22 protein-coding genes and 2 pseudogenes (1 of these 24 running past the window's edge) are annotated in these 57,671 nt (G+C 50.3%); 16 read left to right on the top strand and 8 right to left on the bottom strand.

Features of this window, described 5'->3' with window-relative positions; all coding sequences use genetic code 11:
* From F1593_RS09685 to F1593_RS09660, 6 genes are all read right to left on the bottom strand, one after another.
* Positions 1-72, bottom strand: partial view of a condensation domain-containing protein gene (locus F1593_RS09685; protein WP_149401354.1) — the start only. It extends 6,729 nt beyond the left edge of the window; 72 of the gene's 6,801 nt are visible here — the first part of the coding sequence; its start codon is at positions 70-72; its stop codon lies beyond the left edge, outside the window.
* Positions 62-13,471, bottom strand: a complete 13,410-nt coding sequence (locus F1593_RS09680; protein ID WP_149401353.1) for a non-ribosomal peptide synthetase — start codon at positions 13,469-13,471, stop codon at positions 62-64. The genes F1593_RS09685 and F1593_RS09680 overlap by 11 nt, the downstream gene beginning before the upstream one ends.
* 67 nt (positions 13,472-13,538) lie before the next feature.
* Positions 13,539-21,323: a non-ribosomal peptide synthetase gene (locus F1593_RS09675; RefSeq protein ID WP_149401352.1), complete on the bottom strand. Its 7,785-nt coding sequence runs from the start codon at positions 21,321-21,323 to the stop codon at positions 13,539-13,541.
* Positions 21,324-21,479: 156 nt separating this feature from the next.
* A complete protein-coding gene (locus F1593_RS09670) occupies positions 21,480-22,532 on the bottom strand; it encodes a TauD/TfdA family dioxygenase (protein WP_149401351.1) in 1,053 nt (350 codons plus the stop codon).
* Positions 22,533-22,616: 84 nt separating this feature from the next.
* Positions 22,617-27,248, bottom strand: coding sequence for a non-ribosomal peptide synthetase (locus F1593_RS09665; protein WP_172632001.1), 4,632 nt, complete (start codon positions 27,246-27,248; stop codon positions 22,617-22,619).
* Positions 27,249-27,284: 36 nt separating this feature from the next.
* Complete coding sequence (locus tag F1593_RS09660) at positions 27,285-39,329, bottom strand: non-ribosomal peptide synthetase (protein WP_149401349.1); 12,045 nt, start codon at positions 39,327-39,329, stop codon at positions 27,285-27,287.
* A gap of 494 nt (positions 39,330-39,823) precedes the next feature.
* Here F1593_RS09660 and F1593_RS09655 point away from each other — a divergent pair, with 494 nt between their 5' ends.
* The 8 genes from F1593_RS09655 (at position 39,824) to F1593_RS09620 (ending at position 47,065) form a co-directional block, all read left to right on the top strand.
* Positions 39,824-40,879, top strand: coding sequence for a TauD/TfdA family dioxygenase (locus F1593_RS09655; RefSeq protein WP_172632000.1), 1,056 nt, complete (start codon positions 39,824-39,826; stop codon positions 40,877-40,879).
* Positions 40,880-41,178: 299 nt separating this feature from the next.
* Positions 41,179-42,300 carry a pyridoxal-phosphate dependent enzyme gene (locus F1593_RS09650; protein ID WP_149401347.1) on the top strand — a complete coding sequence of 374 codons (1,122 nt, stop codon included), beginning with the start codon at positions 41,179-41,181 and terminating at the stop codon, positions 42,298-42,300.
* Positions 42,301-42,378: 78 nt separating this feature from the next.
* Complete coding sequence (locus F1593_RS09645; RefSeq protein WP_172631998.1) at positions 42,379-43,425, top strand: ornithine cyclodeaminase family protein; 1,047 nt, start codon at positions 42,379-42,381, stop codon at positions 43,423-43,425.
* A 170-nt stretch (positions 43,426-43,595) separates the two neighbouring features.
* A complete protein-coding gene (locus F1593_RS09640; RefSeq protein ID WP_149401345.1) occupies positions 43,596-43,838 on the top strand; it encodes an MbtH family protein in 243 nt (80 codons plus the stop codon).
* Between the two features lie 48 nt (positions 43,839-43,886).
* Entirely contained in the window at positions 43,887-44,231 is a 345-nt protein-coding gene (locus F1593_RS09635; RefSeq protein WP_149401344.1) for a hypothetical protein, read from the top strand.
* A gap of 57 nt (positions 44,232-44,288) precedes the next feature.
* On the top strand, positions 44,289-44,591 hold the full coding sequence (locus tag F1593_RS09630) for a hypothetical protein (protein ID WP_216368832.1): 303 nt from the start codon (positions 44,289-44,291) through the stop codon (positions 44,589-44,591).
* Positions 44,592-44,666: 75 nt separating this feature from the next.
* Complete coding sequence (locus F1593_RS09625) at positions 44,667-45,002, top strand: MbtH domain protein (RefSeq protein WP_149401343.1); 336 nt, start codon at positions 44,667-44,669, stop codon at positions 45,000-45,002.
* A gap of 191 nt (positions 45,003-45,193) precedes the next feature.
* Positions 45,194-47,065, top strand: a complete 1,872-nt coding sequence (locus F1593_RS09620; RefSeq protein WP_235932533.1) for an ABC transporter ATP-binding protein — start codon at positions 45,194-45,196, stop codon at positions 47,063-47,065.
* A gap of 119 nt (positions 47,066-47,184) precedes the next feature.
* Here the strand turns inward: F1593_RS09620 and F1593_RS09615 are convergent, their stop codons facing one another.
* A complete protein-coding gene (locus F1593_RS09615) occupies positions 47,185-47,658 on the bottom strand; it encodes a hypothetical protein (RefSeq protein ID WP_149401341.1) in 474 nt (157 codons plus the stop codon).
* A gap of 292 nt (positions 47,659-47,950) precedes the next feature.
* Between F1593_RS09615 and F1593_RS29810 the strand changes: the two are divergent.
* Positions 47,951-48,049: pseudogene (locus tag F1593_RS29810) on the top strand (TetR family transcriptional regulator); the annotation flags it as partial.
* 115 nt (positions 48,050-48,164) lie between these two features.
* On the opposite strand, the gene F1593_RS09605 reads toward F1593_RS29810, so the two are convergent.
* Complete coding sequence (locus tag F1593_RS09605; RefSeq protein ID WP_172631996.1) at positions 48,165-49,364, bottom strand: MFS transporter; 1,200 nt, start codon at positions 49,362-49,364, stop codon at positions 48,165-48,167.
* A 203-nt stretch (positions 49,365-49,567) separates the two neighbouring features.
* On the opposite strand from F1593_RS09605, the gene F1593_RS09600 reads away from it, so the two are divergent.
* The 7 genes and pseudogenes from F1593_RS09600 to F1593_RS09580 all read left to right on the top strand — a co-directional run.
* Positions 49,568-49,963: an ArsR/SmtB family transcription factor gene (locus F1593_RS09600; protein WP_149401339.1), complete on the top strand. Its 396-nt coding sequence runs from the start codon at positions 49,568-49,570 to the stop codon at positions 49,961-49,963.
* The gene (locus F1593_RS28255) at positions 49,941-50,111 is read left to right on the top strand and encodes a hypothetical protein (RefSeq protein WP_172631995.1); all 171 of its coding nucleotides are present in this window, start codon (positions 49,941-49,943) and stop codon (positions 50,109-50,111) included. Before F1593_RS09600 ends, F1593_RS28255 begins: the two co-directional genes overlap by 23 nt.
* 237 nt (positions 50,112-50,348) lie before the next feature.
* Positions 50,349-53,507, top strand: a complete 3,159-nt coding sequence (locus F1593_RS09595) for an alpha-mannosidase (RefSeq protein ID WP_149401338.1) — start codon at positions 50,349-50,351, stop codon at positions 53,505-53,507.
* Between the two features lie 407 nt (positions 53,508-53,914).
* Positions 53,915-54,046: a hypothetical protein gene (locus F1593_RS29590; protein ID WP_268907028.1), complete on the top strand. Its 132-nt coding sequence runs from the start codon at positions 53,915-53,917 to the stop codon at positions 54,044-54,046.
* A 174-nt stretch (positions 54,047-54,220) separates the two neighbouring features.
* Positions 54,221-55,783 carry a serine/threonine protein kinase gene (locus F1593_RS09590; RefSeq protein ID WP_149401337.1) on the top strand — a complete coding sequence of 521 codons (1,563 nt, stop codon included), beginning with the start codon at positions 54,221-54,223 and terminating at the stop codon, positions 55,781-55,783.
* 141 nt (positions 55,784-55,924) lie between these two features.
* Positions 55,925-56,905, top strand: a complete 981-nt coding sequence (locus F1593_RS09585) for an MBL fold metallo-hydrolase (protein WP_172631994.1) — start codon at positions 55,925-55,927, stop codon at positions 56,903-56,905.
* A 218-nt stretch (positions 56,906-57,123) separates the two neighbouring features.
* Positions 57,124-57,671: pseudogene (locus tag F1593_RS09580) on the top strand (integrase core domain-containing protein); the annotation flags it as partial.

Genomic DNA, 57,671 nt, shown 5'->3' with positions numbered 1-57,671 from the left:
TGCGATGGCCTCTGGCGTGCGCTCTACCTGCGCTTCAAACAGATGATGGATATGCTTTTGTTTATTCGTCATCGTCGTCCGTCCCTTTCCATGGACTCAGGAACTGTTCTAATTCATCTTTCGTCACGAGGGGGAAGTCCCCAATGTGTTGATCAGGATTTAAGACCATATTTTCCAGAATCACCTGCCAGTGTGAGAGGAGACGTTGAATCGTTTCCGGCTCGAAGAGGTCCCGGTTATAGGTTAAGCGTCCCTGTAGTGCCTGTTCATCGTTTATCACACTGCAAACCAGATCAAACTTTGAGGTATCGGTATTTTTCCCTTCGTTATCTATCGTCAAGCCTGAAAATTCATACTGTGTAGATTCAGTGAGTGGTAGGGTAAACACTGCCTGGATCAAGGGCGTATGGTTTGTATTCCGTTCTGGTCGGAGTACCTCAACTAATTTCTCAAATGGCACATCCTGGTGGCTATAGGCTCCTAGTGTGACTTCTCGGACCCTGGCCAGCAATGTGCGGAATGTAGGATCGCCAGCAAGGCTGGTGCGCAGAATGAGCGTATTGGCGAAGAAGCCGATGAGTCCTTCTAGTTCCACCCGGTTTCGATTGGCAATCGGGGTGCCCACTACGATATCTTCCTGACTACTATAGCGCCACAACAGGACCAGAAAGGCAGTCAGGGATGCCATGAATAAGGTGACCCCCGCTTGCTGGCTCAGTTCTCTAATACTCTTCGTGAGTTCAGCAGAGAAGGATATTGATTGTTGAGCGCCCTGATAGCTTTGGATGGCCGGACGATCATGATCTAAAGGCAGTTCTATTAACTCTGGTATCTCTGCTAACTGTTGTTTCCAGTAGGCCAGTTCCTTGTCTAGCGTTTCCCCCTGGAGCCAGTGACGTTGCCAGTAGGCAAAGTCGGCATACTGGAGCGTAAGAGGAGTCAGGGGAGAGGGCTTATCCTGGACAAACGCGTTATAGAGTGTGGTTAGCTCTCTCTGGAAAATGTTCATGGACCAGGCATCAGAAATGATATGATGCATCATCGCGAGCACTATGTGGCTCTCTGGTCCCAGTTTGAGGACACGAACACGCACCAATGGACCTTCCGTGAGATCGAATACGTGTTGTGCCTCGCGCTTGATCCATCGTTGCACCTCTTTTTCCTGCTCTGGTGCAGACTGCTGGCTCAGATCTATCAGCGAGAATATTTCTTCTCGCGGCCAATTTGGTATAATTCGCTGCACCACCTCATTCTCGGTCTCAGAAATGCCAATTGTAGTGCGTAATACCTCGTGACGTAGGAGTATTTCTTGCCAGCTGCGCCAGAGTGCATCCACTGAAAGTGGTCCTTGTAGACGAAAGGCTCCCGGCATGTTATAGGAAGTGCTGTCAGGCTCTAATTGATTGAGGAACCACAGGCGTTGTTGCGCGAAGGAGAGTGGCAATGGCTGCTTGCGCGAGACCGGAAGTATTGGCGGGGCTGAGACCTCCTGTTTCTGATTCAATGCCTGCTGCATCTGTGCAGCTAATTGTGCAACGGTAGGGGCCTCAAAGATTGCACGCACTGGTAGCTCTATCCTCACTAACTGTCGCAGGCGCGAGACGACCTGAGTTGCGAGCAGCGAATGCCCACCGATCTCAAAGAAGTTATCCTGTACCCCCAGGTGTTCTGCTTGCAGAACTTGTTTCCAGGTCTGCAAGACCAGTTCTTCTAACTCATTGCGCGGCTCTTGTCCTTCCGCCTGGTTTCTCTCGGCCTCTCCTACCTTCAGTGCAGGCAATTGCCTCCGATTCACTTTGCCGGAAGGACTCAAGGGAATCTGCTCCAGTTCAACCAGATCCGTGGGTAACATATACTGAGGCAGTTGTTCCCCGACAAAGTTACGCAGATCTTTTAAGGTGAGGGCTTGCTCTGGCCTGCGTACCACATAGGCCACCAGATGCTTGTCGGCTATGTTTCCTGCCGCCATCTCCTGCACTCCTACCACAACTGCACTGACGGCAGGATGTGCGCTGATGACCGCTTCAATCTCACCCAGTTCGATACGGAAACCACGTAGTTTGATCTGATCGTCAAGACGACCGAGATATTCAATCGCGCCATCTGGTAGATAGCATACCAGATCACCTGTGCGATAGAGGCGTGCATCCGGTTGATCTCCAAAAGGATCTGGGATAAAGCGTTCAGCTGTCAACTCTGGCTGGTTGAGATAGCCACGTGCTACACCAACTCCGCCGATATGGAGCTCACCTGGAACGCCGATTGGCGCTGGCTGTCCATACTGGTTGAGAATATAGAGTTGTATATTCGCAATTGGGTGGCCGATCGGAACGATGTGCCGTTGACTATGGGGCTGGCAGTTCCAATAGGCAACCTCAATTGCAGCCTCAGTTGGACCATAGAGATTATGTAGCGTTGCTGTCAGACGAGAAAAGAAGCGTTCTTGTAGATCAAAGGATAGTGCTTCACCGCTACAGAAGACTTGCCTCACGCTGGCACAGTGGATCAGTTCTGGTTCCTCTAGGAACACCTGCAGCATCGAAGGCACAAAGTGGAGTGTCGTGATTTTCTGTTCTTGTATAAGGGAGACCAGATAAGCACTATCCTTATGGCCTTCGGGACGAGCGACAATGAGCCGTGCTCCTGTGATGAGCGGCCAGAAGAACTCCCAGATCGAGACATCAAAACTGAAAGGAGTTTTTTGCAAAACACGATCTTGCTCTGTCAGTTGATAGGTTTCTCGCATCCACAGCAGACGATTGCAGATGCTTCGGTGTGTGTTGATAACTCCTTTCGGTTTACCAGTTGAACCAGAGGTGTAGATAATATATGCCGCGTTATTGGGACCTACTGTATGTTCTGGATTGATGGTCTCTTCTCCGGCGATCGTTTGCCAGTCTGTATCCAGACAAATGATCTGCCTTGCATCGGCTGCCAGTTCAAGCGCAAATCGTGCCTGTGTCAGTATGACCAATTCTTGGTGGTTTGTGTTGGTTGACACGTCCTCTAACATGAATGCCAGCCTCTCAGCAGGATACGTTGGATCGAGCGGAACATATGCTCCCCCGGCTTTAAGAATACCTGCTAAGGCGACAATCATCTCAAGCGAGCGTTCCATGTAGACGCCTACAGGTACCTCTGGTCCAACTCCCAGGTGTTGTAGATAATGTGCGAGCTGGTTCGCACGTTCGTTGAATTCTTGATACGTCAGGCGCGTCTGTTCAAAAACAACGGCTGGCGCATCAGGAGTACGTTCAACCTGAGCCTCGATCAGTTGATGCAAAGACCATTCCGGGGCATAATTGCGTCGGGTGGCATTCCATTCCTTGACACAAAGCTGATATTCATCTGCTGTTAATAGAGGAAGTTCGGCAATACGTGTGTCTGGATGAGCCACCACGCCCTCAAGCAGTGTTTGCCAGTGTCCAATTAAGCGCTGCATAGTCTGAACATCAAAGAGGTCGGTCGCATATTCCAGGCTCCCTTGCAACGCCTCTCCATCATCGGAGAATGCGAAGGTAAGGTCGAATTTAGCCGTCACTCTTTCCTGGGCAACGCCGTCCATCTGCAGTTCAGCGAGCTCCTCATCAGAGCGTTCAGCATGCAAGACCTGGAAGAGAACCTGAAAAATGGGAGAGCGACTTAGATCGCGTTCGGGTTGCAGAACATCCACGATCTGTTCAAATGGTACCTCCTGGTAGGTGTAGGCTTCCAGAGCAACCCGGCGCATCTGAGCCAGCAATTCTACAAAGGTTGGATTTTCCGACAGGTCGCAGCGGAGTACCAGTGTATTGGTGAAAAAACCGATCAGTCCCTCGATCTCTTTTCTCGTTCGATTGGCGATCGGTGTCCCGATGGCGATATCGTTCTGGCCGCTATAACGAGCAAGTAGTATCTGGAACGCTGCCGCCAGTGTCATGAAGAGTGTGGTACCTTCGCGCTGTGAGAGTGCACGCAGATCCTGGCTCAGTCTCGCAGACAACTCCAGTGTCAGTCGAGCGCCTCGGAAGCTCTGGTTCGCTGGCCGGGGATAATCAGTTGGCAAATTCAGCGGTGTTGAGCCTGCCAGTTGCGTCTTCCAGTAGTCTAGTTGACGCTCTAGCACCTCGCCTTGCAACCAGGAACGTTGCCAGAGGGCGTAGTCAGCATATTGTACTGGCAATGCGGGCAAGGAAGCGGCCTGTCCCTGAGAAAATGCTGTATACAGATTGTTCAGTTCGCGTACCAGGATGTTGATCGACCAACCATCGGAAATGATGTGATGCATCGTGAGCAAGAGGATATGCTCCTCCTCCGCGAGTTGGAGTAACCAAGTGCGTAGCAGGGGCCCCTGTTCCAGATTGAAGGGATAGGTGGCCTCTTGCTGGATGATCTGGCGAGCCTGTTCTTCACGTTCTGCGCGAGAGAGGGGGCGTACATCGAATAAGGATAGCTGTGTCAGGGATTGGGGATAAATTTGCTGCCACGGTTCTCCTTGATGGCTGGGGAACGTCGTGCGCAGACTCTCATGACGCAGAACAATTTCATTGAGTGTCAGTTGCAGTGCGGTCCGATCGAGTGTTCCTTGCAGACGTACTGCTGAGGGCATTACATAAGCGGTGCTTCCGGGTTCCAACTGATCCAGGAACCAGAGGCGTTGCTGTGCAAAGGAGAGCGGCAGGTGTTGATCCCGCGCCACTATTACGATGGGTGGTGGCGTAGTGGCGTGTTGCTGCTGATGTAGATCAATCATTTGGGCGAGATCCGCTATCGTGGGATACTCAAAGATATTACGCACTGGTATGGTGATCTGAAAGACATGTTGCATGCGTGCCGTTACCTGCGTTGCTAGCAAGGAGTGTCCTCCCAATTCAAAGAAATTGTCCAGCACGCTGATTTGAGGATTTTTCAGCATATCACACCAGATGCCCAGGATCTGTTGCTCCGTTTCGGTGCGTGGCTCCTGTCTGATGGGGAGACCTGATGTGTAGCTCTGACCTCCGAGTAGCGCAACATCGACTTCACCGTTCTCGGTTAATGGAAGCGTTGCCCGGGTTCTCAGTCGGTAGTTATCGGGTTGAGTTCCCCACCAGGCAGGCCAGCCCTGAGACGAACTAGACTGTAATCCAGGCGAGACGTAGGCTACGGCCTCCCGGAGCGCATAGCTGGGACCAGTCAGCAGGGGACGAATATGCTGATTCTGCGCATCCAGTCCCACAAGTACCGTTGGGCATTGATGGTGTAGGATAGTTAATAGTGAATACCAGCCATTGTGCAGGGCAATGCTCTGGTAGCCCTGGGCCTGTGAGAACTCTTTGAGTTGATAGCCGAGGCTCATCCCCACTTCGTCCCACATACTCCAGGAGATACAATAGCTCTGGAGGCCACAATGGATACGTTGATAGTGAGCAAAGCTCTCCAGGAAGCGATTCGCAGCGGCATACGCGCCGACTGCTCGTCCACCGAAGAAGGCATTGACGGAAGAGTAGCTGACGAACAGGGCCCCCGGTCGATTTTTGAGCAATTGATGCAGGGTCCAGGCACCTGCTATTTTGGGTTGGAGCGTCTGCTCAATCTGTTGAGCCGTTTCCTGCAGCAAGGTCTGCTCATGGAATTCACCCGCCAGGTGGAAAATGCCATCTAATGGGCGTTCCCATTCTTGCTGTGCCTCTGTTACAGCACGCTGCACCCCTGCCAGATCACACACATCGACCGTTACATAGCGTACTGCGCCTCCCCGTTGCGCCAACGTTTGTAAGTGGGCCAGGCGGGCTGCTGGCGTCTCCCGATGAGTAGGAGGATGCATACTCTTCTGTTCCGATGTAATGGGAGTGCGACCCAGTAGTAGCAGATGCGCCTGATAGTCTTGCAATAAGTGGCAGGCTAGCTCGTAGCCCAGGCCACCCATACCACCACTGAGTAGATAGAAGCCTTGCTGAACCAGAGGTGCTGTTTGTGCTGGTTGCGTTGACCAGTCAATATGTTCCAAACGAGCCACAAAGCGTTGTCCGTTCCGGTAGGCCACCTCTTGATCTTCCTGATGCTGAGTGAGTTCTTGCAGCACATAGAACACATTTTGCTCCTGATCATCGACTGATACATCCACATGCACGCAGTCGAGCCAGGGGAGTTCGCGTGTGATGGTTTTCAGTAGTCCAACGACTGGAGCCTGTGTGCAGGCAAGCAGTTCATCATCCTGGAGCGTTTCTACCTGCTCACTGACGGCAACAAGCTTGATCTGCTCACTATCTCGCCGTTCCTGTTGACTCCAGCCACGTTCGAGCGCGTGGACCAGATACAGGATACTCAGCACATTCTCGCTATAGGCTTGCTCCTCTTGTACTTGTTGTACTTGTATAGGAGGGTGTTTGCCCCACAGATGCACCACATGTGTGACCGTGAGGTGCTTTACCATTAAAGCTGCCCCTAGCATGAAGTAGTCGGTTTCCTGATTTGGCTCGATCTGGTAGTGATTTTCGGCAAGCTGTGCGAAGGTCGCTCCTCGCTCTACATAGATGCAGCGCTGCTGACGCAGGCGCAACTGCTCTTGCAGTGCCCTTCCCATGCCGAAGTCATCGGCCAGCACCAGAACGACATCCTCTGTGTTTGGGAGGGACTGTTGACGAAGTGTGCACCGTTGCCAGGATTTGCGGTAAAACCAATCGGGTAGCGTATTCGCATTGCCCAGTCGTCGATCCAGATCTTTCAACAATTCCTGGTATTGGCCTGCTTCAAACTCCTGCTTGAGTTGCGTACGCTGGATCTTCCCAATAGCCGTTTTAGGAATGTCATTTTGTGTTACCGGCAATACATAGGCAGGTGTGATGCCAACCTGCGAGCTGACTTTGGCACGCACCTTCTTGATTACATTGAGAATCTGAGCATCCTCCATCCGACTCACAACAAAGATGGCAAGCTGGTCCGTGGTACTCTCGGCGTCCCGAACGGCACAGGCGGCTGTATAGGATGTCTCAATTTCCTCCAACTCTTCGACGGCGGCTTCGATCTCCTGCCCGTAGTAGTTGACACCATTGATAATGATGACATCTTTGGCTCGCCCGGTAATGGTAAGTTTCCCATGATGTAGCATGCCCAGGTCCCCTGTATCAAACCAGTCATCAGGATGGAAGACCTCCTGGTCGGCCTGAGGATTCTGGTAGTAACCGGAGGTAATCGTCGTTCCTTTGGCCTGAAGGTGTCCGATGGAGCCTTCCTGGACCAGTTGGTCCTGGTCATCGACAATCCTGATGGATATTCCTGGTATTGGATCTCCCACCACCACAAATTGATCATCATCAGAGGTTGACGCGAGTGAGAAGTGGTCTGAGAAAACAATGCCAGACGACGTTTCTGACATTCCCCAGGCAGGATGCATAGCTCTCGGCAATAAACTGTGAGGCTGCAACAGTTCCATAAAGCGGCGAGCGACCTTTGCAACAATGGCCTCGCCCCCATTGAGAATAAAATGCAAGGAAGAGAGGTCCCAATGTCGTGTTTTGATTTCCTGAGCATGATTGCTCACAAGGCCGAAGGCGAAATTGGGTGCCCAGGTGATTGTGACCCGGTAACGTTCGATCAGATCAAGCCACATGAGCGGATTTTGCAAGATAGCCTGTGTGGGAGCCTGGACCTGGCTACAACCCAGATAGACATCGCGCACATGGAACATGACAATGCCACCGACATGATCGAGAGGCATCCAGTTCAACGTGACCTCATGACGCTGAAAATTTTGTGATTGGGCTACACCGGCAGCCATACCCAGAAGGCTTGAGTGTTTCTGCATTACCCCTTTGGGGGTTCCTGTACTGCCAGAGGTCAACAGAATTAACGCCAGATCCTCTGGTTGACTTTCATAGTAGTTTTCATCGAGAAGATTGCCCGCCTGTAAGGCACTGACAGAAGCCACCCGGAAGTCGTCCCATGCCTGATGATGCGCCAGAGCCTGTAAAGATGCAGACAGATTGCTTCCTGCCACTACAAGAGGTCGATCGAGCATTTGCCAGGCATGGAACAGACGATCACTCACACTTGTCGGTTGCTCATACGTGGGAGCAACGGAGACGGGTACCGGTATCATCCCGCCCAACTGACAGGCCCAGAAGACCGGCAAGAATTCGTGACTCCATTCGACTTGCAGGATAACTCGATCCCGAGGGCGTACGCCGATTTGCCGTAATCCTCCCAGTACGCGTTGAGCCTCGGTGAGGAGTTGCTGATAGCTCCAGATCAGTTCGCTGCCATCGGGCAGAACATAAATGAGTCGGGCGTTGCTGTTCTGCCTGGTGGCACGTAATAGGATCTGAGGAAGAGTCATACTCGTTTGATCTTGAAGGCTTCCTCCTTCGCTCAGCGACAAACGGGAAACATCAGCCGTGGGACGACGTTCCAATGGTATAGGGGCATTCGATGATATTTCACTGGTCTGCGCATGCTCCATATGTGGAGGAAGCAGATCGGCCAGGTGGAGTGGGAGTTGCGTGGGTGCGTGCTCCTGAATCACTACGGCGACCTGTTCAATCCCTTCCTGTTTGCACAGGTACTGTTCCCATTGCATCAACATTTGAGAGGTCAGAGGAGCCATTGCTAGCAGGGCGCGATCGTCTATCTCGCCAGTATCCGTTAGCGGTAAATGCGAGATGGCAAGGTAGTTACGTGGTATCCACGCTTCGGGAAGAGATGCACGCAGTTGCTCTTGCCAGATTTCAGGTGACGCCTGGGTGGTTGTGACGACATAGGCAACCAGCTCCTGGATGCCACTGACACTCTTACGTATGAGGATACGGCAGTTCTGGATCGTCGTCTGGTTGAGCATGACTGTTTCTAGTTTATCCAGTGAGATCAGTGATCCATCGATGGTTATCTGACGTGGATGTTCCTGGTAATCCAGGTCTTCCAGTGTGAGGAGTTGCGCGGTATCCAACAGAGGCAGGGCGAAAACAGGTTGTGTGGGAGTAGCGACAATCGCTGCCAGTAGCTGCTGCCAATGAGACAAGAAGTGTGTAATAAAGGCTTCGGTGAACAGCTCTGTCGCGTATTCCAACGTTGTGTGTAGTCCCTGTTTGCCTTCGTACATAATTAATGTCAGTTCAAATTTGGCGGTGTTCAGACTCAGGTCATCATCATCCTCTTTTGCCTGTAAGGGAAATGGCTCTGCGGCTACGGTTGCTTCGGGAGCGTTTTGCAGCGCAAAGACCACCTGGAAGAGCGGTGAGCGGGTTCCCACACGTGGAAACGGTACCGCCTCTACGACCTGCTCAAAGGGTACATCTTGATGCGCATAGGCTCCCAGCGCTGTCGTACGTACCTGTTTGAGGAGATCGATAAAGGCAGGATTCTCCGAGAGATTACTGCGCATTACCAGCATATTGACAAAGAAACCAATTAACCCCTCCAGCTCTTCATGTGTACGATTGGCAATGGGAGTGCCAACGGCGATATCACGTTGTCCACTATAGCGAGCAAGTAATACCTGGAAAGCAGCCAGTAGTGTCATGAAGAGAGTGACGCCCTCACGTTGTGAGAGTGCATGCAACTGTTGTGTCAATTCCGGTGTTAATTGTAGCTGTTGTCGGGCTCCCTGGAAGCTCTGCATGGCCTGCCGAGGGTGATCGGTTGGCAGATCCAGCGGGGCGAGTCCGAATAACTGCGTTTTCCAGTAGTCCAGTTGGCGTTCTAACACCTCGCCTTGTAGCCAGGAGCGTTGCCAGAGCGCAAAGTCGGCATACTGAATGGGTAGTATCGGAAGTTTCGCGTCTATTCCACGCTGCGATGCCTCATAGAGGGTCGTCATCTCTTGTACCAGGCGTCCACTCGACCAGCCATCGGAGATAATATGATGCATTGTAAGTAAGAGGATATGCTCCTCCTCCGCGAGTTGGAGTAACCAGCTATATAATAGTGGCCCCTGTTCCAGATCGAAGGGATGCTCAAATCCTTGTTGGACGAGTTGCCGGGCCTGTTCTTCGCGTGTGGCCGGTGAAAGAGAACGCAAATCCAATAAGATCAGGTGCGTCAGAGAGTGTGGGCTGATGCGTTGCCAGGGTTCTCCATGACGGCTGGGAAACGAGGTGCGCAGATTTTCATGGCGTTGGATTACGGTATGCAGAGCCTGCTGGATGGCCGGGCGATCCAGTTTTCCCTGTAAATGGATAACCCGCGGAATAACATAAGTGGTGCTACCAGGGTCCAATTGATCCAGGAACCAGAGGCGTTGTTGCGCGAACGAAAGAGGCAGGAACTCATCACGTGCAGCTGGTACGAGCGGTGGCCGGGAGAGGCCGTGTCCCTGGCGTAGGACATCCTCGATACGTAAGGAGAGTCCGGCAACTGTTGGCGTTTCAAACAGCCAGGCGATAGGGATTTCGATACCGATAGCCGAGCGCACCTGAGCAATCATGCGTGTACCTAGCAAGGAATGCCCACCTGACTGGAAGAAATCATCGTTGCGTCCAACCTCAGGTACATCCAGGACCTGTCGCCAGATCTGCTGCACCAATGTCTCGATTGGAGTGCGTGCCTCCTCGATAGGCACTACGCGTGCCTGTTTCATGCTTGCAGGCAAGGGGAGCCGCCGGTGATCCAGCTTGCCATTAGGCGAGAGAGGGAATTGCTCCAGATTGACAATGCGTGTAGGAACCAGATAGGCAGGGATCTGCTGCGCCAGGGCTTCCCGTACGGTTTGCTGCTCTGGTCCAGGCTGCTTCCAGGGCACAATATAGCCGACCAGATAGGGCTCACCAGTTGCGCCATCAGGTCCATCGGAGCGTAATTGCACGACAGCCTCACGGACCGTGGGCAGATTTCTAAGGTGCTCTTCGATTTCATCCATCTCGATACGATACCCTCGCAGTTTTACTTGCGAATCATGTCGGCCAATGAACTCGATGAGCCCTTCTTCATTCTCACGCACTATATCTCCTGTGCGATACCAACGGTTTTGTTGTATGGTCGGGAAGCGTTCTGCCGTGAGCTCCGGCGCTCCCAGATAGCCCTGCGCCACACCAGCCCCCGCAATGTATAGCTCACCTTTCACGCCCTGCGGAACCGCATGTTGCTGGGAATCCCAGATGGCAATACGCAAGTTGGCAAGAGGATGACCAATGGGCACACTATGACCACGTTCCTGTGGCGCGGGAACGCAGATCTTCTGCAGCAATCCTAGAGGATTGACCAGCGCACCAATTGTCGTCTCTGTCGGACCATAGTGGTTATAGACCTGGCAGGTTGAGGGAATGTCCTGGCTATCTTGGAGTTGTTTGATCAATGTCCAGGGGAGAGCTTCACCACCCAGAATTAAACGCTGACCGGGGATAACCCCTGTCGCATTCGCAGCCAGCAGAGCCTGTAAGTGAGTTGGCACTATCTTGAGCATATCGAGAGGATAACGCTGGACATAGCTGGCAAACGCAGCTCCATCGGTTACGAGCGTATATGGCAGCAGGTGGAGGCAACCACCGGAAGCCAGAGCACAGAAGATAGCCGTATTGCCCAGGTCTGCGGCCAGACTGGAGACGGTGGCGATATGCCAGCCTGCCTGCATATCCAACAAGTTGCACATAGCCTGAGTGTAATTGCTGATATTGTGTTGATTGATCTGAACGCCCTTTGGCGTACCCGTGGAGCCAGAGGTATAGATCACATAGGCGTCTTGCTGAGGCAAAATCTGTACCTGCGGTGGAGTGGTCGGCTGTCCTTCAAGTAAGACAGACAGAGATTCGACCTGAAGCACAGGCAAGGATGCATCAGCCTGTGCTTCCAGATGCTTTTGCAACTCCTGACTACAGATAAGCATAGCCGGGTTCAGCTGTTGTAGCAGTAATTGAATACGCGAGGCCGGTAGATCCTCATCCAGGGGCGCGTAGCATCCTCCTGCTTTGAGTACAGCGAGCAGGCTGATGATGGCCCATTGATCGCGACGTTGATAGAGCGCGATCCGCTGACCCGGACGTATGCCATAGGTTATCAGGAGGTTCGCGAGTTGATTGGCCGTGTCTTCAACCTCTTGATAGCTCAGCAACACATTACCAGAGCGCAGAGCTGGTGCTGAAGGATGACGTTGAACCTGTTCCTGGAAACGCTGATGAAGTGGTATGAAGGGCCAGTCGTACTGCTGACCGCGCCAACGTTCTTGCTGTATCGCCTGTTCTTGAGGCGTGAGCAGTTCAAGAGAACCGATCGCAATTTCTGGCTGTGCAGTGGCACTTGTAAGGAATTGTACCAATAATCCAGCCAGACGCCGCATCTGGACCGTAGAGAATTGCAAGGCATTATACACAAATTGTAAGTGGAGGGACTCCTCGGATTGTTGTGCATAGAGCTGTAATTGCGTGAGCTCCGATCGGCATTCCTGGCGTTGCCATTCGACGGTCAGAGAACCATAGGTTGTAGGCACCGGCCAGGACTCATAAACGAAACTGATAGGAAAGGATTGCGACTGCTCTTGCTTGTTCTCGCCATCAGTTTCCCAGTTGAAATAAAGTTGTTTTTCGAGTGCCTGCTGATAGAGCTGTTGCATTTGCAGCAGAACCCAGGAAAAAGAACGCTGATCCGTCAAACTGATAGTGATTGGTACCAGCCGGGCGTAGGGTCCAATCAGATCAACAAGCTCTTCATAGGGACGCCCATCGCATAACATCCCAAGGAGTAACTCTTGATCATCTGTCAATCGCCAGAGCAGTGTTTGCCAGCTCGCCAGTAGAATGGCTTCGCTAGAAACGTCAAAGCGTTTTGCCAGTAACTGTAATTGATATTGCAGATCTGCTGATAGGGGGATAGCCATCTGTTGTGGTTGATAGATATCCTGAGCAGCGGTGCTCCATCCCTGATGTGCCTTTTGTTTGTCTCTCTGGAAAGGAAGTGGCTGTTTATCGAGATGAGAGAGATCGAGTTTCCGCCAGTAGGTGAGCGATCCCTCCGCATCCTCATCGTGCAGGAGCTCATTGAGCCAGGCTGTCACATTCACATACTGGAGCGGATCATCTTCATCGACACTATTTTGTAAGCGGGCAGTGTAAGCTTGGAAAAGAGCAGTACTGAGCTGCGTGAGCGTTGCGGCATCAGCACTGAGAGCGTGCAAGCTTATCATCAGTATATGTGTTTGAGATGAGAGGCGCAGGATCTTAGCATAGAGCAATGGCCCATGTTCCAGGTCAAATGGCCGTTGCAATAGCTCGTACCAGTGCTTTTCCTGAGAGACCTGTTGCTCAGTTGTATTTAACTGTTCAAGATCAATCAGAGGAAAGAAAATATGGCTCTTCTGGCTAATAGCTTGCATTGGCAGTTCTATACCAGGAATTGGCACAAAGCTGGTACGCAGGATGGCATGACGATCAACAACGTCCTGAAGAGCTTGCTGAAGGACCATTGGCTCAAAAATTCCAGTGAGTTTCAGGGCATACTGTACCCGGTACCACGGTTTATCCTGTGCCCAATGCCAGAGTCGAGATTGTTGCGGGGAAAGATGAGCACCTTTTAAATCTATCGTTTGCATCTACTTTTCACTCCTCAGTATATACATTGCCATACGATATAGTCATTGCCAGTTTTTTTATCCAGCTTCATTCTTCTGCAGAAAGATCGATCAGATCCTTTTTAAATTCTTTTAGTTTGCTTAACTGACGCTTCAGGCTTTTTCCCTTCTGGATAGTGCGTTGTTGTCCCTCTTCCTCGGTATAGATCTCCAGGTGATCAATGGGAGATTCAGGATGAGCTACAATATCATGGAGCAATGTTTTATAGTGGCTCATCATTCTCTTGATCGTCACATCCTTAAATAGCTCAGGACTATAGTTGACCGAGCAGCTAAGCCCGCTTGGCTCTTCTGTAACAAAGAGAGCCAGATCGAATTTGACCGAGGCCGTATCGTTATCGATCGGATGTATTGCCAGGCCAGGAAGTTCAGCACTGGTTAAGGGAATATTCTGCATAACGAAAAGAACATTCACTAATGGTGTGCGATTGCCCTCGCGTGGGATATGCAGATGCTCGATAATCATCTCGAAGGGAAGTTCCTGGTGCATGTATGCGTTTAACACCGTTTCATGTACCTGCTGGAGCAAATCGTGAAAGGGTAGTTTTCCATTCACATGTGCTCGCAGGGCCAGCAAGTTGACAAAGAAGCCAATCAGACGTTCCGTCTCCAGATGGGAGCGATTGGCACTATCGGTACCAACGACGATATCCTCGTTGCCACTAAGGCGGTAGAGCAGGGCCTGAAAAGCGGTTAGCAGCGTCATAAAGAGCGTGGCACCTTCCTGCTGACCTAATTGCTGAAGTGCTAGCGTCAGTTCCGCACCAAGCTGTATTTCGTGCTGAGCCCCCTGATAACTAAGCGTGCGAGGACGAGGATAATCGGTTGGGAGTTGTAAGGCGTGCGCTTGATTGAGCTGATTGGTCCAGTAGCGAATCTGCTCTTTAAGGACCTCACCCTGTAACCATGTCCGTTGCCAGTGTGCGTAATCCGCATATTGGATGGGAAGTGGGGACAAAGAGGCGCTTTCTCCGAAGCTGGCCGCCTGGTACAGACTCGCGAACTCGCGCACAAGGATGCCCATAGACCAGCCATCAGAGACTATGTGATGCATATTCAAGCGCAGCCAGTGCTTCTGTTCGCTCAAGTGCCAGAGGTAGCAGCGGAGCAATGGTCCTCTACTCAGATCGAAGGGAAGCCGGGCTTCCTGCGCGCATAACTCTCTGGCGACCTCCTCACGTCGCTCTGGCGCAAGGGTACGCAGATCAATGAAGGTGATGTCCGCATTTTCTGGTAAAGCAATGACCTGATAGGGTTGTCCCTCCCGTTCCTGGAAGGTCGTCCGTAATCCTTCATGTCGTTCTATCAATTGCGTCAGGGCTGTTTTGAATGCTTTTAGATTGAGTTGCCCCTCAAACTCAACCGTAATAGGAATGGTATAAGCAGTATTGCCAGGCTCCAACTGATCCAGGAACCAGAGGCGCTGCTGGGCGAAGGAGAGTGGTAGCAGTTGCTCCCGTGAGATTGGCACAATCGGTGGGGCTGGAAGCACCTGCACCTGTTGCAGTTGTGCAGCCAACCCGGCCACCGTTGGAAATTCAAAGAATGCCTGTAAGGGGAGTTCCACATCGAGCATACTTCTGAGTCGGGCAATCACTTGTGTTGCCAGCAATGAGTGTCCACCAAGTTCAAAGAAATTGTCGGAAATGTCTATCTGATCCAGATCCAAAAGATCAGACCAGATAGTTAGCAGGGCCTCTTCAATTGGATTACGTGGCGCGGTATAGGCATCATCTGAATGCAGTCGTTCGCGGTCAGATGGCAGTGCACGCTGATCTACTTTCCCATTCGGCGTCAGGGGAAGAGCATCCAGAAGGATAAAGTAGGCCGGGATCATATATTCGGGCAAATGTTCTTTGAGGTAGCCACGCAATTCTGCAGTGTTTAACGTGCTTCCCGCTCCTTTGTCCATCACCACATATGCAACGAGCTGTTTTTCCGTGGCCTCTTCCCCTTTCACCACTACCACATTCTGGAACACCTGAGGATGCTGGTTCAGAACCGCTTCGATTTCTCCCAATTCGATGCGGTAGCCACGTAGCTTGACCTGCGTATCCTGTCGTCCCAGAAATTCAATCGTCCCATTGGCACGATAACGGGCCTGGTCGCCAGTTCGATAGAGGCGTTGACCAGGTCGCTGGCCGAAAGGATCGGGAACAAAGCGTTCGGCAGTCAGTGTTGGCTGGTGGAGGTAGCCGCGAGCCAGGCCCTCTCCGCCGATACAGAGTTCTCCGGGTACACCGATAGGCACTGGTTGCTGGTATATATCGAGGAGATAGACCTGTACATTGGCAAGAGGACGACCAATCAGAGGCCCTTGCAAATAGGGTCCTGTGCGCTGCTGGGTAGTTGCCTGGATGGCTGCTTCTGTGGGACCATAGACCGTAAAGAAGCGGCGACCAGCGGCCCAGCGAGCCATCGTTTGATCGGAACAGGTCTCCCCTCCTATGAGAAGCGTTTGGAGCGCAGGAAAATCCGTTGCTGGCAGGATTTCCAGATGTGAAGGGGTGACAATCATGACTGTGATAGCCTGATAGCGCAGGAGGGAGGCCAGATCCACCCCTGAAGCGACGGTCTCAGATGTAACCAGACAGAGACGAGAACCTGACAGGAGAGCCAGGAAGATTTCCAGGATCGAGACATCAAAACTCAAGGAGGCGCATTGCGCAATGTGTTCTCTGCGCCCGATTTCACATGCCTGGATGGAGGTAATGATGGTATTGCAAATACTCCGATGCTGGATGAGCACACCTTTGGGCTTGCCTGTTGAGCCAGATGTGTAGATGACATAGGCCAGATGTTGAGGATCGGTCACACCAAGTGGTTTCTCTCCTGTTTGCCGGGCAATCGTTCTCCAATCAGTATCGAGACAAAGCGTAGACACGTGCTCGGCTGGTAGTTGAGCAAGGAGCGGCTCGCACGTTAGCACAAGTGAGACCTGTGTGTCTTCGAGTATAAATTTGAGCCGATCGGCAGGATAGGCTGGATCGAGCGGCACATATGCTGCGCCCGCTTTTAGGATGCCGAGCAGTCCTATGATCATTTCCTGTGAACGACCTGTATACAGACCGACGAGCATGTCGGGTCCAATCCCCTGTGCGCGCAGATAGTGTGCCAGTTGGTTTGCACGCTGCTCTAACGCCGCATAGGTGAGCTGGTTTTCTCCAAAGACCAGCGCGACCGCATCTGGCTCATGTATTACTTGCGCTTCAAAAAGCTGATGCAGGGACGGATGTTCAGGCATTGCTAGCTGAGAGGCATTCCACTCTTCTACTATTTGTTGTTTCTCGGTTTCTATCAACATTGGTAGGGTCAGAACGCGTTGTCTTGGATCGGCTACAATCTCATCGAGCAGCCTCCGCCAATGGCAGAGCCAACGCTTGATAGTTGCTGAATCGAATAGAGCAGTACTATACTCCAGGTCTGCATTGAGTCCTTGCTCATTCTTTGTGACCACCATTCTCAATTCAGACTGGGAAATGTTTTGTTCAACGTCAAATCCCTGCATTTGTAGCGAGGACAGCTCAGCCGACACATCGGCATCAGGAGTATTCTGGAGCACAAAGACCGCCTGGAAGAGTGGAGGACGGCTGCGATCACGCTGTGGTTGCAGCGCTTCCACCACTTGCTCAAATGGCGTATCCTGATGAGTGTAGGCCCCCAATGCTGTTGCGCGCACCTGTGCCAGCAGGTCCACGAAAGAGGGGTTATCTGAAAGATCTGCACGAAGCACCAGCGTGTTGATAAAGAAACCGATCAACCCTGCTAACTCCTCGCGGGTCCGATTGGCAATGGGTGTGCCGACGGCGATATCGTATTGCCCACTATAGCGAGCGAGCAGAACCTGGAAGGAGGCCAGCAGCGTCATGAAGAGGGTGGCTCCTTCACGTTGCGAGAGTGCCTGCAACTGCTGAGTTAGTTCCGGAGGCAATTGTACTCGTTGCCACTTGCTCTGGAAGCCCTGAACGACCTGGCGAGGATGATCTGTTGGCAGATTCTGAGTGGCAAGCCCGGATAATTGTGTTTTCCAGTAGTCCAGTTGACGCTCTAATACTTCGCCTTGTAGTGAGGAACGTTGCCAGAGCGCGTAGTCAGCATACTGGATCGGCAACGCTGGCAGTGAGGCTGTTTCCATATGTGGAAATGCCGTGTAGAGACTGGTGAGTTCACGTACCAGAATACTCATGGACCAGCCGTCAGAGATGATGTGATGCATCGTCAATAGCAGCACTGTGTCTTCTTGTGACTCCAATTGTAACAACCAGCAGCGCAGCAAGGGACCATTCACCAGATCAAATGGCTGCTGAGCTTCTTGTTGCGCGAGCCGACGAGCTTCGTCTTCACCTTCTTGCTGGCCGAGCTTACTCAGATCAACTACAGGCATGCGTGTCAGCGGCTTCGGACTAATTTGCTGGATTGGTTGTTCCTCTCGCATCGGGAAGGTCGTGCGTAGATTCTCATGGCGTTGGATGACTCCGAGTAGTGCCTGCTCTAGCGCGATACGATTGAGGAGACCACGCACACGCGTTGCTTGCGGAATATGGTAAGCTGTGCTGTCGGGTTCCAACTGGTTTAGGAACCATAAGCGCTGCTGAGCAAAGGAAAGGGGCAGATATTCTGGTCGTGAGCTTGCCTCGATAGGGGAGATTATCTGAGTGTGTTGTCTACGCAGCGCCTCTTCTATGCGTCTGGCAAGCTGTACTACAGTTGGATCTTCAAAGAGCCAGACGATTGGGACTGCAATGCCAAATATCTCCTGTAGTCTTGACGTTGCTCTGGTTCCTAGCAGAGAATGTCCACCGATCTGAAAAAAATTGTCGTTTTTGTCAATCGACTTCAGATTTAATATCTCCTGCCATACTCCCAGCATTACTTCCTCAATCGGGGTGTGGACCTGTTGCTGATGCCTGGATTCCTCTTGTTCCCTTGCCTGCGGGGCGGGTAAATGCCGCCGATCCACTTTACCATTGGTCGTGAGGGGTAACTGTTCCAGGCACATAATTTGACCGGGCACCATATATTGGGGTAACTGTTCCAGCAGGGCCTGTTTTAATTGTTCCTGCCTGGGACCCGGTTGTTGCCAGGGCACAATATAGCCTACGAGTTTTCCCTCTTTCCCTTCCTCCTCCCATAGTTGTACGACCGCTTCCCTTACGTCCGGATGCCTGCGTAACTGATTCTCGATCTCTCCTAATTCGACGCGATATCCTCGTATTTTGATCTGTGCATCCCGTCTACCAAGGAACTCCAGCGTTCCATCGGAACGATAGCGCGCTCGATCGCCGGTACGATAGAGTCTGACACCAGCTATTGAGCTAAAGGGATCGGGCACAAACTGTTCAGCTGTGATTGCTGGATTGGCTAGATAGCCGCGTGCAATACCGGCACCTCCAATATAGAGTTCGCCTGCCACGCCAATCGGCGTCAGTTGTAGCTGTTCATCTAACACATACACTTGCACATTAGCGATGGGACGACCAATCGGCACACTATGCGGCCCTTGCTGAGTTGGACCCAATGGGTACACCAGAGATCCTACCGTTGCCTCTGTCGGACCATAATGATTGAAAATCTGGCAGTCTGGCTGCTGGTGTTGGATCTGTTGTACCAGAGACCAGGGCAAGACTTCTCCTCCTAGAACGAGTCTCTTCGCGGGCAATAGCCCTGTGGTGCCGGTAGAGAGTAGTATCTGTAGATGAGATGGGACGATCTTGAGCACGTCCAGTGGATAGTTTCGTGTGTAGTCTGAGAGCGCGCTGGCGTCCGTGACAAGCTCATAAGGAAGTACATGGACGCAACCGCCGGAGGCGAGACCACAAAAGATGGACGTATTGCCCAGATCGGCTGCTAGAGATGTGACGGTGGCAAAGTGCCAGCCTGGTTGTACTGTCAGCAATTTGCAGAGTGCCTGTGTATAATTACTCACACTGTGCTGCCTGACCATGACGCCCTTGGGAACTCCTGTAGAGCCAGATGTAGTTATCACATAGGCCAGCCCGTCGGGAACCGTCTCTATCTCAGGTGCGGTCGTGGGCTGCTCGGCCAACTGTTGCGTTAGCATATCAATCAGGAGTACCGGAGTTGTAAGCGTGGGTAAATGCTTCAGAAGCTCCTGGCTGCTGATGGTCAGTGCTGGTGTATATTGCTGCAATAATACCTGGAGGCGTGCGGTAGGCATATCCATCTCCAGAGGGATATATGTTCCCCCTGCCTTGAGCACTGCCAGCAGACTGATGATAGCCCGGTGATCACGGGGCAGGCAGAGTGTGACATAGCCACCAGGTTGTAGTCCTTTTGCCAGGAGCAGATGCGCGAGCTGATTCGCTTGCTGTTCTAGCTGCTCATAGCTCAGCAGGTGCTCTCCATAACGCAAAGCCGGAGCGTCAGGGGTTCGGCGCACCTGAGCCTCGAAGAGTTGGTGGATACCCTGTTCCGTCAGGTCGTTATCCTGAGTCGCATTCCACTCAGATACCAGAATGTGTTTCTCGTGTGCAGTGAGCAAATGCAAAGTACTGAGCAACTCATCTGGATTGGCGAGTATTTGCTCACAGACCGTTTGCCATTGTTCCAGCAAACGCTGCATATCCTGCTGGCTAAAGGCATGTGGATCGTAGTGTAGTGACACCAGCAGGCTTTCAGAACCTCTCCTACAGGACAGACATACTTTGAAGCGATCTTCATACATCTCCTGTTCTTCCACCAGCCAGGCTATTTCGCCCGCCTGCCAGGGAGCAGGCAACGTCTCATAGATGAAGCCAAGGGGGCAAAAAGGCTCTCTCTCTCCTGACGCTTCAACTATCTGCCAGCTAAAGCAATCCTGCCATTCCTCTCCCTGGCGTATTGTCTCTTCAATCTGCCGCGCTATCTCACTATAGCCAGCACCTTCTGAGAATTGATAGGAAAGAGGCAGCGACCTGGCAAAGAGTCCAACTGCCTTTGCTATTTCTGTGTATTCCCTCCCGTTATATCTTGTCCCGATAAGCAGGCTTGTCTGGCCGGTCAGGCGGCTAAGCAGGGCACCCCAGCCTGCAAGCAGAAGGCAGTGCTCCGCGACATTGAGTTGACTACTCAGCGCTTGTAGCCGGGCCAGCATCTCTGATGGAAGTTCAAGTGTCAATGTCTGGGGAGCAAAAGGAGCAAAAGGATCTGATACATGTTCATAGGGAAGAGACGTTGTAATTCCTGGTACACGTTCGGCTGCACGCCAGTATGTATTCCCCTGCGTACCCTCACCTGACTGCAAGATATCGTAGAGCCATTCAGACAGGTCGGCATATTGGAGTGGTTCCTCTTCCTCTTCCTCTTCGCTTTGTGTATCCTGTCCACTATACAGTTGGCTGAGTTCCTGGAGCAAGGCATGGCAGCTCTGAACATCTGCATTGAGCGTAGCCATATCCCACCATAGCCAGTGGCGTTCGGGGCTATACCGTATGAGCATTACCCGCCAGGCAGGCCCTGCGGTCAGATCGAAAGGCCGTTTTTTGAACGCTTCTTGCAACTTTTCCCGCATTTCCTCCTGTTCATGGGCGGGAATGGCGCTGCAATCATAGATCTCCAGAAGAAGAGGCGTATCTTGAGCAATCACCTGAGCTGGTAGAGCAAAACCTGCCTGGCGAGGAAAATTTGTACGCAGAATTTCATAGCGTTCCACCAACTGTCTCAGAGCGCCACTCAGGCGAGACAGATCGAGTGGTCCTTGCAAACGGGCCGAGATATGAGTGCGGTAGGGGAAAGATTCCTCTGGACGCAGCAAGGCACACAAATGTCGTTGCTGCGGGGAAAGTCGAAAACTTTCGATGAGTGTCTCAGGCATGGTTGTTTCTATCTCTTTCTCTAACTCTTATCCTGATGCAAAGCCACTTGACATACCAGCTGAACTTCGGTGATAGTTGCCTCCGTCAGGTGGAGTAGGAGGCTGCATCGAGCCTCCATCATTTCTTCGATCTGTCGCAGATTTATTTGGTAATTGCTAATGTGAGGCGGAGAAAGGCATGCTCATCCCCGTCAAGATCCGGCGTGGGCCGGTAAATGGATTGCGTGCGTGCGCAACCTGCATGTTATCGAGCAAAAGCACATCACCCTTTTGCCAGGGAAATGCTATTGTTTCTTGAGCGTAGCTGTGACGCAAATTCTCCAGAGTACTCTCTTCAATGGGAGTACCATCGCCATAATAGGTATTACCTGGCAGGTCTTCTTCTGCAAATTGTTTCAGTAATGCCTGGCTGACTTCTGGTCCCAGCGTTGTGACGTGGAAAAAGGTGGCATGATTGAACCAGAGCTCCTGACCAGTACGTGGATGAGGGACGATTGCCGGTCCTACATGGTGGGTTCTCAGGCGATTTTCACCTTTCCATGTATACTGGAGCCCTGCATCCCGACAATATGCCTCTACTTCCGCTCGATTATTGGTCTGGAAGACCGTCTGCCAGGGCAATCCGACCCCATCTCCATAGTTGCGGACATAGAGCACGCCCTTCTGTCGAAAACGTTCCCGGATATCCGGGTTAATGCGCTTATACACTTTCCCTACATCAGCCAGCGGGGTTTCTCCTCCCTGGTCGGGTGGCGTCTGGCAGAAAAAGGCGATACGCAAAGGCCAGTTCTGCTGATATGAGCTTTCATTATGTAAGAAGATGCTTTGATCCGCTGGATAGTCGGTTGAGGTGTAAATGTTGCCACTGATCAGGCTACGTGGGGAAGACTGCTCATGATATTCGAGCGTATTTCCTGATACACCTTTGATGAATGCCTCAAAATCGTTGGCAATTCTGAGTGCAAAGCCCCGGAAGAGAATGCCTCCATACTGCAAGAGGTAGTTATCGATGAGCTGCTGATTATTCGTGGCCCAGCTTATGAGATCGAGATCATCGACCCCTGGCTGCACGAGTAATGGTAACTTTCCCTCTGAGAAGAGGGGCCCTATCTTCACCAGGGTTTCCTGTGATGTATTTGCTGTTGTTACTGCTTTCCGCTTGATCGATTTTACAGTTTTGAGGCCGAAATCGTTAGACTGATTGCTCATAAGGCATCCTTTCTTATTGTAAAAATTGTGCTAATAAAGCCAATGTCGCTGGTGATGCTGTCTGCATTGTGTAATGCTCACCGATTAGTCTGATTCTATCTGTTGCTTTGTTCTACGCCGTGCTTGACCAAGTTTTTGGGCGTTTCTCTGCTTGCGCTCCTTCTCTTGTCCACGTCGATTGTCTCCATCTACTTCTGCAAGACCTGCTTCTATTTCTTGCAAGAGGATATCTGGTTGTGTCGCTACCTGATTGATAATGGCTTCTAGAAGATGTAAAAGTCGTATGATCGTCTCTGCTCGGAAGAGATCGGTTCTATATTCGAGTGATCCAAAAAGGTTGCCATCATGCTCTACCATATTCAGGAAGAGATCGAACTTTGTAAATCTTTGTTCGAGTTCAACTGGCTCGATCTTTATATTCGGGAGTGTGTTTTCCTGGATAGAGATGTGCTCCAGTTCAAATTTGACCTGGAATAAAGGTGTACGGCTGAGATCTCGTGCTGGATTGAGCTCTTTGAGTAAGAGGTCAAAAGGAAGATCCTGATGTACATATGCATCGAGAGCTGTCTCTTTGACCTTGCGCAAAATAGTACGGAAACTTTGATCGCTGGATAGGTGAGTGCGCAAAACGAGCTGGTTCACAAAGAATCCGATCACGCCTTCTGTTTCAGCTCGATTACGGTTGGCTATGTTTGTTCCCACGACGAGATCATCCTGGCCTGTATAGTAGTGAAGCAGAATTTTGAACATGGCAAGCAGGATCATGAAGAGGGTTACCCCTTCCTGCTGGGATAATGCCACTACTTTCTGACTCAGCTCATCAGGTACCTGTAGACGCTGGAGTTCGGCCTGGAAGGTTCGAAGCGGCGGTCTGGGATAGTCGGTGGGTAAGGCTAAAGGACGCAAACCAGCGAGCTGCTTTTTCCAGTAGTCCAGTTGTTGCTGCAAAACATCGCCTTGTAGCCAGGAACGTTGCCAGAGGGCATAGTCCGCATACTGGATTGACAATGCGGGGAGATGCGCTCCTTCTCCTTGCACCAATGACGTATAGATGCTGGTCACTTCTTGTACCAGGATGTTCATAGACCAACCATCCGAGATAATATGATGCATCGAGAGCAATAATATTTGCTCCTCATGTGCAACCAATTGGAGCAAGTAGCAACGCAGCAGTGGTCCGCGTGTCAGACTGAATGCCTGCTCGGCTTCTTGCTGTATGAGCATGTGGGCCACTTGCTCACGTTCCTCCTGTGCCAGGTAAGTTAGATCGAGGACAATCAGGTGGGTTGTGGGCTCTGCGGTGAGCTGTAACACCGGCTCACCCCGCCGTGCCGGGAAGGTCGTGCGTAAAATATCATGCCGTTTGATCACTCTGGCGAGTGCCTGATCCAGCGCAACGCGATCAAGTTGGCCGCATAAGCGCACGGCTGCGGGAATACTGTAAGCGGCATTGTCAGGATCTAACTGGTCCTGGAACCACAATCGTTGCTGTGCAAAAGAGGTGGGCAGCTCCTGATTACGTGGCGCTGGCACGATGGCGGGCATCGAGAATCCCTGTTGCTGTTGAAGCTGCAGCGTGAGCCACTGTGCAAATTTTGCGACGGTTGGTGCATCGAAGAGTGCCCGTAGAGGGACTTCAATGCCCACCATTTGTTGAATGCGTGCAACAAGTTGCGTTGCGAGCAGTGAGTGCCCTCCCGCATCAAAGAAATTCTCATGCACTTCCATTTGTTCTCTGGATAAGACCTGTTTCCAGCATTGTAGAAGCAATTCTTCTACTGGACTCAGCATACGCTCTGTTTCTTGCTTTTGGACGTGTGCTCCTTTTTCCCAGTTAAGGGCAAGCAGGCTCTCCCGATGTATCTTTCCATTGGCAGTTAGCGGTAGCGTTTCAAGGTAGACAAAATGGGCCGGGATCATATAGAGGGGGAGCTGTTCTTTCAGATAGTTGCGTAGCTCGGCCTGACGAGCGAGTGGAGATCTCTGTTCGTCCTGAGATTGGGGCACCACAAAGGCGACGATGTGTTTCTCCAGCATCTCTGTTCCATGCAAGAGGGCCACACATTGCTTCACCTGAGGATGTTGATTCAGGACTGCTTCAATCTCGCTTAACTCGATACGGAAGCCACGCAGTTTGATCTGGCTATCGACGCGACCAATAAATTCCAGGTTTTTATCAGCATTCATGCGTACCAGATCGCCAGTTTTATACATGCGAGCACCTGGTTCCTGCGAGAACGGATGCGGGACAAAGCATGCGGCAGTGAGATCCGGGCTATTGAAATAGCCCCGTGCCAGACCGGCACCTGCGATATAGAGTTCGCCTGATATTCCCATAGGAACAGGTTGCATCTGCTCATCAAGGACATAGAGCTGCGTATTGTCAATTGGTCGTCCTATCGGCACATTCTCCTGTGGAGTTGTCTGTATGGAAGCATTGTAGATACTGCATCCAACAACCGTCTCAGTCGGTCCATACTCATTGAACAGGAGGGTTGCCGGGGCATCTGTTCTCCAGGGGTGCAGCGTCTTACGATATAATGCCTCACCTCCGATGACGAGTGATCTGGTACTGGATGCCAGTACATCTTGTGGAAGCAATTTATTCAACACTGCAAGATGAGCCGGAGTCAGCTTAATCAGGCTATAGTTTTCTCCAGCGCCAAGTGCTTTGCATAGCGCATCTATTTTTTCATCGTCGGGCAGTAGTTGTACCTTTTGTCCAATGAGCAACGATGTAAACAGTCCTGTGATTGTAAGATCGAAGCCTATGGATGAATGGACCAGCGTACCTGTCCCCTCAGTGAGGGGATACGTCTTGATACACCAGTTGAGGTAGTTGGATAGTCCTTGATGCTGAATCATTACTCCTTTAGGGGAGCCGGTTGAACCGGAGGTAAAGATGATATACGCCAGATTTAGTGGGCCAGCGCTGTTGATTGGATTTTTGCTGCTTTCCTGAGAGAACATCTCCCGCCGGGTATCCAGGCAGACGCAAGCTGTTTCGTACTCAGGTACCCGCTCTATCAAGGAGTGTTGGGTTAGCACCACGGATGGTTGTATTTGTTGGAGCAGTGCGATCAGTCGCTCATGAGGAAGTCCTGGATCGAGCGGGACATAAACGCCGCCCGCCTTCAGGATGCCGAGTAGAGCGGGTACGAGGTCGAGACCATGTTCGAGAAAAATGGCTACTGGTACATCAGGACCCACGCCGCGCTTTTGGAGATAATGAGCGATGCGATTGGCCTGCACATTCAAATCCTGATAGGTTATAGTTTGATCGTGAAACTGTACCGCAATATTGTCAGGAGTGCATACCACCTGCTCTTCAAAGATCTGGTGGAGGCACCGCTGCGCTGGATAGTCAGCCGCCGTCTCATTAAAGGTGTGGAGTACGTAATCTCGTTCACTCGCGCCGACTATACAGAAGTGGCTTACCAACTGTTGTGGGTCAGCGAGTGCAGCTTGCAGAAGCGCCAGGAAGCGTTCGAGAGTACGCTGAATATAGTCTTTACTGAACTGATTTCGGTTGTAGTGGATTTCCAGGGTCAGCGCCTGCTCATGATAGTGAGCGCAAGTCAGTTTGATTGAACATGGCTCTGAATACACAAAATGTTTAAGGACAGTAAATGTTATATCCTTGCATTCGGTGGGTAACTCATGCCTTCTCTCTTCAAAGCCGAGAAAGAAATCCTGGCTGGCTCCGTTGCTGTCGTTCGCCGCATCACCGATGATAAATTCCTGTAGTTCATTTGCCTCCTCAAGCTGATTATTGAGTTCAGCGAGGATCTCCAGAAAGCGACTCTGCTGGTGAAAGTAGGAATAGAGAGGTAAATATTTGGCATAGAGGCCGATGCCTGCAGCTAAGTCGTCGTACTTGCGCCCATCGAAAACAGTGCCAACCAGAATAGTATTGGTCTGTGTTAAACGCCAGAAGAGCATTTGCCAGCAAGCCAGCAAAATCGTCATCTCTTCTATATTTTGTGTCTGGGCCAGTTGCTCTATGTTTGCTTGTATTTCAGGAGGAAGTACCTGAGCGAATGAGCCATAGCGATTGAGCGTAGATTCGTCGTGGTGCACACTATCTGATAGTTGTATATCCTCGGCATGCATATATTGCTGCTGCCAGAACAACTTGCCAGCGTTAGCCTGCTCCTCTTCCTGAAGGGTATACTGCCATTCAGAGAATTGAACATATTGAATTAACTCATCTTGCTCATCATCGACCTTGTCGTCGTCATAGAAGCGGGCAATCTCCTTTATCAAGTTATCAAACGAGCAACTATCAATACACGGAGCTGCCAGTGTAATAATAAGCTGATGAACGAGCGGGGCCAACGTACACAGTGTAAGCTTTACAGGACTAGCATGTTCAAGGTCAAAAGGCGCTTCTCTCTCTTGTTGCGCGACCCGTGAGATGGTACTAACCTGTTCAGCTGCGTCCTGATGACCGACATCAAGCCTATTCCAGACCGGTACCAGGTATTCGGAGACAACTTGAACCGGAAGTTTCATGCCCGGTATACGTTTGTAGTTTGTACGTAAAATATCATGGCGCTCAATGACAAGTCGGGTCGCCCGTTCCAGCATAGACTCGTTGAGCATGCCATCGAGCTGTACAATACATTGAGCACTGTTTTGTCTATCGAAATCCTGCAGGAGGAACAGACGCCTCTGCTGTGGAGATAACTGATAACCTTGAAGCTGACTGGGCATGATACTCCTCATTACTTTACGGTACTTCTATCGATCCTATGCTTGGAATTTCGTATAATCAACCATCTCGCCCATCGCCACAAGTATTTTTCGCTCTCCCTGAAATGGTTTGCGAGCATGCGCGACGAGAATATTGTCAAGCATAATTACATCGCCTCGCTGCCAGGGAAAACTCACTTCCAGTTCCTGATAGACGTGACAGATCTCTTCCATGACACTATCTTCAATAGGTGTCCCATCACCGTAGTAGCAGTTGCGAGGGAAATTCTCTTTCTTAAATAGCGACTGCAAAGCAGAACGCGTCTGTGGATTAAGGCAAGCCGGATGCCAGTGTTGTGCTTGATTGAACCAGCTAAACTCTCCCGTTTTGGGATGTCGTACGACTGCCGGGCGGACACAGAGAGTTTTGAAGTGATCTTTATCCTTCCACTCAAACTCCAGGGCCTCTGCGCGGCATTTCGCTTCTACCTCTGCTCTATCTGTTGTTCGAAAGACTTCCTGCCAATTCAATCCCAGTTCGTCGCTATAATTGCGCACATACATAATGTTTTTTTGTAGGAAGCGTTCCCGGATTTTTGGATCGAGGCGCTCAAACACTTTGCGGCTATCTACAATGGGAGTTTCACCACCTTGATCAGCCGGCCTGGCACAGGCAAACCAGATCTTCATAGGGCCGTGCTGATTGAAAGAATTTTCGTTATGCCATAATAAATGTTCCTCCGGCGGAAAAAAGACAGGGGTATAGACATTTCCGCTCACCGAAACGCGTGGATGTTCGCCGTTCTCATTGAACAATGTATCGGTAAATACCAGCGCAAAGTCTTCAAATACAGGAGGCGTATCGATATTAAAGCCACGGAAGAGTATTGCGCCGTGTTGCAGCAACTCTTTTTCCAGATATTCTCGATTGCTGTGCGCCCATTGGACGAGCTGAATATCCTCCTTGTTGGGTTGTACAACCAAAGGAAAGGAAGAATCGGGAGAGAGGGACCCAATCCTGACGAACTCCTCTTGCGAATACGAAACCAACTTTGGGGTGATACTTTTCAGGGCTTTGATACGGCTGTTTGCCGGTTGATTCTTCTGAGATTTCATCGTTTGTTTTCTCCTTGCGGTTTCTGTGATACGCTGCAATTTACTCAGTCGTTCGTGTGGATAGGCAACAATATTGCTGAGCAATGTCTGGTAGTGTTGAGCCATATTCGCAATCATCTCCTCGCTGAAGAGGTCTGGCTGATATTGCCATGTCGCTGTAATCTCTTGTCCGTTATCTACGAGGAAGAGGGTGATATCCAATTTTGATGTTGTATTCTCAATGTCTACTGGCTGAATGTTGAGATCGGGCAGCGCAAACTGTTGCTTTTGAGCATCTATAAAGAGTATCTTTACCTGGAACAGAGGCAGATAGCTATTGCTGCGTTGCGGATTAAGGATCTGGACAAGGCTATCGAAAGGCATGTCCTGGTGTGTATATGCATCAAGTGTGGTTGCACTGACACGTTGGAGTAATTGCTGGAACGGTAGGTCGTCTGATAGATTAATGCGCAATACGAGTTGATTGACAAAGAAACCAATCAACGCTTCTGTTTTTTGATGCGACCGATTCGCTACGTCTGTTCCAATGACGATATCTTCTTGCTTACTGTAGTAGCCAAGAAGCATAGAAAACGCCGTTAGAAACGTCATAAATGTCGTTACATTGGTTTCCTGACTCATTTGTTTTAAGTTATTTGCCAGCGAAGATTCTATAGTGCAACGATAATTTTTACCTTCACTGTTTTGCACCAGCGGTCGGGGTTTGCTTGTTGGCAATGGTAGCAGTGGTGGAATATTGGCAAGCTGCTGTTTCCAATATTCCGTTAAGTGGGTAAAGATATCGCCTTGTAGCCATTTCTGCTGCCAGAGAGCATAATCGGCATATTGAATTGGCAAGCCTGGCAAGGATGCCCTTTCACCTGTTAGCGCGGCCCGATAGAGTATCGTGAGTTCGTTGATCAGGACATTTTCCGACCAGGCATCTGAGACGATGTGATGTATGTTGAAAAGCAAAACATGCTCTTCCTGTGCAAGACGCAGCAGACGTATGTGTAGAAGTGGTCCGACGGTGAGATTAAAATGGAACGCAGCTTCCTGTTGGGCCAATTGCTGGATCATCTTTTCCTGTGTAGTTGTTTGCAAACCTTGTAGATCGAACACTGGCAGATGAAGCAGCGATACAGGTGTGATCACTTGTGTAGGAATACCCTGCCGGGAAACGAAGGTTGTACGTAAATTCTCATGACGCTGTACAATCTGCTGAATGCTATTTGCCAGCGTCTGGACTACGAGAGGACCTGACAGATGTAGCGCGTTTGAGATATTGTAGACGCTACTTTCTGGTTCCAACTGATCCAGGAACCACAGGCGTTGTTGAGCAAATGAGAGCGGGATATTCTCGGGACGTTCAGCCGGTAGGATTTCAGGGAGCAGGCGTGAAGTGCCGCTCTGCCGGAGACTCGCAATGTGTTGGGATAACGCTGCGATAGTGGGTAGCTCAAAGAGCGTGCGCAAAGGGAGCTCGACCTGGAAGGCCTCGCGTGCCTGAGCAACGACACGAGTTGCTAATAGAGAATGACCGCCTAACGCGAAAAAGTTGTCTGATCTGCTGATGTGTTCTATTCCCAACACTTCTGTCATGATCGTAACCAGCGTTGTTTCGATTGGAGTAAGAGGCAATGCAAAGGCATGCGCTGGATCTTGTGGCAGATCTGGCTCTGGCAATGCCTTGAGATCAAGCTTGCCATTTGGCGTGAGAGGCAGGACAGGCATCTGCACAAACGCTGAAGGCACCATATACTCCGGTAGTTGCTTGCTTACATGAGCACGTAGTTCAGTCAACGAGAAATCGATATCTGCTTGAGCAACATAATAGGCCACCAGACGCTTATCATTAGCTATATCTTCACGTACGATTACAACGGCATCTTGAACATCAGGATGTTGATGCAATATGGCCTGGATCTCTTCGAGTTCAATCCGATATCCCCGTAGCTTGACCTGCTGATCCAATCTTCCTAGATACTCAAGCGTGCCATTGGGCAGATAACGAACCAGATCACCGGTCTGGTAGAGCCTGCTCCCTGCCTGAGAGCTGAATGGATCAGGGAGGAAGCGTGCCGCTGTGATTTCAGGGCGGTGCCAGTAGCCACGAGCGACTGGTATGCCGCCAATATAAAGTTCACCTGGTACTCCTATTGGCACTGGCTGTAAGTGAACATCCAGTATGTAGAGCTGCGTATTGGCGATGGCCGAGCCTATTGGCACACGCCAGTTCGGCTCTTTTTCCTCTTGAAGTGCCAGGAGTGCATGGGTCACATCATCTGAGCATTCTGTGGGACCATAGGCATTGAGCAGTTTGATTGATGCATGCTGCCCCCACCAGCGTTGGCAGAGATCGATCGGCATTGCTTCTCCGGTCACAATGACCCAGCGTAGCTCTGCCTGTAGATAAGGAGATGAGCCTGGTTCATCGAGCAGAGCCCTCAGCAGGGAAGGTACTACCTGGAGGATGCTGACTGCGCGCTCTCGAATTGCTCGTAGCAACTGGAAAGGATCATGGGAAATAGTATCGGGTAGGATTTGTACCTGTCCTCTTTGAAGTAAGACTGCCAGGAACTGCCATACCGAAATATCAAAGCTCTGGGATGCCGTCTGAGCTACCACATCGCTCTCCCCAAGTTCTAAGGTCGCGACTTTGGCCCAGAGATGATTGAGCATACCCTCATGTGTGACCATGACACCTTTAGGTACTCCTGTAGAGCCTGAGGTATAGATTACATAAGCAAGCTGCTGCGAGTGCAGGGGGAAGCCGGGTCCCGGCTCAGCTCCTGCCAGTTCTGGAAGCTGTTCCATATACAGGGTTTTAGTGTGCTCCTGAGGTAAACTCTCAGCCAGGGCCATGCTTGTAATAAGTAGAGGGGCCTGTGCATGGTCGAGAATAAACTGCAATCGTTCTGCAGGATAGGCGGGATCAAGAGGCACATAGGCGGCCGCGCACTGCCAGATTGCCAGCACACTGACTAAAAAGTCCGTGGAACGCTCCAGATAGATTCCTACCAGCGCTTCTGGTCTCACTCCCATATGCTGGAGTATGCTTGCCAGTTGTTGTACGCGTTGCCAGAGGGCAGCATACGTGAGCTGCCCCTGCTGATCGCACACTGCGATGCGGTCAGGTATGCACGCAACATTTTGCTCAAAGAGTTGAGTAAAGAGCAGAGGCTGTGGCAGCTCACGTTGCGTCTGATTCCAGTGGAGAAGCAGGAGGTCACGTTCGTCTGTATTGAGTAGTGGCAATGCCGAGACTCTCTGATCGGGATCAGAGACAATTCCTTCTAGTAGTGTCTGGAAGTGACCGAGGACGCGTCGGATAGTATCGGCATCGAAGAGATCTGTATTATAGACCATCATACAAAGTAAGCCTTGTTCCTCTTCGGCCAGAGTCAGTTCGAGGTCAAACTTTGCCGTCGTTCTGGCAAATTCCAGTGGACTCCAGGACACATCAGCCAGTTCGAGGGTAGAGAATGGTGCATGCTGGAACTCAAAGGCCACCTGGAATAAGGGGTGATAGCTCAAATTCCGCTCTATTGGCAATTGTGTGATCAGTTGTTCGAAGGTGAGATCCTGATGGGCATAGGCTTGTAAGGCTACTTCTCGAATCTGCGCCATTACCTGTCGGAAGCTGGGATTCTGCGAGAGATCAATGCGCATAGCCAGGGTGTTCACGAAGAAGCCGATTAAGTTTTCCAGATTCTGCTGTGTCCGGTTGGCTACTGATGTTCCGACGATGATATCCGTTTGCCCGCTGTAACGCATTAACAAGACCTGAAAGCTGGCTAACAGTGTCATAAACAACGTAGCCCCTTCTTGCTGGCTTAGCTGTTCCAGTTTTCGATGCAGCATCAGCGGCAACATCAAGGACTCATGAGCACCTGCATAGGATTGCTGTGCAGGACGTGGCCGATCCAGCGGGAAGTTGAGTGTCGTGGGAGCATCGGCTAGCTGATGTAGCCAGTAGTCCAACTGTTCCTGTAAGATATCTCCCTTCAACCATGCTCTTTGCCAGAGTGTATAGTCGGCGTATTGAATAGGGAGAGCGGGAAGCGTGCTTGTTTCTCCACGCACTGCCATTTGATAGAGTGTGGTCAGCTCCCCACCCAATACATCGATTGACCAATCATCCAGGATAATGTGATGCATATTCAAGAGCAAAATATGCTCCTCTTCCTTGAGTCTGATCAAGTGTATGCGTAAGAGGGGGCCGCACGCGAGATCAAAGGAAGAGCGAGCTTCCTGTTGAGCCAGAAGTTGCACCTGTTCCTCTTGCATGGTTGATGGCAAGGTGCGCAGATCGAGTAGAGGCACCTGAATGGGTGTGAATGGCGTGATCACCTGGATGGGTGTGCCTTGCGGCGCTGTAAAGATTGTGCGTAAGCTCTCATGGCGCTGTACAATCTGTTGGATACTCCCGGTAAATGCCTGGATGGAGAACGGACCTGAGAGGCGCAAGGCCGCCGGGACATTATAGGCACTCGTTCCACGCTCTAATTGATCCAGAAACCACAGACGTTGTTGGGCAAAAGAGAGTGGAATAGACGCGGGCCGTGCGACAGGCTGGAGTGCAGGGAGCAAACGTGCGGTCCTGTTCCGCTGGATATTCTCGATATAGTGCGCGAATGACATGATAGTGGGCGCTTCAAAGATCGTACGTAACGGTAACTCACACTGGAATGCCTCACTTGCCTGTGCAATAACGCGGGTAGCTAATAAAGAATGACCACCATGTTCGAAGAAATTATCCGTGATGCTTATTTGCTCGCGGCCAAGTATCTGTTCCCAGATATGGGCCAGTGTCTTTTCTAATGATGTGCGAGGTGCCAGATAAGAGATCCCTGTGCCCGATTGATTGATGTCAGGAGTGGGTAAGGCATGGAGATCTACCTTGCCATTAGTTGTCAGTGGTAGTTTATCGAGCAATAGAAACGTAGTCGGGATCATATAGTTCGGGAGCTTCTCTTTCAGAAATGCGTGCAGGTCTGATTTGTCGATTACCATGTTTGTTACAAGATAAGCCACGAGATATCTGTCCTCGGGATTATCGCCACGGACCATAACCACCACATCCTTTACCTCTGGATAGTATCGGAGCTGCGTCTCGATCTCTCCTAATTCGATGCGGAAGCCACGGATTTTGACCTGATAATCGATGCGACCAACGAACTCAATTGTGCCGTCAGCGAGATAGCGGGCCCGATCACCGGTTTTGTAGAGCCTTGCGCCCTCACGTGCGCTAAACGGGTCTGGAAGAAACACCTCGGCAGTACCATGTGGATTGTTAAAATAGCCCCGACCAACACCAATCCCTCCAACATATATCTCGCCGTAGGCACCAAGAGGCACAGGATAGCATAACCGATCCAGGACATAGATTTGTGTATTGATTACTGGACGGCCAATTGAGACAGAGGAAGCCATCTCTGCCGTTGGTCGCGTCATGATGTGATGTGTGACATCATCCGAACATTCCGTCGGGCCATAGGCATTGATCATGGGCGTGCTGGATTGGAATGTCAACCATCGGTGATACAGTGCTGGTGGCAAGGCTTCTCCTGTAACAAGCAGATTACGGAGCGTTGGCAGAGGTTGCGCACTATATGGGCTTTCTTGCAGTGTGTCAAGCAGAAATTTGAGCACCGAGGGGACAACTTCATAAATTGTGATCGCGTGACGTTTCAAGGCCAGAAGCATCTGTGCGGGATCGTGCGCGATGCTATCTGGGAAAATCGTGACCCGGCCACCGACGAGCAGGGCAGCTAAAAATTGCCAGACAGAGATATCAAAGCACTGAGAAGCTGTTTGTGCAATCGTATCTTGCGCAGTAAGTTGTAGATCGGTGATTTTTGCATAGAGATGATTGAGCATACCAGCATGTTCAATCATTGCTCCCTTTGGTAGACCCGTAGAACCAGATGTATAGATGATATAGGCCAGGTGATGAGGAATAGCGGGAACGGGCAGATTTTCCTCGCTTTGTGCTTGCTTCAAAAGATCCTCAATATAGGAGACGTGCACCGGCAACTGCGGTTCAACCGCGATCTGTTCAACCATCGTTGTAAAAGCGTGTGTTGTGAGCAGGAATTCGCAGCCGCTATTGTGAAGCGTTTGCTGTATTCGACCGGCAGGATGAAGCGGATCAAGTGGCAGATAGACTCCTCCAGCTTTGAAGATTGCGAGGACCGCGATCAGGAAATGGATCTCACGTTCAGCTAAGAGTGCAACCAGTGTTTCTGGTCCGACTCCCTGGTCCTGAAGCTGGTGGGCGAGGCGGTTCGCACATCGATTAAGTTCTTGATAACTGAGTTGATCCTCACCACAGTGTAGCGCGATAGCCTCTGGCGTAAGTTGGACCTGTTCTTCAAAGCAGCGATGCGTGGAGTATGGTTCAGGGATAGTCAATTGCGGACCCTGGTTATATATTTGCAATCGCGCTTGTTCATCGGGTCCCACCGCAGGCAATTCCGCGATGTGGCGTTGTGGTGCGTTGACCAAAGCTTGTAGAAGCGTGTGCCATCCTTGCATCATGCGTTGTACTGTCTCTTTTTTGAAGAGATCAGTACTATACTCCACGATACAGAGCAATCCCTGCTCATTTTCAACGGTTGTCAGAGAAAGATCAAATTTCGATGTGCTATTCTCACCCTGGTAGGGAGTGAGTGCCAATCCATCCAGAGAGACATCAGGCATGGGAAGATTTTGGAGGCCAAACATCACCTGAAAGAGCGGCGTGCGGCTCAGATCGCGTTCGGGTTGGATCGCCTCGACAATTTTCTCAAACGGGAGATCCTGGTGAGCATACGCTTCTAATGAAACGCTGCGCACACGTTGGAGGACTTCCAGGAACGTAGGATTTCCCGCAAGATTCGTACGCAATACCAGTGTGTTAATAAATGGCCCAATCAGGTTTTCGATCCCGGCATGATGTCGATTGGCGGTAGGCGTACCAACAGCTATATCATCCTGACCGGAGTAGTGAGCCAGCAAGACCTGGAAGGCTGCTAACAGTGTCATAAACAGAGTCGTACCTTCGTTCTGGCCTAGCTGCTTCAAATCTGCAACGAGCGCGTGGGCGATTTGATAGTTTAGTTCTGTGCCTCGAAAACCTTGCACTCCAGGACGAGGATAATCCGTTGGTAAATCCAGAGGAGATATTCCTGCTAGCTGTTGTGTCCAGTAACTCAATTGCGTATTTAGTATGTCGCCCTGGAGATACTGATGTTGCCAGAATGCATAGTCCGCATATTGAACTGGTATATCCGTTAGTTGAGCCGGTTCTTTTTCTCGATAAGCGGTATAGAATGTCTGTATTTCACGGAACAGGATACTATTGGACCATCCATCGGAGACAATGTGATGCATCGTGAGCAACAGGACATAATCCTTCTCATCCAGATGGAGTAATGTCGCACGGAATAGAGGACCCTGCGTGAGATCGAACGGACGTCGCGCCTCTTCCTGTCTTTGCCGTAATATTTCCTCTTCGCGTTTTTGTCGTGTCGTAGCATAAAGCTCTTTTTGTTCAAGAGAATATTCGGACCAGGGATGAATACGTTGCAGCGTGAGCTCGTTTTGCGTAACGAACGTCGTACGTAAAATTTCGTGTCGCCGTACTACCTCGCCCAGACTATATTCCAATGCCTCAATAGACAGGTCCCCTTTCATATGCAAGGCGAATGGCACATTATACGCAGGGCTGTCTGGATCTAGTCGATGCAAGAACCACAGTCGCTGCTGTGAAAATGATAAAGGAAGATCCTGATCACGAGAGATAGCTGTCAATGGCAACACTGCTTGGGCCTGATTGCCGCGCAGAGCAGATCCAACCAGTGTTGCCAGGCGCGCTACCGTTGGAGCCTCAAAGACGCTCGTGATGGGCAAGTTGACCTGTAAAGTCGTCTGAACTCTAGAAATAAGCTGTGTTACCAGGAGTGAATGACCACCAGCAGCGAAGAAATCATCGTGGATGCCTGGATTTGGGATTTGAAGCACGTCTTGCCAGATAGCGATCAGCACTTCTTCAATTGGATTACGCGGAGCCACATAAGGCGACCTGGTATTGCTGATGCCTTGTTCTGGTAGCGGCAATGCCCGATAGTTGATTTTGCCGTTCGCCGTGAGTGGTAATGCTGGCAGCGGCATAATAAGCGTCGGGATCATATATTCAGGCAATGCCTTTTGTAAGAATTTTCTTAGCTCCAACGGCGATGGTGTAGCCAGCTGATCATTGACGACATAAGCGATGATCCGTTTGTCGGCGGAAGCCTCTTCACGGAGAACCGCAACTGCCTCAAGTATGCGGGGATGCCGACGTAAGTTTGTTTCGATCTCGCCAAGTTCAATACGATATCCTCTCAGCTTTACCTGTCTATCTGCTCGACCGATAAATTCAATCAAGCCATCCGCTGTGTAGCGTGCGAGGTCGTTTGTTTTATAGACATATTGATGCGACTCTTTAAAGAATGGGTGAGGGAGGAAACGTGCCTGTGTCAGTTCTTCCTGATGCAGGTAGCCAGCGCTTAAACCGTCACCGCTAATGAGTAGTTCTCCGGTGACACCCACTGGCACAATCTGCTGATACTGATCGACAATACAAATCTGCACATTCGAGATGGGATAGCCAATGGGAACGTTGGACATTTCGTCGTGAGAGAGCGGAGCCGCATTGCTTTCCTGAGAGGGTAATATCCCCAATTCATTCACCAGGGCACCGATAGTTGTCTCAGTCGGACCATAGTGGTTAATGATTGCACAACGTGCGCCTCGTTGCTGGATTGTGTGAAGTAAAGAATGTGTGAGTGTCTCTCCTCCCAGTACGAGGTATCGGCGTGGCAAGATTTCTCGCTTGTTGCTGCTGGCAAGGAGCGCCTGCAGATGAGATGGCACGATTTTGAGTACATCAACGGGATGTTGCTGGATATAGTCGGCGAAAGTCTCACCGGAAGTAAGCGTTTCATAGGAAAGGATGTGTAAGCAGCCGCCAGAAGCAAGAGAACTAAAGATTGAAGTATTGCCCAGGTCTGCGGCCAATGTCGAAACTGTTGCAAAGTGTAAACCGCTCTGAGGCGCGATACGCTTGCACATATCATAGATATAATTGAGAACGCTACTCTGTCGAATGAGTACGCCTTTAGGCATACCTGTTGAGCCTGATGTATACATGACATATGCTAGATGATTTGCCTGAGTTATAGCTGGCGGATTGGTTGTTGGCTTGTTTGCAAGCAGAGCCTCATCTCTGTCGAGACAGAATATCTGACCTGTGAAAGTGGGAAGACGTGGAAGAAGATGCTCTTGTGTTAGTATGATTGGAGCCTGAGTATCTTCAAGCTGGAATGCCAGGCGATCCAGAGGGCTATCTGGATCGAGAGGGACATAGGCACCTCCAGCCTTGAGCACCGCGAGTAAACTCACCAGACCATCCATACTGCGTTCAAGGTAAAGACATACCAGAATATCAGGGCCGACACCATGTTGCCTGAGCCAGTGTGCCAGACGGTTTGCCCGAGTATGTAGTTGTTCATATGTTAACTGCTGGTCACCGCTGATCACCGCTATCTGGCCAGCGTACTTCTCAGCCTGCTCTTCAAATAATTGTGGTAGCGTTTGAGCTGGATAGTCCTGTTGGGGTCCACGAAAAATCGCCAGTAATCTCTCCTGTTCGCTACGTTCTATGATTGGCAAACGGCTGATTGGCCTCTGTTGTTGTGTTGGCGCGAACCGCAGGAGCGTGTACAGGGCATTCAGCATGTGCCGGGCCTGTTCGGGTTGTATATATGTGGCATCATACTGTAATTCGCACTGAAGTGTATTCTCCACCTGTTGTACGACAAGCCGGAGTACAAATCGTTCACTTCCGCCAAAACTCTCTCGAAACAAGAAATGAACATCCTCAGCAACAATTTTCGGCCACTGCTCAAATTCAAAGCTTAACGGAAAAAAATGACTGGTGAGTGGTTTGTCGCGATATGCAGGCATATTGTGCCAGTTAAAATAGATTTGCGCTTCACTGGACAGATCAATCGTACTCTGTAGCTGTTTCAGCAACTGTTCAAATGTCGTATCTTCCCTGAGGTCTGCGAGCACGGGGACGAATCGCGTATAGGGTCCTAGCGTATTCTCTAGCTCTTCGTAATTCCGGCCATCGAAAGCCACACCCAACGGTATATCTGCTTCGCCGGTTACTCGCCAGAGAAGAATTTGCCAGCAGGCCAGCAAGAACGTTGCAGGCACAATACCTTGTTGTTCCAGATTGGCAACCGATGGTAGAGGATAGGAGGGAGCAATAGTCATTTTTTGGGGATGAAAGGGTGTATGCATATCCAGTTCTGCTACGGATGTGCGAGAGAACGGGAGGAGCAGAGAAGGCATATGAGAAAGATCCTTCTGTGTCCAGAAGGTTTGGCGCAAGCGAGCATCCTCCTCCTCTAGAATCTCATATTGCCAGGCTGAGACATCGGAATATTGAAGTATTTCATCATCTGAATCTGACTTATTATAGAAGTGGGCAAGATAAGCCTGTGCCACCTCTGCAACAAAATGTTTAAGGGTGGGTATATCAGCGCAAAGAGCAGGAATACTGATCAAAAGAAGAGTCCTGGATGCAGCGCACTTCAACAATGTAACAGATACGACAGGTCCATTAGAAAGATCATGAGGGCTCATGCGAACTTCCGCGAGCGCATTCTCAACATGAAGTTGTTGTGCCAACGGATCGAGATCCTGCAAGTCAGCATCATCCCAAACGAGTTCCGCCTCAGGATTCACAACCTGTAGAGGTACATCCATACCGGGTAAACGATGAAAGACCGTTCGCAGAATCTTGTGCTGGCGAATCACATCTTCAAATGCTAGATGCAGCATCGTAAGCTGGAGAGGACCCTCCAGCGAAAAGACACACTGAACCCAATATGCCTGCTGATCCTGTTGCAATCCCCACTGATGAGTCTGTTGGATTGAAAGGCGAGACCCCTGTAAACCTGCCATATGCATATAAGTGGCTACTCCTCTGTATGATAAAGCACATGCCCGATGCGCAGATAGGGCAAGGGTTATTGTGCCAGTAGAATACCATTGTGACGTATTTGTGAACTATCCCCCTGACAGAGGATTTTTTTGCTAGAAATGGAAGCGCGAGCGGTAGAGAAATACCCTTTTCCGGATTAAAACTTTATCCTTTTCTTTCCCCCAGCCTTGTCTGGGGAAAGAAAAGCTAGTGCGGGTAGGTACTTGTGCCTATTTTTTTGCTGGATGGAAGGTATTTCTGTGGGATGCGCTATTACATTTTTGGATAAAAAGATCCTCTCCGAGGTGGATAGTTTTTTAGTGATGAAAAGGGGTAAACTAACCGGTAATGGAGTGTCATTTCATAGGTGCGAACGGAAGGCTTTTCCAGCGGGCTTACATCCTTAACCATCCTGTTTACGTTCACACCTATGGGTTATCTACTCTTACCCTGGCAGGCAGAAAAAGATAAGGAAGAGAAGATGGAAAAAAAACCAGGCCTTAAAGCGAATATTCGGAGGAGTATACAGGAACGGCGTGAAGAAATTAATCTTGCTACTTTGCAATTAACGCAAGAGAGCTATTTGCAGCCGGACCTGAATTTTCCACTTGTGGTGCAGCCGACCATGGACGGAGTCAACCTGGCTGCCTGGAGCAAAAATAATCGTGAGTATTTGAATACAGCGCTCGCGAAACATGGGGCAATCCTTTTTCGCAATTTTCCTGTGGATGCTCCTACAAAATTTGAAGAGTTCGCGGCAGGCGTCAGTGCTAATGGAGAACTGTTCGATGAGTATGGGGATCTTCCACGCGATGATCCTGGTTTAAAGATCTATCACTCGACTCCTTACCCAGCTGATAAATCTATTTTGTTCCACAATGAAAGTTCGCATATGCATCGCTGGCCATTGAAGCAGTGGTTCTATTGTGTGAAAGCGTCGGAGGGTAAAGGCGCGACCCCGATTATCGATTGTCGTGAGACCTATAACGCGCTCGATCCAGCCCTTGTCCAGCGTTTTGCCGAGAAGAAATTACTGTATGTGCGCAATTTTATTGAGGGGTTAGATGTTAGCTGGCAGCAATTCTTTCAGACCTCTAAAAAGGAGCGTGTGGAGGAGTACTGCCGTGACGCATCAATTGAATTTGAGTGGAAAAGTGAGCGCCATCTCAAGACACAACAAGTGTGTCCAGCGGTTGTCAGGCATCCTATTACTGGCGAAATGTCTTTCTTTAATCAAATCCAGCTTCATCATATCTCCTGCCTTGACGCAGAGGTACGCAACTCCATGCTCTCGATGTTCTCAGAAGAAGATCTGCCGCGAAATGTCTATTATGGTGATGGCACTCCCATAGAGGACTCGGTTGTTGCAGAAATCAGCGCATTGTATGAGAAGGTGGCTGTACGTTTCCATTGGCAGGCTGGTGATGTATTGATGCTTGACAATATGATGATTGCGCACGCACGGGATCCATTTGAAGGGACACGAAAAATCCTCGTCGCCATGGCAGATATTATGTATCAGAAAGACTTCATTTAATGTTCTCCGTAAGTTTGGCATAAGCTACGGCAAAATTCACAACGTTATTGAGGGAATCTGAGACAGAAATCGAAACCTGGTGCATTTGTAGTCTTTCTCCTCCTTCTGTATGGGCCGGGCAACTCTGTGATCCTTGTGACCAGAACCTTGCATTCCTATGACGCTTTCTCCCATTCGATGTTGCGGATGTGAAGGATGAGCGAAGCCTGGTAGTCTGTTAATGCTCATTTGAAGGGCAGGATACATACGCAATCCAAAGGGAACAGCCTATCGACCGGGTTCCAGGGCTGTGTCCTGGTATGCTCTCCTCCCTCCTCAGCCCTGCCCGTGTCGCGGGTGAACCTTCAAATGAAGATCAACAGAGCACTAATTGTAGAGAGGCCAGACCAATGATAAATTTTAGCACGATTCGGGACGTACCTCTTGTTGAGCTCAGTAACCAGGCACAGAGTATTGGACATACTCCTTTGCGGCCGATCCGCATGCTCATCAATGAAAAAGTGCGAACCGTGTATCTGAAACTGGAATGTGAAAATCCAACAGGTTCAATAAAGGACCGCACTGCCTATGGTTTGATTCAGGATCTGGAGGATAAGCATCTGTTAACAGCATCCTCAAAGGTCATCGAGTCAACTTCGGGAAATTTAGGTGTTGCCCTTGCCTTAATCTGTAAGGCAAAAGGGTATTCATTTACTGCAGTGATTGATCCAAAAAACACCCGGGAGAACATCGCCAAAATGGAGGCGCTTGACGCCAGGATAGACCTCGTTCAATCTCCTGATAAAAATGGAGGGTATTTGCTCTCGCGATTAGCACGGGTACAGGAGCTTCTCGCCCAAAATCAGGGATACGTTTGGACCAACCAGTATGCCAATGCTGCGAATCCTAATGTTCACTATCTGAGTACAGGACCCGAGATTTATCAGCAGATGAACAGGAAGGTTGATATTCTTTTTGCTCCGGTTTCGACTGGTGGAACACTCGCCGGTATATCCCGTTACCTGCGAGAGGTCAATCCATCTGTCACCATTGTTGGCGTGGATGCGCATGGATCCGTCGTCTTTGGGACAACACCGGCAACAAGGCGTTTGACAGGCATCGGTTCATCCAGGCGCTCAGATTTTATCACGCGCGATCTCTATGACTACGCGCTTCATGTGAAAGATGAAGAAGCGTTTGCTTTTTGCCATGCGTTATCTATGAGAACCGGCCTGAAATTAGGTGGTTCAAGTGGTTGTACGCTCTTTGCATGTGCGCAATTTCTTGCCGACCATCCTGAGATGAATCATATTGTTTGTGTATGTGCTGATGGCGGAGAAAATTACAAAACCACGATCTTTGACCAGACCTGGATACAGCAGCTATCTGTTAACTATTTTGAGCAGCAGCTTCAACGTGCCCTGGACATTATTCTTGAATAGTTCATCGTAATGATGTCGTCGTGTTGGCAGGTAAACTACCTGGTAGCCGGGTACTGCGCAATGCAAGGAAGAGGAAATATGCAGAGTCAGAATGAGCAAGGAATTCTTTATCTCTCGCAGAAAGATGTTGAACAGATTTGTCAGGAACTCGATAGCGTTGAAATCATACGTGAGGCCTTCATACTGCATGGCTCTGGCCAAACAGTGCTGCCTGACGAAGCTTATCTTACCTGGCGCAATGGGCATGGAGAGCAGGTCAGGAGCCTGGGTCTACCGGCATATGTGGGTGGAGCAATCAACAAAGCGGGCATCAAAGTCATCAATGGCAACATTCACAATCCTTCACGAGGATTGCCACGTGCTAGTGGCTTGACATTGCTGTTTGACGAAAATTCAGTGCGTATTCTTAGCGTGATGGAAGGAGCATATCTTTCCAGTTTACGAACTGCCAGCGTCTCGCTACTGGCGGTAGAGATTTTGCAGGGCTCTCCTATTTGCAGTGTCGCAGTAATTGGTGCAGGTGTGTTAGCGATGGCGCACATCGAACTTCTCCTCAAACGCTTGCCAGCATTACAAGTCATTCATATATTTGATCTGAGCCAGCAACGGATACAGGTGCTACACGATCAGATACAAGAGCAGTTGCAGCAGAGAAAGGTTGTTTTCCATGCGGTAGAAAGCGCGGAGGAGGCTATTAAAGAGGCTCAGTTGATTATAACTGCTACTACTACTACTGAGGGATATATTCGTTACTCCTGGTTACAAGCAGGTGCCATCCTTGTGAACATTTCACTGGATGATCCCCTGCCAGAGGTTGTTTTCCAGGCAGATAGTGTCATTGTTGATGATTGGGGGCTGGTAAAGAGCGACACTCGCAGGCTCATTGGACGTATGTACCGACAAGGGCAGGTTGTAGGGCCGAATGAAAAAGTGGAGGGGAGTACCCAGCGGCAGATAGATGCTGAAATGAGCGATATTGTTACAGGGAAAAAGAAAGGGAGAAACAGTAATCATGATATTATTCTGGTGAATCCCTTTGGATTGGCGATTGAAGATGTGGCTCTATCTGCCCGAGTCTATCAGCATGCATTACAGCACAATATAGGAATATGGTTGGAGCGCTAGGCTATGTTTGTGCAAGTTGATGCAAAACTGCCTATCCAGACTACCCTGGGGCGCAGAAAAATACCTCACTGGTGGATTGCGATGCCAGCATACTGAGGTTATGCTGTTCTATAAGAGTGAGTACATTGTGTGTTGCTCACAGGGGCTTTAGCTGAAAGGAACATTGAATTATGGCCGGGGAAGAAGAGGAAGATAAAACTATTTACCAGGTGGTCATGAATCACGAGGAGCAATATTCCATCTGGGCGGCAGGCCGTGAGTATCCGCTGGGATGGAATGAAGTTGGAAAAAGCGGTTCCAAACAAGAGTGCCTGACATATATTAAAGAGGTCTGGACGGATATGCGACCATTAAGTTTGAGAAAGAGCATGGAAGAATTCGACAGGCAAAGAAGCACGGACAGTGTACATTAATCTCAGGGTAGCCCTGGTACTCTGACACCGTTCATTTGAAAAGCAGGATTGCAAAGGGCGGCCAAAAGCTTTTCAAGCGGGACTACAAAGGGCGACCAAAAGCTTTTCAAGCGGGACTGCAAAGGGCGGCCAAAAGCTTTTCAAGCGGGACTGCAAAGGGCGGCCAAAAGCTTTTCAAGCGGGACTGCAAAGGGCAGCCAAAAGCTTTTCAAGCGGGACTGCAAAGGGCGGCCAAAAGCTTTTCAAGCGGGACTGCAAAGGGCGGCCAAAAGCTTTTCAAGCGGGATTGCAAAGGGCGGCCAGCCCTTTGCCGGGGTTTGGGGTGTCCCCAAATACCCCTTTTTTCTTCTTTTCTTCGCCGCCGCAGGCGGCACTCCTTCAAATGAAGAGTAACAGAGTACTAGTAAATTGAAAGAATAGTAGTAGCATAGCATAACAGGAGAAGGTATTGTGAGAAAATATTGCCGAGCCTACCACCTAAAAGACTTAAGGCAGTTTAGTGCCTGGGAAGAGAAGGGTGAGGAAAATGAGCCAGAACTGACAGATGATGATATTGTGTATCTCTGGGACGACTTCACCGTAGTGAGAAGTCCAGTGATTCCTGACAAAGGCTTGATTTTTGGTGAGATTACCCCCCAATGGCAGGAATTTTGTAAAGAGACATTGAAATTTGAAATCCCGGAAGATCTGCGTTACGCCTATGAGCCGAATAGCGCCTCTAAAGAAGTCTCAGGAGAAAAAGCATCGGTCTAAGGTTGCACTGTGAAGGTCACATTTGATCATTGCAGTGATTTGTGATGAATGTGGAAAAGGAAAGGAATCTTTCTCATGGATGAGCTTGTAGAGCGTCTTTCGCAGGGGGAGCATCCAGTAGTGGTTGGTGGACCAAAGCCTTCTCTTGATGAGTTCCGTCAACGCATTGTGGATATGGGATACGTCTTTATTAAATTCACTGATACACGGGGTGGAACCGACTTAGGCGTAAGAATAGATAAAAGCGCCACAGATGTTAGCCAGGCAAACTTTGACCGAGCTGCGGGAACTGCGCATATTGAGGGTACACTGACGCTCAACTATGTCAAAGCTCGCTGTATTGCGGACATTCACCTGGAATCCCTGGATGGAACAGGGCATCTGATCGCCCTGGAAGAGGTACACCTGTAAGGGCTATATTGGGTATGGTCCTGACTGGTTCACTCCAGTCAGGACCATGTTCTTGCAACGGTGTTATCTCTTTTACGTTTCTTATTCTTCAATGGCGGGATATTCTGTCGCGTCAGGAGTGGTATGATATTATGGCATTAAGACTGGCTGACTACCTGGAAGAGCAGAAGAAGCGGGGGCGTAAGTCTGATGTGCGTACCTTTAAGCGGATTGCTCAGGCCTTTCGACCGTACATGGGTCAAGTTATCCTGATATTTCTAGCGATTATCCTTAATAGCATTCTAGGTCTGGTTAATCCACTGATAATTCGCCTGATCTTCGACAATGCGATCCCGCAACGCAGCACCAACCTCTTATTTTTTTGTGGGATCACGCTTGTTGTGATGCCTATTTTTATTGGTTTTATCTCAACGGGCCAGACCTATTTAAGCACATATGTAGGGCAGCGCGTCATTCGGGATTTTCGTAACCGCCTGTATTTACATTTGCAAAGTATGTCCTTGCGCTTTTTTACCTCAATGAAGACTGGCGAGATTCAATCACGTTTAGCCAATGATGTAGGTGGGGTACAGAGCGTGGTAACCGATACCCTCACGCGTATCATCACCAGTGTTTCCGTTGTTTTAAGTACCATCTTTGCCATGTTCTATATTAGTTGGTTGCTCTCACTGATTACTCTGAGTCTGTTGCCTTTATCTATCTGGATAACCTATAAAGTAGGTTATACCGGGCGCAACATTCAGAAAAATACTCAGAAGCAACTGGCGACCCTCACAGCATTTATGCAAGAGACGCTTTCTGTGAGTGGTATCCTATTAATGAAAATCTTTGGCCGGCAGCAACTTACGCAAGAGCGTTTTGAGGATGAAAACCAGAAATTGACCGATCTGACAGTTCGTCTACAAATGATGATGAGCTGGTTTAGCATGTTAGTAAACATAATCATCGCCCTGACACCTGCTCTTGTTTACCTGGTAGCGGGAAATCAAATTATCCATGACCCACGTCACAGCGGAATAAGTGTTGGTGATATTGTTGCTTTTACCGCCCTTCAGGCTCTTCTATTGCCTGCAATTGGGCAATTACTAAATGTGCATGTGCAAATTTATGGGGCATTGGCCCTGTTTGATCGTATTTTTGAATACCTCGATATGCCAATAGAGATCATCGACGCTCCCGGAGCTCTTAAAATTGTCCCTGAGCAGATACGCGGATCTATAACATTCCGGAATGTGTATTTTGATTATAAACGTAATGATCCCTATACTCAGATGGCTATATTTGACAGCGTAAAAGATAAAAGTGGGATAGGCAAGGATGTCGCTGGAGAGGATGTCGCTGGAGAATACGCGCAGCGAGAAAATAACCCTGAATATTCAACTCTCAAAGCGATATCGTTGGAAATCAAAGCAGGCCAATTGGTAGCGCTGGTTGGCCCTAGTGGAGCGGGGAAGACGAGTTTAACCTATCTCCTTTTGCGACTGTATGACATAGATCGAGGACTATTAGAGATTGATGGCTATGATATTCGATCAATATCATTGGAATCTTTAAATAATTTAATTGGTGTCGTTACGCAAGAAACATATTTGCTTCATGCCTCTGTAAAGGAGAACTTGCTTTATGCTCGTCCTGATGCTACCGAAGAGGAAATGGTAGCGGCAGCAAAAGCAGCAGCGATTCATGAGCGTATTACAGAGCTTGACAATGGCTATGACACCATTGTAGGAGAAAGGGGATACAGGTTGTCAGGTGGTGAGAAGCAGCGTATAGCTATTGCACGCGTGCTGCTTAAGGATCCACGTATTCTGATCCTTGATGAAGCGACCAGTTCCCTGGATACCTATTCTGAACGTTTGATTCAGCAATCCCTGGTGCCCTTAATGAACAATCGTACTGTTCTGGCAATTGCTCACCGTCTCTCTACTATTTTGTCTGCCGACCTCATTCTTGTCATGAAGAATGGAGAAATTGTGGAGCGTGGTACGCATAAAGAATTGCTTGCAAGAAATGGTGTATACACGCAATTATATAACCAGCAATTTGTATCTGTAGAGTCTTAAGAAGAGATGCCGTTGGTGAAACTGCCTCTTATTTGGATCCTTTCACCTCCTGGTGCGAGCGAATGCCGCCAGGATGCGCGAAGAACGAGACTGTGGCGCGCACGATCACAGCTTCTCGCTCATCTCTCGTTCACCTGGATACCAAAGTGCCTTTGGAGCTGCTGCTTGCCCTCATCTGTGACAAGAGTTGCACGCGTGCCCTGCTGCTTGACGAACCAACCACGTTCGACCAATTGCGCCCACAGAGCTGCGCCCAATGCACCCCCCAGGTGAGGACAACGCTCGGTCCAATCGGGACAGGCAAACGCGAAACGGCGACGCTCTCGGCGCACAGCTCCCAGATCCAGTCCGAGCTTGCCGAAGACTGCTTCCCCACGCAGGCCGAGCTCAACGTCGCCACGGGGCGAGGCCGTCGCCGTGATCGCTTGCTGTTGCACCAGGGCATCGAAGAGCGCGACCCCATAGCGGCCAGCCAGGTGATCATAGCAGGTGCGGGCAGCAATCATTTGCGGTGATTTCCACTGTCTGGTCGGTACCATCCCCACCACCAGGGACAAGGATTCCACCAGGTGCCCAACAGACGCATCGCGCAAGGTGTAAATGACCTGCCGCTTTGAAAATATGAGCTCAAAAACGCGTCGCGCTTGCCCTTTTTCGCAGGCTCAAAAGCCTAAAATTGTACAAAGTCGAGCTTATTAGAGCATTTGTTTTCTTGTCGTGAGGTAGGCCTACGCACAAAATCCACTGACTCGACACCCTTTTCTGTTCCGCTCCGCCACAGATCCCTCTCGGTAAGGTAAAGCAGCTATGTCAGTTGCTGACATAGCTGCTTTACCGTATACTGGAAGTGATGTCAATAGCTGTCATGAAGGAGGGGTTGAACGTATGAGCCGCTGGGAACCCAATGCCAGGGGCCGACTGGAGCAGGCAGTTCTGGACCTGTACCAGGAACGCGGGTTTGAGCAGACGATGGTGACGGAAATCCTTCCAGTTCACGACTTGTCATGCGGTCAGGCGGTCGGCCGCTCCAATATGATCACGGGTATCTGGCGAGTTGCCTTTGCTTCATATATATTCACGAATCAGCATATGCAATCTTTCATGCTATAACCTCCGCAGCCTCCTTATTCGCAACCCGCTCATCGCGCTGCATGCGACGCTGCACCAGCCACACGCTCACCCCCAATATCATCAACGCCACGATCTCGATCAAGCCGCTTACCCAACTCAGCGCGCCGAGCGAGAGGGATTGTACTACCAATCCACCAATACCACCTCCTAGCGCAAAGCCCAGAAAGAGCGCCGAACTATTCAATGACAACACAATCGGCGACCCTCCCGCCGCTGACATCAACCGATGCTGCTGTGGTGGCATCAGCATCATACCGAACACTCCCCACAGCCCCATCACTATTGCCACAGACCAGATTGTGCTATTCACTATGGGCAGCGGCAATACAAAGAGCAGCACAGCCATCGCCGTCAAGCCAACCATCACCACACGCGCCGGTCTCCAATGATCAGCTCCATAGCCACCCAGGAAATTGCCCAGCACAGAACCTGCACCATTTGCCATCAAAAGCAGACTGATCCCCGCTTCCGATACATGGGCAAAGTGCTGTAAGAACGGATTAATATACGCTGATATAACCGCATAACCACCCATCCACACCATAACATTGATCAACATTACCGTAATCTCTGGCTTGCCCAACAATGCCAAACGTGTACGCAAGGACACAACTGGTGGAGCAGCAACCTTGGGGAAGAGCACGAATATGCCGACAAATGCCACCACCCCCAATACCGCCACTAACCCGAAAGTCAGACGCCAATTCAACAACGCTGCTATCAATACCCCTAACGGCACCCCAACAACACTCGCAATCGTCATGCCTCCCAGAACCGTGGAAAGTGCCTGACCACGCTTCTCCTGGGGCACCAGCATCGTCGCCACCAACGATGCACTCGGTGTATACAACGATGCACTGCCAGCCGCAATAATACGCGCAATGGTTAGCACCAGATAACTCGTCGAGATCGCCGCCAGCACGTTAGCGATCACAAACATCACCAGCGCACCCAAGAGCAGGCGCCGCCGCTCAACATGACCCAGCATCGTCGCCAACACCGGCGCGCCAAACGCATACACCAGCGAAAAAAGCGTAATCAACGATCCTGCCAGTGTCAGCGAAATATGCAAACTACGTGCCACATCCGGCAAAACACCCGCAATCACAAAACTATCAGTCCCAATCGCAAAGGTTCCCAACGCCAAGATCAAAATGCGAAACCGCATAGGGCTTCTCTCCTTGCTGCTTTTCTCATTTGTTGATCCCTTCTGATTCATACGAAGAGATCAGCAGATGAGAGGCTTTGTTCCATTGTTCTACGATTACCGAACAATGGAAATTGTACCCGATCCTGTGCTATAATGCAAGAGTTAGAAGTAGCAAATTTTGGCTCCGCATCCTTGCGAAGGACAGCATTGGAAATACTATCATGAGACAACTCTACCATCCGACCCGCGACGATATCATGTTGACGGGGGTCCTCTATGCTTTGAGCGACCCGATTCGCCTGCAAATCGTGGTCGATTTGGCAGGAGTTTTGGCTGGATCAGCCGAGCAACATTTCACTGAAAAAAGCTGCGGCACCTTTGAAACCATCATCGCCAAATCTACCTTCTCCCACCATTGCCGCGTATTACGGGAAGCGGGCGTCGTGAGAAATCGGCCAGTGGGAACTTATAACTTCCTCAGCATACGCCGCGACGATCTGGACGCGCGCTTCCCTGGCCTGCTCAACGCTATCCTCACCGCCTATCAGCTTGGTCAAACCACTCACAACGCATCAGAAAAAGGGACGGAAATACATGCCCAGCCGACAATCGAATAATGCGCTCGCGCTCCAGCAGATCATCGCCGAACGCATCCTCCACGGAGGCTCCATCACCTTCGCTGGCTATACGGAGTCTCGACACTTTTTTTCGCGTTTTCCCCGGCTCGCGCAAGAGGAAGAACTGCAAGCACAAAGTGGAAGCTAATGTCTCTTATCCTCTTCAGGAAGCTCCAGGTTGCTTGGTCCATGACCTTGTGGAGGATAAAGAGAAAATCTAGTATCATTGTTAGGTTTTCTCTTATTTGTAAGCATCGTGGAAGGTGTGATGTGAATATGTGCTATACTTTGCTCAATCTCAACACTTCATATTAGAATCATTAAGAGCAAGTAATCAGTGATTATGGTATACTTATAGTCAATACCTTTCTTTAAGGAGTATATAGTGTTTCACCAAATTCGTTGGACGCTCCAAAAAATCTCACAACGTTTGAGCTTAATTGAGCCTCTAGTCTACCGCCGTCGTCAGACTATTCCGGCATTCCGCTTTTTGCCCTTGATGGGTCCACTGGAGAAGCCCCCGGTAGAGGTTGAAGTGGATGATAGCGCCTGGAACGTGATTGAGCCTTATGCCTATTGGGGCGAGTGGCGGCAAAATTTTGTGTTGCGTAGCTCCTTCCAAATTCCTGCTGAGTGGGAAAAAGGGCAACCTCTGGCCCTTTCTCTGCCCATTGGTACGACTGGCGATTTTAGTCATCCAGAGGCTCTGGCATATATTGATGGAGTTTCTTATGCGGCCTGCGATCGCCACCACCATGAATTCGCCTTGCGAGCGGATTGGCATGATGGTCAGTCGCATATGCTAGCGTTACATGGCTGGACCGCTGCTAATGGCGAGTATGGCGCTCAGCTACTCATGAAGCCCTGCGAAGTCGTTCAGATTGATCAGCCGACGCGGGATTTCATTGCGACGGCTCGCGTGGCGCTTGGTGCGGCAAAGTCCCTTTCCGAAGAGACGCCTGCCCGTGGCAAACTCCTCTATGCGTTGGATCGTGCCTTTACGATTTTGGATACCCGCGAGCCTTTTGGCACTGCTTTCTATGATAGCGTTGCCGAGGCTCACGCGGCTTTGAAGGATGGTATTGCTCAGGCTGGAGCTCCATTGGATGTTGAGGTTGTGGCGACTGGTCACGCTCATATTGATGTCGCCTGGCTCTGGACACTGGGTCAGACGCGCCGTAAATCCTCGCGCACCTTCCATACCGTGCATCGGTTGATGGAGCAGTTTCCAGATTACCACTTCACGCAGAGTCAGCCGCAGTTGTATGATTACATTCGACAGGATCATCCTGACCTGTTTGAGGCGATCAAGCAGCGTGTGGCCGAGGGTCGCTGGGAGCTCACTGGTGGCATGTGGGTTGAGGCAGATTGTAATCTGAGCGGGCCTGAGTCACTGGCACGCCAGTTCTTGCTGGGACGTTCGTTCTTCAAAGAGCACTTTGGTGAGGGCGTCGATACGCCGGTCCTCTGGCTGCCGGATGTCTTTGGTTATGCCTGGGCTCTTCCACAATTGATCAAGCAGGCGGGCCTGGAATATTTCTTTACGATTAAGATTGGATGGAGTCAATATAATCGCTTGCCTTATGATAGTTTCTGGTGGCAAGGTATTGATGGGACACGTGTTCTGACTCATTTCAGTCCTACCCCTGAGAAGGGGAGTGCCTACGCCAGTACGTATAACGCTATGGCGGAACCGGAAGATATTCTAGGTACCTGGACCAACTTCCGCCAGAAAGATCTTGGTCATGGCACCATCGTTCCTCCTGTCCTGACGGCGTTCGGTCATGGGGATGGTGGTGGTGGTCCTACCCGTGAGATGCTTGAGAATCTCCGTGAGATGGCCGAATTCCCCGCCTTCCCAAAGACCCGTCAGGGAGATGTCGGTTCTTTCTTCCGTCAATTAGAAGAGAGCGCGGGTGCTCAGTTACCCACCTGGAATGGTGAACTGTATCTGGAATATCATCGTGGCACCTATACCACGCAGAGCCGTAACAAGCGAGCCAATCGCAAAAGCGAATTCTTGATGCACGATGCCGAGTTCCTGGCGGTACAGGCGACCCTGTTGCATGCTGCCCACACCTATCCGCAGGATGCGATCATGCATGCCTGGCGACTCATCTGTTTAAATCAGTTTCATGACATTATTCCTGGCAGCAGTATCAACGCTGTCTATGTTGAGTCGCAGCAGCAATACCGCGAGATTGCTGAGCTGGGTCAGAGCGTACGCGATAACGCCTTGCAGGCGATTGCTGAACATGTTGCTGGTGATGTTCTGGTGGCTAACACGACCTCCTTTGTTCGTACCGATCTCGCCTTCTGGCCGCAGCCACTACTAGCCGGACAGCAGTTGCAGGAGAGCCAGACCGGTGAGTCGGTCTTAACTCAGACCACCGAGAGCGGCACCTGGATCGATGCGGGAACAGTCGCGCCGTTTAGCATCAAAGGTCTCAAGGTTGTCGAGGGAACGCTTTCACAGCCGAATACGGAACTGACCATCACCGAACAGCTGCTAGAGAACAAATATATCCGTATCGAGCTGAACAGCGATGGTGACATCACACGTATCTATGACAAGGTGCATGCGCGGGAAGTGTTGCCAGAAGGAGCGATTGCGAACCAGTTCCAGGCATTTGAGGATCGTCCCATGGGCTGGGATGCCTGGGATGTCGACATCTTCTACGATGATAAACAGTGGCTGGCCGATCCTGCTACCTCTGTGCGCGTCGTTGAAGCTGGACCGTTGCGTGCCACCCTGGAGATTCAGCGCCGCATCCTGCACAGCGACTACACTCAGCGTATCTCGCTCAGCTATAACAGTCCGCGCCTCGACATCGAGACAAACATCAACTGGATTGAGCAACACATCCTGCTCAAGGTCGCCTTCCCGGTTGATATTCTTAGTCCTGTTGCCACATACGAGATCCAATGGGGCAATGTCCAGCGTCCCACGCATCGTAATACATCTTGGGACTGGGCGAGATTTGAAACCTGCTCAATGAAATGGGTGGATTTGAGTGAAGGCGATTATGGGGTTAGTGTACTCAATGATTGTAAACATGGTCATGATATTAAGGACAATGTAATTCGCATCAGCTTGTTACGTAGTCCAACGTATCCTGATCCAGAGGCTGACCAGGGTGAGCATTGCTTTACCTATAGTCTGCTGCCTCACGTTGGCAATTGGAATGAGGAGACGATTGGCGCGGCCTATGCTCTCAACGATCCATTGGTTGTATACACACCTGAGCGTACGGGTAGCTCTCCAGCCACTCAGCAGGTTCCGGCCTTATTGGCTGTGGACACACCTAATGTTGTCATTGAGACCGTGAAGCGTGCTGAAGATGGTAATGGCATCATCGTGCGGCTCTATGAGAGTCAGCGCCGTCGTGGTCAGGTCACCCTTAACGCTGGTTTTGAACTGACGGAAGCCTGGCATACGAACCTGTTAGAGGAAAATGGTGAGCGACTGCAAAGTCACGGCAAACAGGTTACCTTCTCGATCAAACCCTACGAGATCGTTACCTTGCGCCTGGTGCAAGCCTAAATCTCATCTGAAATCCATGTATCGACTACCTATAAAGGTGACCGATACATGGATTCTACCTGCCCCTACAAAGTGTCTGCCTCCCGTGGTCTCCACAGTCTCTGTGTATGAGTTTTCGCACCTGCGGTGCTCAAACATCTTTTTAGTGTATGGTGTCGGAAAAGTTCGAAGAACTTTTCCGACACCATACACTAAAAAGGGTGCAGGCGTGCAGCGCCTGCCAGCCAGTGAGCAGCAAGATCCCGCTGATATTGGGGGGCTGACACTCTCCTAGAGATTGTTGAACTTGATACCTTCTTATGTCTATTGTGCGATGCACATAAATTTCAACTCCAGCAGAAAATGCATCTACGTGTTTTATCAGTTTCGAAGTGTAGCAGAGTTTTCGGATACCTGCAATCAGGAGCGTGGCACAGCAATCGGTGGCTGGATCTGATAAGTATGGCTCGGCCGAGCCATATAGCATAGCGCGCGAACCACAATTGGAGCGGGTTGAGCATGGCTATTGGGCATTGCCTGCTTCAATTGATGAGGGATAATTCGGTGATTTGTAGAGAGGAAATAGACATTTTTAAGGGCAGGCAGGATCTTGTAGATAAGATGCTATCCTACGCAAAATTGTGAGCTATAAGGTATACTTTATTCATATGTTGTGCTTGTTTGTATAACCACATGTTGCGCTCTAGCTACTTCGTTCTGGGCAAGGAGTAACTATGGATATTGATCCTGATGCATTAGTAGGTATGACTATCGCCGGACATTACTCTTTGAAGGAGATTATTGGGCAGGGAGGGATGGGGGTTGTTTTTAAGGCGGATGATCTCGATCTCGATCTCGATCCCGATGAGGGGTGTGAGGTGGCTATCAAAATGCTCCTTCCAGATTCCAGATGGGCAATTACAAATGATATGTATAACCGTTTTTTGGAACGCTTTCGCCGCGAAGCTGAGGTCATGCAGCTCTCCCATTCTCACATTGTGCCGGTCTATGATACAGGGGTAGCTGTCGAAGCAGGTAATCTGGCGTATCTCGTGATGCCTTATATTTCTGGTATCACGCTGGCAGATAAAATTGATCAGCAGGGACGCCTGGAGTTACATGAAGCTTTGTATTATATTCGACAGATTGCCAGCGCTCTGACTCTGGCGCACGATCAGGGGGTGATCCATCGCGATCTCAAGCCTGGCAATTTACTGCTCGATGAGCAGGGACACCTCTTTGTGACGGATTTTGGCATTGCTCATCTCGAAGGTTCTACACTCACTGAAGCGGGAGAATTTCTCGGTACACGCGGCTATGCAGCTCCTGAGGTAGTACATGGCAGGAAAATTGATCAGCGCGCGGATATTTTTAGCCTGGGCATTATTCTCTATGTGATGCTGACAGGTGAACTACCACGAAATTCCAGTGCACGTAGTGTAATGCTGACACCTGAAATAGAGGCTGTGATTGAGACAGCGACTGCCGAAGATCGTCGGGATCGGTATGCAACGGCACAAGAATTTACTCTGGCAGTCAATCAAGTGAATGATGAGTTGCATAGTGATCCGACCCTCTATGCCATGCCCTCACGCTCTTCACGACCCTCTCAGCCATTGCGCCGTTCTCAGCCATTGCGCCGTTCTCAGCCGTTGAGAGAGCCAGTTCGACCGACGCCTCTCAAACCAGTTTCATCTGACAATGTGCCGCGCAGATCGCGCCCTCTCAGACCTGCCAGCACCATGACCGCGCAATCGTTGAGAAATCCCAGGCTGATTGCTATTGCAGCCTTTGTTGTGATTGGTATTATACTCTTTATCGCTTCGGGAATCCATTGGGGGCAACCTGCTGAAACTGCTTCTGTCAGTTGGGGGAACTCATATAGTGTAAACACGGCGGGAACTACGGTTACTGCAACTCCGCTTATAACTGAACAGGCACGCCAAATTGTCGAGCAATACTATACAGATTGGAACAATAAAAGCTATCCAGCTGCCTATGCGTTGCTAGACTCAGCATATCAAAAGATCAATTCCTACGCGACCCTCTTGCCGGACTATCAACACACCCATTATGTCTGTCTGAGTATCGGCAACGTTGATGTGCAAGCTGATGGAACCATCCGAGTTTTCATCACTGACAACGCCATTGAGGACAACATGAGCAATCTCAACCAGCAAATCGTGAATCTCTATACCGGCTACTATCTTGTTCGTAAGCGGGATACTGGCCTTACCATTGAACCACATCTATCCATCGATGTGGGCCAGACAGGCACCTGCAAAATCCCCTCCTGATAGAGGATGGATTTACTAACTTCTACATTTTCTATACGTATATTTCTTATATATCCCTGGCTTTCTGACCATCTTCGTGGTACCCTGAGACGGAAAGCGGTTTTTGCCACTTTACTAATTTTGACAAGAGGAACATGTTTCATGGGATATCCTTCTCCATCCTTCTCTTCACCTTATTTCACGCTTGAGCAGGTTGCTGATGGGCTGTATGTCGCGCTGGCCCGTGCGGGTACGGGCGCACGAGCGAATGCGGGTATTGTGGATTTAGGTGAGCAGACGCTGGTATTTGATACATTTAGTACCCCACAAGCCGCTGCCAGCTTGCGTCAGGCTGCCGAACACTTGACCGGACGTCCTGTGAAATATGTCATCAATAGTCATCATCATATGGATCATGTGTTTGGCAATCAAGTTTTTGAGGGTGCAACTATTTTTGCCTCTGATACAACCTATAATCTGATGCGTACCAGCGGTGCGGAGCGCGTCGAACGCCTGCGGGCTAATCCCCTACCCTTCGAGCAACTGGAGGGCGAGCTGGCCTACGAAACAGATCCAGCCATCCAACGCGACGGCTCTCTCTACATCCGGGAGCTGCGAGCCGTGCATGAAGCCCTCCCCACGCTCCAGTTCCGCCTGCCGGATGTCACCTTTGAGCGTCGTCTGGCCTTTGCCGGTAGTAAGCACAGCGCCGTCCTGCTCACCTTTGGCGGCGGACACAGTCCCAGCGATTCCCTGTTCTATTTTCCAGATTTAGCACTGGCCTTTGTCGGCGATCTTGTACAGACAGGCCATCATCCAGCCCTCAACGATGGCAATCCCGCCGAATGGATGCAGATCCTGACACGCCTGGACATGCTACAGCTCACAGCCCTGATCCCCGGCCACGGCACGGTCGGAACGGGACAGGACATCCATGTCATGCTGCAATATTTCAATGATCTTCAGCAACTGGTCGCCCAGGCCATCGCCGCCAACATCACGCTAGAGCAGCTTTTATCCATTGCCATTCCCGGCCCCTATGCCGCCTGGCAGGCTGCTCCCGACTTCAAAGAGAATCTACAATACCTCTACGCCTGGCAACAGCAAATCCGAGCCACAAGCGAACAAGAGAACCCAACTTAGCCCTCAGGCCGGAAAACGTAGGTGCGGCCCGACGTCCACCTACTCCAACAAATGGAGGTGAAGCAAGAACTCCCTGCCTGTATGGTTTTCCGTCATCGAGACCCGGCCCTGTTTTCCCTCATCGTATCTGCAGAGGTGGGTGAGAAGGAGCCTGTCTTTCTGCGATATACTACCACGAAAAGGAGGGTGATGATCGTTTTCAAAGGAGGAAAGGGCCCATGGAAGAAGAATGGATGCGAGATCGAGCGCTGCTGCGCGATGCGCTTGCGGAGGCGCCTGATATCTCGACACAGGAATTGGCTCAGATAACCCGACGCTCGGTGAGTTGGGTCAAGAAGTGGCGGAAACGTTTGAGAGAGGAGGATCCCACGGATCCTTTGCTGTTGTGTTCCCGTTCCCGTGCTCACCATGCCCCCTACTTTCGTTGGGATGGGCAGGTGACCACACGCATTCTTGAGATGCGCCTCAATCCACCAGAGAATCTCGGACGTGTTCCCGGTCCCCGAGCTTTGCTCTACTATCTGCCGCGCGATCCCCAACTGAAGGCGGCAAACCTTGCGCTCCCTCTCTCAACACGAACCATTTGGAGGCTTCTCCACGTCCTGGGGTGTCTACAAACGCCCTCTCAGGAGCCTGCTCATCCCAACGAGCCGCGAGCGCCCTTGGAAGAAGTCCAGGTCGATTTTAAGGATATCACCTCGGTGTCTCCTGAGCAAAGTCGACAAGGCAAGCGTCAGCATGTGATTGAGACCTGCAATTTTGTCGA

Origin of the sequence: Dictyobacter arantiisoli, assembly GCF_008326305.1 — a bacterium.
Classification (GTDB): domain Bacteria; phylum Chloroflexota; class Ktedonobacteria; order Ktedonobacterales; family Ktedonobacteraceae; genus Dictyobacter; species Dictyobacter arantiisoli.
Note: the sequence above shows the minus strand (reverse complement) of the source record. Positions and strands in the feature narration are given on the sequence as shown.

Coding starts and splice junctions, on each gene's coding strand:
- F1593_RS09675 (WP_149401352.1), bottom strand. CDS start 21,323: ATGCCTGAGACACTCATCGAAAGTTTTCGACTTTCCCCGCAGCAACGA.
- F1593_RS09625 (WP_149401343.1), top strand. CDS start 44,667: ATGGATGAGCTTGTAGAGCGTCTTTCGCAGGGGGAGCATCCAGTAGTG.
- F1593_RS09680 (WP_149401353.1), bottom strand. CDS start 13,471: ATGCAAACGATAGATTTAAAAGGTGCTCATCTTTCCCCGCAACAATCT.
- F1593_RS09605 (WP_172631996.1), bottom strand. CDS start 49,364: ATGCGGTTTCGCATTTTGATCTTGGCGTTGGGAACCTTTGCGATTGGG.
- F1593_RS09660 (WP_149401349.1), bottom strand. CDS start 39,329: ATGCATATGGCAGGTTTACAGGGGTCTCGCCTTTCAATCCAACAGACT.
- F1593_RS09590 (WP_149401337.1), top strand. CDS start 54,221: ATGGATATTGATCCTGATGCATTAGTAGGTATGACTATCGCCGGACAT.
- F1593_RS09645 (WP_172631998.1), top strand. CDS start 42,379: ATGCAGAGTCAGAATGAGCAAGGAATTCTTTATCTCTCGCAGAAAGAT.
- F1593_RS09655 (WP_172632000.1), top strand. CDS start 39,824: ATGGAAAAAAAACCAGGCCTTAAAGCGAATATTCGGAGGAGTATACAG.
- F1593_RS09665 (WP_172632001.1), bottom strand. CDS start 27,248: ATGCCCAGTCAGCTTCAAGGTTATCAGTTATCTCCACAGCAGAGGCGT.
- F1593_RS09670 (WP_149401351.1), bottom strand. CDS start 22,532: ATGAGCAATCAGTCTAACGATTTCGGCCTCAAAACTGTAAAATCGATC.
- F1593_RS09585 (WP_172631994.1), top strand. CDS start 55,925: ATGGGATATCCTTCTCCATCCTTCTCTTCACCTTATTTCACGCTTGAG.
- F1593_RS09640 (WP_149401345.1), top strand. CDS start 43,596: ATGGCCGGGGAAGAAGAGGAAGATAAAACTATTTACCAGGTGGTCATG.
- F1593_RS09650 (WP_149401347.1), top strand. CDS start 41,179: ATGCTCTCCTCCCTCCTCAGCCCTGCCCGTGTCGCGGGTGAACCTTCA.
- F1593_RS09600 (WP_149401339.1), top strand. CDS start 49,568: ATGAGACAACTCTACCATCCGACCCGCGACGATATCATGTTGACGGGG.
- F1593_RS28255 (WP_172631995.1), top strand. CDS start 49,941: ATGCCCAGCCGACAATCGAATAATGCGCTCGCGCTCCAGCAGATCATC.